General features: G+C 62.9%; 36 protein-coding genes. 19 read left to right on the forward strand and 17 right to left on the reverse strand.

Going from position 1 to position 41,611, the window contains the following annotated elements; genetic code table 11:
- On the reverse strand, window positions 1–1,169 hold a 1,169-nt coding region (locus tag JOZ06_RS12775; RefSeq protein ID WP_293232995.1), incomplete at its 3' end, for an MFS transporter.
- Between the two features lie 85 nt (window positions 1,170–1,254).
- Here JOZ06_RS12775 and JOZ06_RS12780 point away from each other — a divergent pair.
- The gene (locus tag JOZ06_RS12780; protein WP_293232996.1) at window positions 1,255–1,656 is read left to right on the forward strand and encodes an OsmC family protein; all 402 of its coding nucleotides are present in this window, start codon (window positions 1,255–1,257) and stop codon (window positions 1,654–1,656) included.
- Window positions 1,657–1,658: 2 nt separating this feature from the next.
- Window positions 1,659–2,525: a pirin family protein gene (locus JOZ06_RS12785; protein WP_293232998.1), complete on the forward strand. Its 867-nt coding sequence runs from the start codon at window positions 1,659–1,661 to the stop codon at window positions 2,523–2,525.
- Window positions 2,526–2,558: 33 nt separating this feature from the next.
- Here the strand turns inward: JOZ06_RS12785 and JOZ06_RS12790 are convergent, their stop codons facing one another.
- Window positions 2,559–3,362, reverse strand: a complete 804-nt coding sequence (locus JOZ06_RS12790) for an arylamine N-acetyltransferase (protein WP_293233000.1) — start codon at window positions 3,360–3,362, stop codon at window positions 2,559–2,561.
- A 224-nt stretch (window positions 3,363–3,586) separates the two neighbouring features.
- On the opposite strand from JOZ06_RS12790, the gene JOZ06_RS12795 reads away from it, so the two are divergent.
- Both JOZ06_RS12795 and JOZ06_RS12800 read left to right on the forward strand, forming a co-directional pair.
- The gene (locus JOZ06_RS12795; RefSeq protein ID WP_293233002.1) at window positions 3,587–4,345 is read left to right on the forward strand and encodes an SDR family oxidoreductase; all 759 of its coding nucleotides are present in this window, start codon (window positions 3,587–3,589) and stop codon (window positions 4,343–4,345) included.
- 122 nt (window positions 4,346–4,467) lie between these two features.
- Entirely contained in the window at window positions 4,468–5,763 is a 1,296-nt protein-coding gene (locus tag JOZ06_RS12800) for an HD domain-containing phosphohydrolase (RefSeq protein WP_293233004.1), read from the forward strand.
- A gap of 64 nt (window positions 5,764–5,827) precedes the next feature.
- On the opposite strand, the gene JOZ06_RS12805 is transcribed toward JOZ06_RS12800, so the two are convergent.
- Together JOZ06_RS12805 and ggt are read right to left on the reverse strand one after the other, a co-directional pair.
- Entirely contained in the window at window positions 5,828–7,717 is a 1,890-nt protein-coding gene (locus JOZ06_RS12805; RefSeq protein ID WP_293233006.1) for an SAM-dependent methyltransferase, read from the reverse strand.
- Window positions 7,718–7,793: 76 nt separating this feature from the next.
- Window positions 7,794–9,557, reverse strand: a complete 1,764-nt coding sequence (gene ggt, locus JOZ06_RS12810) for a gamma-glutamyltransferase (protein WP_293233008.1) — start codon at window positions 9,555–9,557, stop codon at window positions 7,794–7,796.
- 113 nt (window positions 9,558–9,670) lie between these two features.
- On the opposite strand from ggt, the gene folE reads away from it, so the two are divergent.
- Window positions 9,671–10,378: a GTP cyclohydrolase I gene (gene folE, locus JOZ06_RS12815; RefSeq protein WP_293233009.1), complete on the forward strand. Its 708-nt coding sequence runs from the start codon at window positions 9,671–9,673 to the stop codon at window positions 10,376–10,378.
- Between the two features lie 2 nt (window positions 10,379–10,380).
- A complete protein-coding gene (locus tag JOZ06_RS12820) occupies window positions 10,381–10,806 on the forward strand; it encodes a BLUF domain-containing protein (protein ID WP_293233011.1) in 426 nt (141 codons plus the stop codon).
- Window positions 10,807–10,918: 112 nt separating this feature from the next.
- On the opposite strand, the gene JOZ06_RS12825 is transcribed toward JOZ06_RS12820, so the two are convergent.
- Window positions 10,919–11,491, reverse strand: coding sequence for a flavodoxin family protein (locus tag JOZ06_RS12825; RefSeq protein ID WP_293233013.1), 573 nt, complete (start codon window positions 11,489–11,491; stop codon window positions 10,919–10,921).
- A gap of 121 nt (window positions 11,492–11,612) precedes the next feature.
- Between JOZ06_RS12825 and JOZ06_RS12830 the strand changes: the two genes are divergently transcribed.
- The 4 genes from JOZ06_RS12830 to JOZ06_RS12845 all read left to right on the forward strand — a co-directional run bounded on the left by JOZ06_RS12830 (window position 11,613) and on the right by JOZ06_RS12845 (window position 17,101).
- Window positions 11,613–12,068 carry a MaoC family dehydratase gene (locus tag JOZ06_RS12830; RefSeq protein WP_293233015.1) on the forward strand — a complete coding sequence of 152 codons (456 nt, stop codon included), beginning with the start codon at window positions 11,613–11,615 and terminating at the stop codon, window positions 12,066–12,068.
- Between the two features lie 331 nt (window positions 12,069–12,399).
- Window positions 12,400–13,683, forward strand: coding sequence for a dicarboxylate/amino acid:cation symporter (locus JOZ06_RS12835; RefSeq protein WP_293233017.1), 1,284 nt, complete (start codon window positions 12,400–12,402; stop codon window positions 13,681–13,683).
- 237 nt (window positions 13,684–13,920) lie between these two features.
- A complete protein-coding gene (locus JOZ06_RS12840; protein WP_293233019.1) occupies window positions 13,921–15,789 on the forward strand; it encodes an ATP-binding protein in 1,869 nt (622 codons plus the stop codon).
- Window positions 15,782–17,101: a sigma-54 dependent transcriptional regulator gene (locus JOZ06_RS12845; RefSeq protein WP_293233021.1), complete on the forward strand. Its 1,320-nt coding sequence runs from the start codon at window positions 15,782–15,784 to the stop codon at window positions 17,099–17,101. The genes JOZ06_RS12840 and JOZ06_RS12845 overlap by 8 nt, the downstream gene beginning before the upstream one ends.
- Here the strand turns inward: JOZ06_RS12845 and JOZ06_RS12850 are convergent, their stop codons facing one another.
- Together JOZ06_RS12850 and JOZ06_RS12855 are read right to left on the reverse strand one after the other, a co-directional pair.
- Window positions 17,102–17,473, reverse strand: coding sequence for a hypothetical protein (locus JOZ06_RS12850; protein ID WP_293233023.1), 372 nt, complete (start codon window positions 17,471–17,473; stop codon window positions 17,102–17,104).
- Between the two features lie 161 nt (window positions 17,474–17,634).
- Window positions 17,635–18,282, reverse strand: a complete 648-nt coding sequence (locus JOZ06_RS12855) for a TetR family transcriptional regulator (RefSeq protein WP_293233025.1) — start codon at window positions 18,280–18,282, stop codon at window positions 17,635–17,637.
- Window positions 18,283–18,425: 143 nt separating this feature from the next.
- On the opposite strand from JOZ06_RS12855, the gene JOZ06_RS12860 reads away from it, so the two are divergent.
- A complete protein-coding gene (locus tag JOZ06_RS12860; RefSeq protein WP_293233026.1) occupies window positions 18,426–19,553 on the forward strand; it encodes a succinylglutamate desuccinylase/aspartoacylase family protein in 1,128 nt (375 codons plus the stop codon).
- Between the two features lie 37 nt (window positions 19,554–19,590).
- Here the strand turns inward: JOZ06_RS12860 and JOZ06_RS12865 are convergent, their stop codons facing one another.
- From JOZ06_RS12865 to JOZ06_RS12885, 5 genes are all read right to left on the reverse strand, one after another.
- Window positions 19,591–20,358, reverse strand: a complete 768-nt coding sequence (locus JOZ06_RS12865) for an ATP-binding cassette domain-containing protein (protein ID WP_293233028.1) — start codon at window positions 20,356–20,358, stop codon at window positions 19,591–19,593.
- 12 nt (window positions 20,359–20,370) lie between these two features.
- Entirely contained in the window at window positions 20,371–21,087 is a 717-nt protein-coding gene (locus JOZ06_RS12870; protein WP_293233030.1) for an ABC transporter permease, read from the reverse strand.
- Entirely contained in the window at window positions 21,084–21,773 is a 690-nt protein-coding gene (hisQ, locus tag JOZ06_RS12875) for an ABC transporter permease (protein ID WP_293233032.1), read from the reverse strand. Before hisQ ends, JOZ06_RS12870 begins: the two co-directional genes overlap by 4 nt.
- A gap of 136 nt (window positions 21,774–21,909) precedes the next feature.
- On the reverse strand, window positions 21,910–22,692 hold the full coding sequence (locus tag JOZ06_RS12880; protein WP_293233034.1) for an ABC transporter substrate-binding protein: 783 nt from the start codon (window positions 22,690–22,692) through the stop codon (window positions 21,910–21,912).
- Between the two features lie 458 nt (window positions 22,693–23,150).
- Window positions 23,151–23,936, reverse strand: a complete 786-nt coding sequence (locus JOZ06_RS12885) for an ABC transporter substrate-binding protein (RefSeq protein ID WP_293233036.1) — start codon at window positions 23,934–23,936, stop codon at window positions 23,151–23,153.
- A 194-nt stretch (window positions 23,937–24,130) separates the two neighbouring features.
- On the opposite strand from JOZ06_RS12885, the gene JOZ06_RS12890 reads away from it, so the two are divergent.
- Genes JOZ06_RS12890 through JOZ06_RS12900 form a run of 3 tightly spaced genes read left to right on the forward strand, consistent with a single transcriptional unit; the run spans window position 24,131 to window position 25,627 of the window.
- Window positions 24,131–24,487, forward strand: coding sequence for a copper resistance protein CopC (locus JOZ06_RS12890; RefSeq protein WP_293233038.1), 357 nt, complete (start codon window positions 24,131–24,133; stop codon window positions 24,485–24,487).
- Entirely contained in the window at window positions 24,484–25,293 is an 810-nt protein-coding gene (locus JOZ06_RS12895; RefSeq protein ID WP_293233040.1) for a CopD family protein, read from the forward strand. Before JOZ06_RS12890 ends, JOZ06_RS12895 begins: the two co-directional genes overlap by 4 nt.
- Before the next feature lies 1 nt (window position 25,294).
- Complete coding sequence (locus tag JOZ06_RS12900) at window positions 25,295–25,627, forward strand: MGMT family protein (RefSeq protein WP_293233042.1); 333 nt, start codon at window positions 25,295–25,297, stop codon at window positions 25,625–25,627.
- A gap of 16 nt (window positions 25,628–25,643) precedes the next feature.
- On the opposite strand, the gene JOZ06_RS12905 is transcribed toward JOZ06_RS12900, so the two are convergent.
- Window positions 25,644–26,000, reverse strand: coding sequence for a translation initiation factor Sui1 (locus JOZ06_RS12905; RefSeq protein ID WP_293233044.1), 357 nt, complete (start codon window positions 25,998–26,000; stop codon window positions 25,644–25,646).
- A 205-nt stretch (window positions 26,001–26,205) separates the two neighbouring features.
- Here JOZ06_RS12905 and JOZ06_RS12910 point away from each other — a divergent pair, with 205 nt between their 5' ends.
- Both JOZ06_RS12910 and JOZ06_RS12915 read left to right on the forward strand, forming a co-directional pair.
- Entirely contained in the window at window positions 26,206–27,831 is a 1,626-nt protein-coding gene (locus tag JOZ06_RS12910) for a methyl-accepting chemotaxis protein (protein WP_293233046.1), read from the forward strand.
- Between the two features lie 399 nt (window positions 27,832–28,230).
- Window positions 28,231–29,835 carry a GNAT family N-acetyltransferase gene (locus JOZ06_RS12915; RefSeq protein WP_293233048.1) on the forward strand — a complete coding sequence of 535 codons (1,605 nt, stop codon included), beginning with the start codon at window positions 28,231–28,233 and terminating at the stop codon, window positions 29,833–29,835.
- A 587-nt stretch (window positions 29,836–30,422) separates the two neighbouring features.
- On the opposite strand, the gene potE is transcribed toward JOZ06_RS12915, so the two are convergent.
- The 4 genes from potE to JOZ06_RS12935 form a co-directional block, all read right to left on the reverse strand.
- On the reverse strand, window positions 30,423–31,772 hold the full coding sequence (gene potE, locus JOZ06_RS12920; RefSeq protein ID WP_293233050.1) for a putrescine-ornithine antiporter: 1,350 nt from the start codon (window positions 31,770–31,772) through the stop codon (window positions 30,423–30,425).
- A 1,186-nt stretch (window positions 31,773–32,958) separates the two neighbouring features.
- A complete protein-coding gene (locus JOZ06_RS12925; protein ID WP_293233052.1) occupies window positions 32,959–34,800 on the reverse strand; it encodes an ATP phosphoribosyltransferase regulatory subunit in 1,842 nt (613 codons plus the stop codon).
- Between the two features lie 2 nt (window positions 34,801–34,802).
- Complete coding sequence (locus JOZ06_RS12930; protein WP_293233054.1) at window positions 34,803–35,846, reverse strand: ATP phosphoribosyltransferase regulatory subunit; 1,044 nt, start codon at window positions 35,844–35,846, stop codon at window positions 34,803–34,805.
- 94 nt (window positions 35,847–35,940) lie between these two features.
- Window positions 35,941–37,077, reverse strand: a complete 1,137-nt coding sequence (locus JOZ06_RS12935) for a histidine decarboxylase (RefSeq protein ID WP_293233055.1) — start codon at window positions 37,075–37,077, stop codon at window positions 35,941–35,943.
- Window positions 37,078–37,473: 396 nt separating this feature from the next.
- Between JOZ06_RS12935 and JOZ06_RS12940 the strand changes: the two genes are divergently transcribed.
- The 3 genes from JOZ06_RS12940 to JOZ06_RS12950 all read left to right on the forward strand — a co-directional run bounded on the left by JOZ06_RS12940 (window position 37,474) and on the right by JOZ06_RS12950 (window position 41,578).
- The gene (locus tag JOZ06_RS12940; protein WP_293233057.1) at window positions 37,474–39,156 is read left to right on the forward strand and encodes an ATP-binding protein; all 1,683 of its coding nucleotides are present in this window, start codon (window positions 37,474–37,476) and stop codon (window positions 39,154–39,156) included.
- Window positions 39,153–41,327 (forward strand): EAL domain-containing protein, encoded by a 2,175-nt coding sequence (locus JOZ06_RS12945; RefSeq protein ID WP_293233059.1) that lies wholly within the window; start codon window positions 39,153–39,155, stop codon window positions 41,325–41,327. Before JOZ06_RS12940 ends, JOZ06_RS12945 begins: the two co-directional genes overlap by 4 nt.
- An 80-nt stretch (window positions 41,328–41,407) precedes the next feature.
- The gene (locus JOZ06_RS12950; RefSeq protein WP_293233061.1) at window positions 41,408–41,578 is read left to right on the forward strand and encodes a hypothetical protein; all 171 of its coding nucleotides are present in this window, start codon (window positions 41,408–41,410) and stop codon (window positions 41,576–41,578) included.
- Window positions 41,579–41,611 lie beyond the last annotated feature (33 nt).

A 41,611-nucleotide genomic window follows, 5' to 3' on the forward strand; every position in this document is an offset into this window, starting at 1 on the left:
CGCGCCGCCGCCAGCATGGCGCCGGACAGCATCGCCGCGCTGACGAAATAGCCGGCGGGACCGAGCCAGCCCATGATCAACGAGCACAACACCGGCCCGAGCGTCCCGCCCAGCGCGTACATCATCAGCAGCGTGGCGTTGGCCTCGACCCGGCGCCGCGGCGGCATGGCGTCGTTGACGATGCCGCTCAGCGTGCCGTAGAAGGTAAAAGCGATGCAGACGAACAGCATGGTCAGCGGCAGCAACAGCCAAGTCGCCAGCACCTGGCTCAGAATCAGCGCCAACACCAGCACCGCCAGCGCCGAGCGCGACAGCAGCTCGGCCCGGTTGCCGCGGTCGGCCCACTTGCCCATCGGCCATTGCAGCACCGGCGCGGCCAGCAGGGTCAGCCCCATGAAGTCGCCGACGTGGGTATTGCTGTAGTGCAGTTGGCTTAGCACCACCGGCATCATCGCGTAAAACGCGCTGTTGAAACTGCCGGCCACCAGGGCGCCGGCCCAGCCCAACGGCGCGCGCCGGTGAAGCTGCAACAGTGTGCGCAGCGCCTGGCGCCAGAGGTTGCCCGGCGCCGACTCCGTCACCGGCAACGGCTGTTGCCGCGTCAGCGTCACCGGGATGATGGCCAAGGTGAACAGCATGGCCACGACGATGAACGGCCAGCCCGGCTGGTCGAACGGCAGGCGCAGCAACCATTGCCCGGCGCTGGCGCCAAGGTAGCTGATGATCATGTAGAGCGAAAACAGCTGGCCGCGCTGCGCATTGCTGACGCAGGCGTTGAGCCAGCTCTCCACCACCATGAACACGCCGCAAATCGCCAGGCCGTTGGCGAAGCGGCTGACGAGCCACAGCAGCGCGCCATGCAGCAGCGACTGCGCCAACGCCACCAGACACACGGTCGCCGCCAACACGGCGAAGGCGCGATGGTGGCCATAGTCGCGCACGATGCCGCTGCAGGCGAAACCGCCGAGAAAGAAGCCGCCGTAATAGGCCGACTGGATGACGCCGGCCATGGCCACCGGCACGCCATCGGCCAATAGGCTGAGCGACGTCTGCGTGCTGGCCAGCGCGTTGCCGACCATCAACAGCGCATAGGCCAGCAGCAGGCTCGCCACCACCTGCAGCAGGTTGAACCAAGGTCGTGCCGGCGCTTGTTCCACGGCGTCTGTCATCGCTGCGTCTCCCTGTACGTCCCTTTCACTATGGGCGACTTTTGCATTAATGTTGTTGTACTGAATAAAACAAACGGAGAACGTGATGACAATCGTCATTGAGCGCGACCTATCGGCGCCGATGCGCCATACGGTGCAGATCGGCCAGCACCGGCTGGTGGTGGACATGGGCGAAGCGGAAGGCGGCAGCGGCAGCGGCCCCAATCCGCATGATTTGTACGACGCCGCGCTCGGCGCCTGCAAAGCGCTGACCATGCTGTGGTACGCGCAACGCAAGAACATCGATGTGGGCGACATCCGCGTGACCGTGGCGCGCGACGACAGCCAGGAAAGCCAAGGCACCTACCGGTTGCAGGCGCGCATCGCGCTCGACCCCTCGCTCGACGATGCCACCCGGCAAAAGCTCATGGCGATTGCCGACCGCTGCCCGGTGCACAAATTGATGACGCAAGTCACGACCGTCATCGACACCGTGGCCGAGGTCTGACGATGAGCAGCCTGATATTGTTGCCGTCGCCGGAGAAGGATCTGGGCGGGGGGTTCGTCGTGCGGCGCAGCCTACCGGCGGCGGCCTGCCGCGCGGTGGGGCCGTTCGTGTTTTTCGATCACATGGGACCGGTGCGCGAAACCCCGGGCCACGCGCATGACGTGCGGCCGCATCCGCACATTGGGCTCGCCACCGTCACCTACCTGTTCGCCGGCGCGATGATGCACCGCGATAGCCTAGGCTCGGTGCAGCGCATCGAGCCCGGCGCGATCAACTGGATGACCGCCGGCCGCGGCATCGTGCATTCGGAGCGCAAACCGGAAGACCTGCTGGACCAAACCTTCGACCTGCACGGGCTGCAGTTATGGTGCGCGCTGCCGCGCGAGGCCGAGGAGTGCGAGCCGGCCTTCGCGCACACGCCGGCCGCCGCCTTGCCGCAAATCGAGGTCGACGGCGCAACCGTGCGCGTGCTGATCGGCGAGGCGTTCGGCGCGCGCTCGCCGGTGGCCACCTTCAGCGAAACCGTGTATCTGGATCTGCAATTGACGCCTGAGAGCGATCTGGCGCTGCCGGATCACGTCGCCGAGCGCGCGGTCTACGCCGTCGACGGCGAAATCGAACTCAACGGCGAGCGGGTGCCGCCGCGCACGATGGCGGTCTTGGCGCCGGATTGCGCCTGGCGGCTGACCGCGCCCGCCGACGCGCGCGCGGTGCTGATCGGCGGCGCGCCGCTGGACGGACCGCGGGCGATGTGGTGGAACTTCGTCTCCAGCCGGCGCGAGCGCATCGAGGAAGCGAAAGCGGATTGGCAGGCACAGCGCATGGGCGCCATCCCGGGCGAAACGGAGTGGATCCCGCTGCCGGGGTAGGGCCTGTGGCGCACTGCCTTCGGCGAGTGCGCCCTACGCGAGTGCGCGGCCGGCCGCGAATAGCCGTTCCGCCTGCGCCACGTCCACGTCGATGCCAAAGTGTTTGCCGAGGCTGCGGCGCAAGGTGGCGCTGTCGCCGATCGGCTGTTCCAGCCGGTCGGCGCCGAGCGTGAGGATCAAGCGCGTTCCGGCCAGACTGATGCGGCCGTCCGGGCGCGCCAGCGAACACAGCGGCTTTTGGGTGAAATGCGACTCGGGCGAATGCTGATGATAGGCGCAGCGCTGGGCAAAGGCCTCGATGGCATGCGCCGCCAGCGTGAAGCGGTACTGCGGCCGCCAGTGACCCGCTTGCTTGCAACGCTCGAGCACCAGTTGACCATGCATTTCCACGAGGCGGTAACTGGCGTCCGGCTGGTGGCTGATGGAACCGGCCAGCGGCAGCGGCAGTAAAAAGGAATCGCCGAAGCCGACGTCGGCCAGGTAGTCGCCTTCGTCGAAACGCACCCGCAACAGCAAGTGATCGAACGCGGGTCCGAATGCCTCGCCATCGAATACCTCCGCCGAGAGCAAGCTGACATCGAAACCCAAGGCATCCAGCAGGCGGGCAAACGCCTCATTGACTTCGTAACAGAAACCGCCGCGCCGGCGCGTGACCAATTTGGCCAGCAGCCCCGCCTCATCCAAACGCACCGGCTCGTCGAGGAACAAGCTCAGATTCTCGAACGGCACCGTGCGCAAATGCTGCAAGTGGAGCTGCGCCAGTCCTTCGGGCGACCGCTCCACGTCATCGCGAATGCCGATACGCGCCAAGTACGCCTGTCTCGCCAGCTCATCCATCCTCTGTCCCCCTGCCCGTTCCCGGTCACCGTAGCCCGCATGGCAACCATCCTACCTGACCATAGCCGAGAATGCGTCCGTCTGGACAGGATGACGGCCAAACCGGCCGGATTGTTCGTTTATTTTGGAAAGTTCATCCAGATTGTCGATATTTATCTAACAGTTTCAGGCACCTACACTGCAGACCAGAGCCGGACAAGACCGTCCGTTAAGGAGAGCATCGCATGAACAGCAAGATCGCATTGATCACCGGCGGCAGCCGCGGTTTGGGCAAGAGCATGGCGCTCCACCTGGCCTCCCACGGCGTCGACGTCATTCTGACTTACCGCAGCCAAGACGCCGAGGCCCTGGCGGTGGTGCGCGAAATCACGGCGCAGGGCCGGCTCGCCGTGGCGTTGCCGCTGGACGTGGGCACGAGCGCCGGGTTTCCGGCGTTTGCCCAGGCGGTGCGGGCCGCATTGCAGACGCACTGGCAGCGCGACTCGCTGGACTTCCTGGTCAACAACGCCGGCATCGGCATCCACGCCGCCTTCGCCGACACCAGCGAGGTGCAATTCGACCAACTGATGAACATCCACCTCAAAGGCACGTTCTTCTTGACGCAAACGCTGCTGCCCTTGATCGCCGACGGCGGCCGCATCGTCAATCTGTCGTCGGGGCTGGCGCGCTTCGCCCTGCCGGGCTATGCCGCCTACGCGGCGATGAAGGGCGCGATCGAGGTGCTGACGCGCTATATGGCCAAGGAACTCGGCCCGCGCGGCATCGCGGTGAACGTGGTGGCGCCGGGGGCGATCGAGACCGATTTCGGCGGCGGCGCCGTGCGCGACAACGCGCAAGTGAATGCCTTCATCGCCGGCCAGACGGCGCTCGGCCGCGCCGGCCTGCCGGACGACATCGGCGGCGTAGTGGCGGCGCTGTTGACCGAGGACTGCCGCTGGATCAACGGCCAGCGCATCGAGGTATCGGGCGGGATGATGCTGTAGCACCCAACCCGGGCGGCTGGCGCAGCAGCGTCGGACGCCCGGCCGATCGGACGGCAAAGCACCATTCCCCTATCTACAATAGGGTCATCGTCACTCAAAATGCATACGCTGAAGAGAATACGATGGCCGTCATCAATACCGAAGCTCACTCCCATGCCGTGCTCAACGTACGTCTGTTCGACATGATCGCGGCCTTGTCCACCACGCTGGACCTGCTCGATCCGCAACTGGGCTCGCACCAGAAGCGCACCTGTCTGATCGCCGCCCAAATCGGCATGACCATGTCGTTGCCGCTGGCCGACTATCAGAGCCTGTTCATCGCCGCGATCTTCCACGACATCGGCGCGCTGGCCCTGCACGACCGCTTGCGGCTATTGGCCTTCGAGGACACCGAGCCGCATCAGCACGCCCAGATGGGCGCGCAATTACTGGCGCGCTTCGACACCTTCCAGCCCTATGCGCCGCTGCTCGCGTTTCATCACGTGCCCTGGGCGCACGGCGAGGGGCAAACCTTCGAAGGTCAGCCGGTGCCGATGCTGAGCCATCTGATTCATCTTGCCGACCGCATCGAGGTGTTGGCGCAAGGGCACGCCAACATCCTGGCGGAGGTCGGCGACATCCGTCTGCGCGTGCAGGAAAACAGCGGCGCCATGTTCTGCCCCGAGCAGGTCAACGCTTTCATGCAGGTATCGCAGATCGAGCGCTTCTGGCTCGATCTGTTTTCCGTCAATCTCGATCAGATCCTGCGCGCGCTGGCGCCGTTCAACGACATCGAGCTCGATTTGCAGCAACTGATGCGGTTCGCGCAGTTTTTCGCCTTGATCATCGACTCGCGCAGCCACTTCACCACCACCCACTCGGCCGGCGTGGCCATCTGTGCCGAAACGCTGGCCAAATACATGGGCATGAGCGAGGTCGAGGCCGCCAAGATGCGCATTGCCGGTTATCTGCACGATACCGGCAAGCTGGCCGTGCCGTGCGAGTACATCAACCGCGGCGGTCCGCTGACCTGGGAGGAGACGGCGCGGGTGCGCGCGCATAGCTACATCACCCATGACATTCTCAGCCGGATCAACGGCCTGGGCGATATCGCCGAATGGGCGTCCCATCACCACGAACGCCTGGACGGCAGCGGCTACCCGTTTCACAAGAGCGCCGACCGGCTGAGCCTGGGTTCGCGCATCATGGCGGTGGCCGATGTCTACACCGCGCTGAGCGAAGACCGCCCCTATCGCGCCGGTCTGCCGGCGCCCGAGGTCTTCGCCCATCTGGAGGATCTGGTGGCGGCGCGCCAATTGGAGGCGACGGTGGTCGCGGTGCTCAAGCACCATCACGACCGCATCGGCGCGCTCTGCCACGAGGTGCAGCAGCGCGAGGGCGAGGCCCTGAACGCGTTTTGGCGGCTGGCAGGCAACTAGGGACGTGCATTGCCTGCGGAGAATGTACGACGATGGCGGGTGCTCGCCTCGCCCCACACATCGCTCACACCTCGGCATGCATGATGTGCGAGATGCCGGCAAAGTGCAGCCCGTCCTCGCGCGCATCCAGATAGCGCCGGTTGAGCGCCATGGCGGTATGGTCCTCGACCCGGGCAAAGCCCAAGGCGTGAAGCCGATCGGCGAGTTCGGCCGGGTCGAAGCGGCACTTCACCGGCTCGCCCCTCTGCGCGAGCCGCGTCATCATGCCGGCCTGGATGCTCTGTTCCAGCGGTCCCATCGCCGCCGGCGCGAGCGAATAGTCGAACACCACGCCGCTGCCCGCGGCGCACGCGGCGACGAACGCCAGCGTGCGCATCGCCGCCTCCGGCGCCAAATACATGACCACGCCCAGCCAAGAGAAGAAAGCCGGTTCGTCGTGGCGGAAGCCGGCGGCGTCAAGCCCATGCGCCAGGGTCTCCTCCTCGAAGCTGACCGGCACGTAGCGCACCGCGGCCGGCTCGGCGATGCCGCATTCGGCCAGGTGCGCCCGCTTCCATTGCTGCGTGACCGGCAAGTCCACCTCGAACACCACCGTATCCGGCGCCGCCGCGCCTCGATAGCCGAACGTGTCGAGCCCGGCGCCGAGCACCACGTACTGGCGCACGCCGCGCCGCGCGGCCTCGGTCCACAAGTCTTCCGTCAAACGGCTGCGCACCGCCAACGCGCTGCGCAACCCCATGGCGAACGGGTTGGCGAAGCGCTCGGGTTCGGCGCGCATGGCCTCGGCCTCTTCGCGGCCGATCATGGCCATCGCCATCGGGTCGTCGAACACCCGCGGCACATCGAAACATTGGTGCGCCGCGCGGTGCACGGCGACCATGAAGGCGCTGGGCTTGGGCGCGCCGGGATCGCTGCGGGTTTGATAGGGCGCGTAGACATGCTCCATCGCCTGATGCACCCAGTCGATCAGCGGATTGTCGACGCCGATGTGCTGCATCAGGCGCGGCTCTTGCAGGAAGGCGCGGCGGATTTTGGCCTCCAACGCCTTGTCGTCGCCGAAATACGAGTCGGCGAACAGCGCCATCCAGCGGCGCGCCAACGATTGGGCGCGCTCGTCCGAAGCGGGCACCCCTTGCTGTCTCGCCTGGCGCGCCTCGGCGATCAATACCGCCCAGGCGGGGCCGTGCTGCCGCTGGCGCGCCAGCACGGCGCGTTGCTCCGCCTCGCTCAAGTACGGCGCCAACAGCGCGCAATGCGCATGGGCGAAGCCATCGGCAAGCCAGGTCATCATCGCCGGCGTCAGACCGCGGATCTGTTGCGCGCGCGGCTCGGCGGCGAACAAATCGCGCAATTTCATCGCCAGCGCCACGTCGTTGCCGGTGATGTCGCGCAACAACAAGCCCCAGCGCCAGCCGAGCTCGCGGCCGGCCGGGCCGTCCGCCGTCTCGCCGCGCGCCATGGCCTCGCGCGCCTCGGCGGTCAGCGCCGCCCAGGTCGCGGTCAAGGCATCGCCGTCGCGCGCTTCCTGCTCATGCAAGGTCTGTAGCTCTTCGGGCGATAAGTGTTTTTCCATCATTGCCATCATCTCCAAAATCGACAGCCAATCGCCGATGTCCGCGCCGCGCGGCTCGGCCATGCGCGTGCGCAGGCGCTCCAGGCGGTTTTTCAGCATCTGGGTCTGTCTGAGTTGCCGGTCAAGGAAGGCAATGTGTTGGTCGAGCAGGCTCGGATCGGGCGTGGCGGCCGCCAGCAGCCGGCGCATGTCCGCCAGCGGGTAGCCCAATTGCCGCAGCACCAGGATGCGGTGCAGCCGTTCGACGTCGTCCTGGCTGTAGAGCCGGAAACCGCCGTCGCTGCGCCCGGATGGCGACAACAGCCCGACGTGGTCGTAATGATGCAAGGTGCGCACCGTCAGTCCGGTGCGACGGGCGAGTTCGCCGATTTTCAGCCACATGACCTTCCTCCTGGCGGCAATCTAAACTATGACGTTACGTCAGGATCAAGCGGTTGGCCAGCATGAGCAAAATCGGTCAGTTTCCCATCGCCACGCCCTCGCGGCGCGGATCGGCGCCGCCGATCCAGCCGCCGGGCGCGCGCACGATGGCCGCCAGGCCGCTGGTCATATCGGTCAGCACCACCTGATGGCCGCGCGCTGCGAGCTCAGGCGCCAGCGCGTCGAGCCCGCGGCTCGCCTCCAGCTCGGTCGGCCCGTTGCGGCTGCCGTAATGCGGCAAGGACACCGCCTGCTGCGGGTCGAGACGCCAATCGAGCAAGCCGATCAACGTCTGCGCCACATAGTTGATGATCACGCTGCCGCCCGGCGACCCGGTGACGGCGTACAGCTTGCCTTTGCCGTCGAACACCAGCATCGGCGCCATGCTGCTGCGCGGCCGTTTGCCGCCTTCGACGCGGTTGGCCACCGGCCGCCCTTGCTCGACCGGGTTAAAGGAAAAATCGGTCAATTGGTTGTTCAGCAGAAAACCGCGGCCGGGCACCATGACGCGGCTGCCGAACTGGTCCTCGATGGAGGTGGTCATGCTCAGCGCCCGGCCGAAGCGGTCGACGATCACGATCTGGCTGGTACAGGGCAGCTCGAGCGCGTTGTCCCGGCCCCATGCCTGCGGCGCGCCGGGCAAGCTCCCCGGCAAGGCCTTGCCCAGCGATTTTTGCGGGTCGATCAGCCGGCTGCGCGCGGCCAGATAAGCCGGATCGAGCAATTGCCGCACCGGCACCGGCGCGAAACCGGGATCGGCCAGATATTGGCCGCGGTCGGCAAACGCCAAGCGGCCGGCCTCGCTGAACAGGTGCACGGTATCGACCGACTGCGGCGGCAGGGTGGACAAGGGGAAACGCTGCAGCATGCCCAGCATTTGCAGCACGGCCACGCCGCCGGAGCTCGGCGGCCCCATGCCGCACAGCCGGTAGTCGCGATAGTCGCCGCAGACCGGCGCGCGCTCGCGCGCCCGGTAACGACGCAAATCGGCCAGCGTCATGTCGCCGGGATTGCCCGGCGCCCGCGCGACGGCGTCGACGATGTCGCGCGCGAGCGCGCCCTGATAGAAGGCACTGGGGCCATGGCGGGCGATCAGGCGCAGCGTGGCGGCGTAATCGGGGTTCTTCAGCAGGGTGCCGATCGGCTTGGGCCGGCCGTCGGGGTTGTAAAAGTAGCGGCGCGCCGTCGCGTCTTGCGCCAGAAAACGTTCGCCGGCAAGCAGGCCATAGAGCCGGGGAGATAGCGGAAAGCCTTGTTCGGCCTGGCGGATCGCCGGCTGAAACAGCGTCGCCCATGGCAACCGGCCATAACGCCGATGCGCCATGGCCAACATGGCCAGCACGCCAGGCACGCCCACCGAGCGGCCGCCGACCACGGCGCGATAGAAATCCATCGTCTGGCCGTCGGCGCGCAGGAAGCGATCCGGCGTGGCCGCCGCCGGCGCGGTTTCGCGGCCGTCGAACGTCGTCACGCGCCGGCCATCGAAAAACACCAGGAAGGCGCCGCCGCCGATGCCGGAGGACTGCGGTTCGGTCAAGCCGAGCATGGCCTGGGCGGCAATGGCGGCATCGACCGCGCTGCCGCCCTGCGCAAGCATGCTCAGGCCCGCCTGCGTCGAGAGCGGCGTCGCCGTCACGATCATCGCATGGGGCCGCTCGGCCGCCGCCTTGGCGTTGAACCCCGTGGCCGCCTCGGGCGCCGACGGGCCGGCAAGCGCCGGCAGCGCGCATAACGCGGCGAATACCCCTAAGCAATGTAAGTATTTGAATTGGCGGCAGATGGCCAAATATTCTCGTTTCATGCGTATACTTGTCCTTTGTGGTTTATGCAATACGCAACGTACACTCTTAAAGTATTAGTACCATCGGGCGGCAGTCCGGCGCCCACTGTCCCTCCAGAACAGGTCTTTACCTCATGAGCACTTCTGAACAAGAAAAAGGCCAAAGCGCCACGCCGGCATCGCAGCGCATCCGCGCGCGGCTGCAAGCCGCCGGCAAGCGCTTTCACGCCAACGACAATATCGCCGATTTCATCGAGGCAGGCGAACTCGACCAACTGCAGGCCGAAGTACAGCAAAGCATGCAACAGGTGCTGCAAAGCCTGGTGATCGACACGGAAAACGACCACAACACGCAGGAGACCGCCAAGCGGGTGGCCAAGATGTTCGTGCGCGAGGTCTTCAAGGGCCGCTATGCGCCGATGCCGGCGTCGACCGAGTTCCCCAATGTCGAGCAGCTGAACGAACTGATGATTGTCGGCCCGATCACCGTGCGCAGCGCCTGCTCGCACCATCTGTGCCCGATCATGGGCCGGGTGTGGGTCGGCGTCATGCCCAACGAGCACTCCAATTTGATCGGACTGTCGAAGTACGCGCGCTTGATCGATTGGGTCATGACGCGGCCGCAGATCCAGGAGGAAGCAGTGTCGCACATGGCCGACCTCTTGATGAAGAAGCTGCAGCCGGACGGACTCGCCATCGTCATGGAAGCCGATCATTTCTGCATGCACTGGCGCGGCGTCAAGGACAACCAGTCTAAAATGACCAATAGCGTGATGCGCGGTTCATTCCTGCGCGACGCCAATCTGCGCCGCGAGTTTCTGTCTCTGATCCACAGGGGGTAATCATGTTGGTCCGCCTGATTTATGCCAGCCATACGCAGGACGCCATCTCGGGCAAACTGATCGATGACATCCTGGCGCAATCGCAGACGCGCAATCCCGCCAACGGCATCACCGGGCTGTTGTGCTACAGCCAGAATACGTTCGTGCAAGTCCTGGAAGGCGGCCGCGCCGAGGTCAACAAACTGTTCCAACTGCTGGCGCAGGACAAGCGCCATCAAGACGTCACCCTGTTGAAGTACGAGGAAATCACCGAACGCCGCTACGCCAACTGGGCGATGGCGCGCGTGGCGCTCGACAAGCTCAACATGTCGCTACTGTTGCGCTATTCGGATCAAGCACGGCTCGACCCTTTCTCGGTCAGCGGCGAGAGCACCGCGCGCCTGCTGGAGGCGCTGGCCGAGGCCGGCGCGCTGTGCTCGCGGGACTAGGACGTGTCGTCATCAGCGGTGCACTGCCTGCGGCGAGTGCACCCTACGCAAAGGGGTGTCCGGTTGCGTAGGGCGTAATCGCCGCGCAACGCGCGGCATTGCGCCGAACACCTTAACCGAACTTGGCCGCGAGTTCCGCCACGCGCCGGCCCAGCTGACGCGCGGTTTCCAGGTCGCCCGAACGCGGCGCCTCATCCGGAGAAGCGTCCGACGGCGCAATGGCCAAGGCGCCGCCGAAACCCGCGGTCCAGTTGACGTCCGCCGGGCCGTGCGCCTTGGTGTTGGCGGGCATCAGCCCGGTGCCGACCCAGATCTGGCCATGCTGCTGCGACAGGGTGAACAGGTAATTGATGGTCGAGCCTTTGTCGCCGTTGACCGAGGCCGACGTGGTGAATCCGGCGGCCAACTTGTTTTTCCACGCCTGCACGAACCAGGGTTTCGACGACGCGTCGGCGAATTTCTTGAATTGCCACGCCGGGCCGCCCATATAGGTCGGGCTGCCGTAAATGATGGCATCGGCTTGGCCGAGCGCATCGAACGCGCCGTCGGGCAGATTGCCCTCGGCATCGATGCGGTAGATCTCGACCTTGGCGCCCGCCACGCCGGCTGCGCCTTCGCGCACGGCCTCGGCTTGCTTGGCGGTATGTCCGTATCCACTGAAGTACACGATGGCAATGCTGGCCATGTTTTACGCTCCTTGTCGTCGACAAAAAAACAATACGCCCAGGAAAGGCGCCGATAGTCTTTTATAGACCATCCGCATGCAGCCTTTTCTCATTTCATTCATTTTGCAGAGGAGAAGACCCATGACGACCGCCGCGCCGCGCTACTTGCAGGATTTCGCCTTAGGCCAAACCTTTGCCAGCGCGCAGTACGAAATGACCATCGAGGCGATCAAGGCCTTCGCCGCCCAGTTCGACCCGCAGCCGTTCCATCTGGACGAGGCCGCGGCGCGCGACACGCTGTTCGCCGGTCTCGCGGCCAGCGGCTGGCATACCGCCTCGGTCACCATGCGGCTGTTGGTCGGCAGCGGCCTGGCGGTGGCGGGCGGGCTCGTCGGCGCCGGCGCCGAACTGCGCTGGCCTCGCCCAACGCGGCCCGGAGACGTGCTGCAGGTCTTCAGCGAAGTGCTTGAGATCAAGGTCTCGCCGCACCGTCCGGAGCGCGGCCTGGTCGCGCTCAAGAGCGAAACACGCAACCAACATGGCGATGTGGTGCAGGTGATGACCTCGCGCCTGTCGGTGCCCGCGCGCGGTCACTGACCGCCTGGCGTTCGGTTTTTCGAACGCATCCACCCCCCGTCCATCCGGAAAACCAAACGCGCCGCAAAGCACATTTGGTTTTTTCTTTTTGTATCAATACGTTACAAAAACACGCCACCGGCCTATAGCTGGCACGCCGCATGCTAAATAAGCGGCATCGATGACAATAAGACGGCCATGAGCCGTCCGCGGTAGCGGGACAGCCGCAGCATCGTGCGCACACACACAACCCAAGGCGTCCCACGGGAGGCTGGACGGACAGGGCAACGCAACGACGGTTCAGGCTTCGACACCGTTAACGCGTGCCGGCGTTTTAGAACCGGAGACTGTAATGAAATCGAACAAAATCACCATGTGGGTCGGCATTGCGCTGATCCTCGGTATCGTAGTCGGCTTCTTGTGTCACAACTCGCTCGACGCGGCGTCGGCCAAGAACGTCGCCGGCAATCTTTCCATCCTCACCGACGTCTTCCTGCGCATGATCAAAATGATCATCGGTCCGTTGGTGTTCTCCACTCTGGTCGTGGGCATCGCCAATTCGGACACCAAGTCGGTGGGCCGCATCGGCACCAAGGCGATGGCCTGGTTCATCGGCGCCTCGCTGGTGTCGCTGCTGATCGGCATGTTCTACGCCAACGTGCTGCAACCGGGCGTCGGCTACAACCTGCCGATGCCGACCGGCAGCAGCGGCCTGAAGACCAGCGCCATCAACCTGCATGACTTCATTTCGCACATGTTCCCGAAGAGCTTCTTCGAGGCCATGACCAATAATGAAATGCTGCAGATCGTGGTGTTCTCGCTGTTCTTCGGCATCTCGATGGCGCAGCTCAAGAACCGCTTCCCGACCACCCTGGTGAAGATGCTGGACGACGTGGCCCACACCATGCTCAAGCTGACCGGCATCGTCATGGCCTTCGCGCCGCTGGGCGTGTTCGGCGCCGTGGCTTCCACCATCTCCACCCAAGGTCTGGGCGTGCTGGTCATCTACGCCCGCTTCCTCGGCGCCTTCATCGTCGCCATCGCCACGCTGTGGGTCTTCCTGCTCGGCATCGGCTACCTCTATCTGGGCCGCCGCATCTTCGCGCTGATGAAGAAGATCCGCGCCCCGATGATGCTGGGTTTCGCCACCGCGAGCTCGGAAGCCGCCTTCCCGAAAGTACTGGAACAGCTGGACGCCTTCGGCGTGGACAGCAAGATCTCCGGCTTCGTGCTGCCGCTGGGCTACTCGTTCAACCTGGCCGCCTCGGTGATGTACGCGTCGTTCGCCGCGCTGTTCATCGCGCAGGTCTATAACATTCCGATGTCGCTCGGCAGCCAGCTGACCATGCTGTTGGTGCTGATGGTGACGAGCAAGGGGATCGCCGGCGTGCCGCGCGCCTCGCTGGTGGTGGTGGCCGCCGTGCTACCGATGTTCCACCTGCCGGAAACCGGCATCATGCTGATCCTGGGCATCGACCAATTCCTGGACATGATCCGCACGACCACCAACGTGATGGCCAACTCGATCGCCACCACCACCGTGGCCAAGATGGAAAATATGCTGGGCGAGGAACAACCCGACGTCGTGGGTGTCGCCGCCGAACCGGTTACGCAGCTGGCCAATCAAGAGATTTGAGCGACTGAGAGGCCTTTGTTTGGCGCGGCGGGGGATTCCCTGCCGCGCTTTTTTACATGCCGATCTTCAATTCCCTCGAATTCGGGGGAATAGGGATGACCCGTGCGTTGCCTGCGGCGAACACACGCTACGATTGATGGCGGCGCCGATAAAACAAAGCTTGATCGGATGGTTTGCCATACCCAATCAATCTAACTATGCTCGCCGAGATAGTAACTTTTCTTGCTTAGTCACTTTATGTCGAAGCGCCGCTCCCTGTCCGGCTCCGCGCTGTATCTGGCGCTCATCGCCCTGATCGTCGCCGGCTTCGCCTTCTGGGCGTTCAATGTCAGCCTGTCGTCGTCGCTGGCCGACCTGGAAAACGGCGCCAACCAGCGGCTGGATCTGTACACCGCGACGCTGGATAGCGAGGTGGAGCGGTTCGCGCGGCTGCCGGGCGTGCTCGGCCTGTCGCCGGCCGTCAACAGCCTCTTGGACGCCCCGCGCGATCTCGCGCTGCAAAATCAGGTCAACCGCTATCTGGAGCATCTGACCGAGCGCACCGGCGCAACCGCGATCTACATCATGGACCGCCATGGCCGCGTCATTGCCGCCAGCAACTGGCAACAGCCGGACAGCTTCCTGGGCGAGAACGACGCCTTCCGCCCTTATTTCAAGGAGGCGATCATCGGCCAGAGCAGCCGCTTCTTCGGCATCGGCACCACGCGCAGCGAGCCGGGCTACTACCTGTCGCAGGCGCTGGACGACAATGGCGGCGGCAAGGTCATCGGCGTGGCGGTGGTCAAGATCAGCCTTGCGCGGCTGGAGCACACCTGGAGCCAGAACAAGGCGCTGGTCTGGGTGGCCGACGCCAACCGCGTCATCATTCTAGCGTCTCGGCCGGAGTGGAAGTTCGCCACGCTTGGCCTGCTGCCGGCCAACGAACTCAACCAGTTCGATCAAACGCGCCAATACAACCGTCTCCGGCTCAAGCCGCTGAAAATCGATTTTCTGCGCCAACAGTCCAGCGATGCCCGCGTGGTGCGCTGGCAGGCGCCGCCCGGCGTGGCCGAATCGACATGGCACCGTTATCTGGAACAGACGCGTCCGCTATCCGGCAGCAACTGGCAGCTGTCGGTGCTGGTCAGTCTGGCGCCGGCCTACAGCCTGGCTTACAGCCGCGCCGGCCTCGCGGCGGTGCTGGCCATCCTGATTCTGACCGGGCTCGTGCTGCTCAACGAGCGCCGCCGCCGGCTTCGCGACAAGCTGGCGGCGCGCGAGGCGCTGCAGCGCGCCTACCGGCAATTGGAGCAAAAGGTCGAGGAGCGCACGGCCGATCTATTGGCCGCCAATCAGCAGCTGAAGGAGGAAGTGATCGAGCGCACCCGCGCCGAAACCCACTTGCGTCAAACCCAGGCGGAGCTGGTCCAGGCCGGCAAGATGGCGGTGATCGGCCAATTGTCGGCGCAGATCGCGCATGAGCTGAACCAGCCGCTGGCGGCGCTCTCCACGCTGTCGGCCAATACGGTCAAATACCTGGCGCGCGGCAACCTGGACACCGCCAGCGGCAATTTGGAAACCATCGGCCAACTGGTCGAGCGCATGGGCCGCATCACCGGCGCGCTGCGTTCGTTCGCGCACAAATCGCAGGCCAGCAGCGGCCAGGCGGAGCTCACGCGCACGCTCGACAACGCGCTCTTTCTGGTCGATCAGCGGCTGCGCCATGGCGCCATCGAAGTGCGGCGCGAAGAAGCGCCGGGCCTGGTGGCCGATTGCGACCCCAACCGCCTGGAGCAAGTGCTGGTCAATCTGCTGACCAATGCGCTCGATGCCCTGCAGGATCAAGCCGGCGCGCTGATCGTCATCCGCGGCCGCCAGGACGGCGACCGCATCGAGCTGACGCTGCACGACAACGGCCACGGCTTCTCCGCCAAAAGCCTGCAGCATCTGTTCGAGCCGTTTTACACCACCAAACCGCCCGGGGTTGGCTTGGGCCTGGGGCTGACCTTGTCGGCCAGCATCGTCAGCGACGCCGGCGGCACGCTGACGGCGGCCAACCATCCGCAAGGCGGGGCGATCTTCACCCTGACCCTGCCCGCGCACTCCGGAGAGCACAACCATGTTTGAAGGCCTGTCCGTTCTTATCGTCGAAGACGATCCTAGCGTATTGCTCGGCTGCATGCAGGCCTTCGAGCTCGAAGGCATCGCCGTGGCCGGCGTCGGCAGCGCCGAGGAGGCGCTGCAGCAGATTGCGCACGGCTTTGCCGGCATCGTGGTCAGCGACATCCGCCTGCCCGGCACCGACGGCATGGCGCTGTTGAAGAAGCTGCGCGAATGCGACAACGCGCTGCCGGTGATCCTGATCACCGGTCACGGCGACATCCGCTTGGCGGTGCAGGCGATGAAGGATGGCGCCTACGATTTTCTGGAGAAGCCGTTCTCGCCGGAACGGCTGGTGGATGTGGCGTGCCGGGCGCTGGAACAGCGCCGGCTCGGTTTGGCGGTACGCAACCTGGAACAACAGCTGCAAAGCAAATTCACGCTGGAAACGCAGCTGATCGGCCACTCGCCGGCCATGGCGCGCATCCGCGCGATGATTGCCGACCTGGCCGACACCGCCGCCAACGTGTTGATCCACGGTGAAACCGGCTCCGGCAAGGAGCTGGTCGCGCGCTGCCTGCACATGGCGAGCAAGCGCAGCGAACGGCCGTTCGTGGCGCTCAACTGCGGCGGGCTCAGCGACACGCTGTTCGAAAGCGAGCTCTTTGGCCATGAGGCGCATGCCTTCACCGATGCCAAGAAAAAACGCATCGGCAAGTTCGAGTACGCCAACGGCGGCACCCTGCTGTTCGACGAAATCGAGAGCATGCCGATCGCGCAGCAAATCAAGCTGTTACGCGTGCTGCAGGAGCGCAGTTTCGAGCGGTTGGGCTCGAACACGCCGGTGCAGCTCGATTGCCGCATCGTGGCGGCCACCAAGTTCGACCTCAAGGCGATGAGCGACGCCGGCCAATTCCGCTCCGACCTCTATTACCGGCTCAACGTGGTGTCGCTGGAGCTGCCGCCGCTACGCGAGCGGCGCGAGGACATCCCGCTCTTGTTCGAGCATTTTCTGCTGCAGGCCTGCGCCCGTTTCGACCGCGCCACGCCGACGCTGGAACCGGACGAACAAGCGCTGCTGTTGGGCCACGATTGGCCTGGCAACGTGCGCGAGCTGCGCAACGTGGCCGAGCGTTTCGCGCTTGGCATCCGCACGCCGCTGCTGCCCGAGGCGCGCGGCGGCGACACGCCGTCGCTGGCGCAAAGCGTCGAGGATTTCGAGCGCGTGCTGATCGCCGAAGCGTTGCGGCGTCACGACGGCAACCTGAGCCGGGCCAGCGAATCGCTGAAGATCCCCAAGACCACGCTGTTCGACAAGGTCAGAAAGTACGGGCTGTAGTTATTCGCAGCGGAAGCGCACCGCAACCTTGTGGTCTTCGTCGCTTTGGCCGAAGTTGCTCGACACGATGCCAAAAGTCATGATCTTGACCGCGGCGGAGGCCACGGTATTGGTCACCTTGACGGCATCGCCCTGCTCATCCTGCTTGGATACTTCGGCGCGTTCGAGGAACACCGCCTTGCGGCGCGTCGAGTCGCAATGGTCGTTGGCCTTGCCAACCGCATCGTTCAACGCATCGCGGTAATTGGAAGACGTGGAAATAGCCGTATAGGTATCGTTCTCTTGCGGAAGAAGCGTTGCCTTGTAAGAAGCGCAAGCCGATAGCATGCTGGCGAGCAGCAACATGCCGACGCGCGTGGGAAGAGCCTTCATCAATGTTCTCTCTTTTTTCTAAATAAAAGACGCTTGGTTCGCGTTCTTACTCAGAAATTCCCACAGCAACCGTCTTTTAAGACATGTCCTAGGACTGGGGTCAGGTGTTCGGCGCAATGTCGCGCGTTGCGCGCCGATTGCGCCCTACGCGGCGGAGCGTCCTAGCGAGGGGCCAGCGCGCCGAACCACATCGCGTCGAGCGCATGACAGAGCTCGGCGCGAAAATCGAGCCGCAAGATGGCCAGATCGGGCTCGTCGCGCAAGGCGACGAGTCCGGGATGCGCGTCCAGCGCTTGCCACAACCCGATGCACAGCCCCCAGGTTTGCAATAGAAAGGCCGCGCCGCGCCCAGCCAACCGGGGGGTGCGCATCTCCAGCACCGCTCCCGCCTGTGCCAAGCCCAGCGCCAAGCGGCGCTTGAACGCCAGCATTTCGGCCAGGGGAAGGTTCTGCTCCAGCACCGCGTTGGCCATGCCGGCCAGCGACAACAGTTCGCGCTGTTCGGCCAGATAGGCCGACAGGGCCGGGGCAATATGCGAAGCGGCGGCTTCCGCCTCGGCGGGCATGGCGCGCAACAGCGGCAGCAGTCCTGCCAACAGGCGATCGAAACTGTCTTCCAGCAGGGCGATGAAAATCGCCTCCTTGGTGCGGAAAGACAGATAGACGCTGCCTTTGGCCACGCCGGCCGCCTCGGCGATCTGCGCCACGGTCGGCAGTTGGCCGGAATGGCGGTAAAGCGTTTGCGCGGCGGCAAGCAGCGTGGCGCGGCGCGCATGGCGCTGATCGTCGGTCAGGGCTTTTCGTGGCATGAGAGGCGGTCAAGAAAGAAAGGACGACAGTCGAGTTTATCATCCCTGGCCGCGCCGTAGCCCCCTCCGCCGCTCCCACAACGTCGCCCAGATGGCATACCATGAATAGATAACCAAAAAATCGAACTCCTAGAGGAGAGTGCATGCATATCCATCATCATCCGTTGCGATCCCCCAGCCTAGGCAGCCAGCGCACGGTCACCAGTTTCCACTTCGGCCCGGCCGGCCAAGGCGAGAAAGTCTATATCCAAGCCAGCCTTCATGCCGACGAGCTGCCCGGCATGCTGGTCGCCTGGCATCTGAAGCAACAGCTGTCCTCATTGGAAGACGCGGGCAGGCTGTTGGGCGAGATCGTGCTGGTGCCGGCGGCGAACCCGATCGGCCTCAATCAGAACCAGAGCCAGAATCTGCTCGGCCGCTTCGAGCTGCAAAGCGGCCAGAACTTCAATCGCCACTACCCGCAACTCGCCCAAGGCATCTATCCGGACATCCGCGCGGCGCTCGGCCAGGACGCGACCGCCAATACCGCCTTGATCCGCCGGCATATGCAGCAATACCTGAACCGGCTGCAGCCGGAAACCGAACTGCAATCGCTGCGGCTCACCTTGCATAAACTCGCGGTGGATGCCGACGTGGTGCTGGATTTGCACTGCGACTTCCGCGCCGCGCTGCACGTCTATACCGGCACGCCGCTGTGGCCGCAATGCGAGCCCTTGGCGCGCTATCTGGGCGCCAGCGCCTCGCTGCTCGCCACCGAGTCGGGCGACCAGCCGTTCGACGAGGCCTGCAGCCAGCCATGGTGGCAGCTGCGCGAACTGTTGGCGGCCGATGGCCTGTCGGCCAACATCGCATTGAGCTGTCTGGCGGTCACCGTGGAGCTGCGCGGCCAGCACGAGGTCAACCATGCGTTGGCGCGGCAAGACGCGGAGGGAATATTGAACTTCTTGCGGTTGCGCGGCGTGGTCGACGAACCGGTGCCGCCGCTGCCTGAACTGCCTTACCCCGCCACGCCGCTGGCGGGCTCGGAGGACTTGTTCGCGCCGCAGGCCGGCGTGGTCGTCTACCATGCCGAGCCGGGCCACGCGGTGAAACGCGGCGATTTGATCGCCGAAATCATCGATCCGATCAGCGACCAAACCAGCGAAGTCCGCGCCAACCGGGGCGGCATGCTGTACGCCACCAGCCACCGCACCTATGCCACGGCGGGCATGGGCATCGCCAAGGTGGCGAGCGCCGACACGTTTAAAACCGGGAAACTCTTGACGGCATGACGACAGCGTCCGGCGGGCGCCGGACGCTGAGCGACGGTTACTTGAGACTACCGGACAGGAAGGCCTTCAGACGCTCGCTCTTGGTATTGCCGAACACCTCTTCCGGCGAGCCCTCTTCCTCGACGTGCCCCTGATGCAGGAACATCACGTGGCTCGACACGTTGCGGGCAAAGCCCATTTCGTGCGTCACCACAATCATGGTGCGGCCTTCCTCGGCCAGCGCCTGCATCACCTTCAACACTTCGCCCACCAGCTCCGGGTCAAGCGCGGAGGTCGGTTCGTCGAACAGCATGACTTCCGGCTCCATCGCCAGCGCGCGGGCGATCGCCACGCGCTGCTGCTGGCCGCCGGACAGGTGCGCCGGATATTTTTCCTGCGCGCGCTCGTCCAGACCCACCTTGCGCAGGTATTTGATCGCCCGTTCGGTGGCTTCCGCCTTGCTCATGCCGAGCACATGGACCGGCGCCTCGATGACGTTCTCCAGCACGGTCATGTGCCCCCACAGATTGAAGTGCTGGAACACCATGGCGAGCTTGGTGCGCATCTTCTGCAGCTGATCGTGGTTGGCCGGGATCAGTTCGCCGCTCTTGACGCGCTGCATGCGCAGCTCTTCACCGTTGACGACGATGCTGCCCTCATGCGGCTTTTCCAGGCAGTTGATGCAGCGCAGGAAGGTACTCTTGCCCGAACCGGAGGAGCCGATGATGCTGATCACGTCGCCCGCCTTGGCGGTCAGGGAAATGCCCTTGAGCACTTCCAGATCTCCGAAGCGCTTGTGAATGTTCTTGATAATCAACTTGTCCATCATGCGATCCAATCAGTGTGCGCTGGCCGGCCGCAGATGCGCCAGCCACTTCTTTTCGGCCTTGCGGAACAGGCCGACCAGGATGAAGGTAATGCAAAGGTAGAGCAGCGCCGCCAAGCCGAAGGCATTGAACGAATCGTAGGTGGCGGAGTTGGCGTCGCGGGCTACCTTGAGAATGTCCGGCACGGTGGCGGTAAAGGCCACGGTGGTCGAGTGCAGCATCAGAATCACCTCGTTGCTGTACGCCGGCAACGCGCGCCGCAGCGCCGAGGGGATGATCACCCGCCGATAGAGGGTGAACTTGTTCATGCCGTAGGCGCGGCCCGCCTCGATCTCGCCATAGGGCGTCGCCTTGATGGCGCCGGCGAAGATCTCGGTGGTATAGGCGCAGGTATTGAGCGCGAACGCCAAGATCGTGCAGTTGTAGCCGTCGCGGAAAAACGCGTTCAACAAATCGACGTGATGCACCGCGTCCAGGCTATAGACGCCGGTGTAGAAAAACAGCAGCTGCACATACAGCGGCGTGCCGCGGAACACGTAGGTGAAGAGCCACACCGCGCCGGCCGCCCAGCGCGTCTTCGACACGCGGACCACCGCCAGCGGAATCGAGGTGACGAAACCCATCGCGATCGACAACGACAAGAGCCACATGGTGACGGCCAAGCCGGACAGATGATAGCCGTCGGTCCACAGAAACTGCTGCCAGAACTGTTGGATGATATCGATCATAGCTCGGCCTCCCGCACGCCGGTCGAATAGCGGCGTTCGAGCCACATCAGCACAAAATTGGACACCGTCGTCAGCATCAGGTAGACCGCGCCGGCGACCGTGGTGAAGAAAAAGACCTTATAGGTGCTCTTGCCGGCATCGATCGACAGCTTGACCACGTCGGCCAGGCCGATGATGGACACGAGCGCGGTGGCCTTGAGCATCACCTGCCAGTTGTTGGAGATGCCGGGCAGGGCGAAGCGCATCATCTGCGGAAACTGGATGCGATGGAACACCTGCCAATGGCTCATGCCATAAGCGCGGCCGGCTTCGATCTGGCCGCCGGGCACCGCCATGAAGGCGCCGCGCAACGTCTCGGTGAAATAGGCGCCGTAAATGAATCCGAGCGTGATGATGCCGGACACGAAGGGATCGAGATCGATCTGCGCCATGTGCTGCCAGTCGGTCAGCTTGTTCAGGCCGATTTGCAGGCTATAGAAAATCAACAACATCAATACCAGGTCCGGCACACCGCGGATAAGCGTGGTATAGACGGTGGACACAAGGCGCAAGAGCGGGTTGCCGGAGAGCTTGGCCGCCGCGCCGATCAGGCCGATGACGAATGCCAGGAACAGCGACAGGATCGCCAATTCCAATGTCACCACGGTCCCACCCCAAATGATGGAACCGAATCCATACAAAAACATGTTATTCCCCCCTCAGGGTGCCGCGCCGCATCCTGATGCCTTGCCAAAAGACAAGCCACCAACGCGACCGGCCGGCAAGCCGGTCACGTCGGCGGCTATTCGCCGCCTCCCGTCAGGGAGCGGCAGCCACGGCTAATTACTTGCCGTATACGTCAAAGGTGAAGTACTTCTTCTCGATTTTCTTGTAGGTGCCATCCTTGAGCATGCCGGCGATGGCCTTGTCGATGGCGGCCTTCAATGCGGTGTCTTCCTTACGCAGGCCGACACCGGCACCGGTACCCAGCGTCTTCGCGTCAACCAGGTCCTTGCCCGCAAAGCTGTAGCCCTTGCCTTCCGGCTTTTGCAGGAAACCTTGGTCCGCTTCGACGGCATCTTGCAGCGAGGCGTCCAGACGGCCGGCTTGCAGGTCGGCCAGCACCGCGTTCTGATCCTTGTACGGAACGACTTCTACACCGGCCGGCGCCCAGTGGACCTTGGCGTAGGTTTCCTGGATGGTGCCTTGCTCAACGCCGACACGCTTGCCCTTGAGCGAAGCGGCCGTCGGCATCAGGCCGGAGCCGTCCTTGGCGATCATGCGGGTCGGGGTGTTGAACAGCTTGTTGGAGAAGTTGATTTCCTTCAAGCGCGCCTCGGTCACCGACATCGACGACAGGATGCCGTCGAATTTCTTGGCCTTCAGTGCCGGAATCATGCCGTCGAAGTCGTTTTCCACCCAAACACACTTGGCTTGCAGACGACGGCAGATCTCATTGCCGAGGTCGATATCGAAGCCGACCAACTTGCCATCGGGTGCCTTGGACTCGAACGGCGCATAGCTTGCATCCACGCCGAAACGGACTTCTTGCCATTGGCCTGCCCATGCGCCGAAAGAGGCGGCCATCAGGCCCAGGGCGGCAACTGCTGCAAACGTCTTCTTCACTTGTTTCTCCTCAGAGACAAGATGCACTGCAACGATGAAAAAACCCGAACCATCATTTGGCCGGGTGTCGGGATAACTTTCACTCGTTCTCCGGGGTTATTGACCCTCTTTGACGGAGCAGGCTCCCTGTGTGCGGAAGCTTACGGACCCGAATGTTATATAAATGTGACGCTATGTCTATAGAATTTATTTTTACAATGTTGTAGGTGGATGTTGCGGCCTCCAGCCATTTTGGCCGTGACATCGCCTACTCAAACCATGACGCCCAGATAGCAACCCGTCCGATCGGACGGTATACCGGGAATATCAGTCATCACTCATGCACATGAGGGACGGATAGGAACAGATATTTCACAAAGAATCTCAATGACTTTGTAATATATTTTTTTATGCACACTGTTGCAGATTTGCAATGAAAAAGCCGCCGGGCCTAGCCGCGGCGGCTTCGTCCGGCCGGCTTACTGGCCGTAGACGTCGAAGCGGAAATAGCGCGCTTCGATCTTCTTGAAGGTGCCATCCTTCAACATGCCGGCGATGGCTTGGTCGATCGCCGCCTTCAACGCGGTATCCTCTTTGCGCAGACCCACCGCGGAACCGACGCCCAAGGTCTTGGGATCGTTCAGATCGTTGCCGGCAAAAGCGAAGCCCTTACCGTCCGGCTTTTGCAGGAACCCTTGGTCCGCCTCGATCGCATCTTGCAGCGTCGCGTCCAGACGGCCGCTCTTCAGGTCGGCCAGCACTTGGTTCTGACTTTGATAAGGAACGACTTCCACCCCGGCGGCGGCCCAGTGCAGCTTGGCGTAAGCTTCCTGAATCGTGCCCTGCTGCACGCCGACGCGTTTGCCCTTGAGCGAAGCGGCGGTCGGCATCAGCCCGGAGCCGGCCTTGGCGAGCATGCGCGTCGGGGTATTGAACAGCTTGCTGGAGAAGCCGATCTGCTTCTGGCGCGGCTCGGTCACCGACATCGACGACAGGATGCCATCGAACTTGCGCGCCTTGAGCGCCGGAATCAGGCCATCGAAATCATTTTCGACCCACACGCATTTCGCTTGCAGGCGCTTGCAGATCTCGTTGCCCAGATCGATGTCGAAACCGACCAGCTTACCGTCGGCGGCCTTCGACTCAAACGGCGGGTAGCTGGCTTCCACGCCAAAACGGATTTCTTTCCATTGGCTGGCGGATGCGCCCGCCGACACGGCCAGTAGCCCCACGGCGGCCAACGCCATCAACATGCTTTTTTTCATTATTTCTGCTTCCTCTAAATCAACGATGCCGGCCTAAGGACCCTAAGCCAGCGCCCAAAATGTCATGCCTGCGACATATCGCCACAGGGGCGCCACTATACACCCTATGTAGATAACAATGATTCCCGCCCTGTATCATGGCGACCTGCGCCTGATGATCTTGATCAAATAATCTGCTTTTTGTGGAGAATCGCATGCCTCGTTCCTTACTATGCCGGCTCGGTGCCGCCGCCTTGCTGCTCGTCGCTTATCAGACCGCGTGGGCGCACGCGCATCCCGCCGCCATGACCCCGGCGGCCAACAGCACGGTTGCCGCGCCCAAAGAGGTGCGCATGCGCTTTACCGAACCGCTGGAACCGGCGCTCAGCGCGCTGGAACTCGATGACGCGCAAGGGAAAAAGATCGGCAACGCCCCGTCCGCCGTCGATACGCCGGACTCGATGCGACTGCCGCTGCCGCCGCTCGCCGCCGGCGGCTATATGGTGAAATGGGTGGCGGTTGCCAAGGATGGCCACCGCACGCACGGCAGCTATATCTTCCACGTGCAATGACGGCATTTTGGTCCGACTGGAGCGTGCCGTTGTGCGCGGCGTGGCTTGACGCCGGCATTGCCCTTTATGTCGCCGGCTTGCTCTTCGGCACATCGGCAGCGCGGCGCGCCGGGATCGCAGGGCTGATCGGCGCGGCGCTTGCCGGCTATATAGCGGTTTCGACGACGGTCATGACCGACGCCACGCCCGCCGACTTTCCCAACGCGCTTAGCCTGGTGTTGAGACAAACACATTTCGGCGCCATGCAGCTTGTCGCGCTGACGGCCTGGATTTGCCTGTTGCTCGGCGGCCGGCAACGCATGCTCGCTTGGCTCGCGGCACTGACACTCGTTGCGGCGCGTGCCGCGACCGGCCATGCGGCCGACGCCGGCGTTCTGACGCCGGCGCTCATCGCGCACGTTCTGCATCTGAGCGGCATGGCCATCTGGGCGGGAACGGTCTGGCTGGCGGGGCTTGCCAATGCGGAAGATCCGGGGACCGAGATGCTGGCGCAGCAAGTGTCGACACTCGCCACCTGGGCGCTGGGGCTGATCGTGCTCACCGGATTATGGAACCTGGAGCGGGTCACGCACGGCGCACCGACGCGCGCCAGCCCCGACTACCTGCGCTGGCTGTGGGCCAAAGGCGCGCTGATCGCCGGCGCGGTCGGCCTGGGCGCGCTCAACCGCTGGCGCTATTTGCCCGGCGTCATGCGCCGGGACCCGCAGGCCAAACGCTATTTTTGGCGCATTTTGCGCGTGGAGGGCCTGTTGCTTGCGGCGGTCGTGATCGTCGCGGCGCGGCTGGCCGTCACCATGGCGGACTGAGATGAAAAAACCGTCGACCCCTCGCATGCTGGCCGCCATGCAACGCGTCGTCGCCGCCATTCCACCGGGCCGCGTCATGAGCTACGGCGCGGTGGCCCGCGCGGCGGGCTATCCGCGCCACGTGCGTATGGTGGCGCGGGCCTTGTCCTTGGCGCCGCAACCGATTCCATGGTTTCGCGTGCTCAACGCCCAAGGATACGTTCCCGTGCGCGGACTGACCGGCGAGGATGAATTGCAGCGGCTGCTGCTGGAGAACGAGGGCGTGACGTTCGACGCGCGCGGCCGCGTCGACATGCGCGCCCTCGCATGGTTTCCCGGCGGAAACGACGATTAGGGTCTGTCTGCCAACCCTAGCCGCCGTTCTGTTTAACCGCCCAGCCTTGCTGCGTCAGCAACGGGATCAGCGCCTCGACATGATCCCCCTGGATTTCGATCACACCGTCCTTGACCGTGCCACCGCTGCCGCAACGTTGCCGCAGGCCCTTGGCAAAGGCGGTCAGCGCCGCTTCGGCGAGCGGCACGCCGCGAATCACCGTCACGCCCTTGCCCTGCCGTCCCTTGGTTTCGCGGCGGATGCGCACGACCCCGTCCGTGGGCAACGCGGGCCGCGCCGCGGCGCACACGCAAGCCGCGATCGGCTGCCGGCATTGCGGACACATGCGGCCGTGTTCCGTCGAATACACCAGACCGCCCTTATCGGATTTCATCGGCCTCTCCTCCTCATGGGTTGGGCTCGCAGCATAGAGGATTTATCTGCATTTAGGCGCTGTCTGCAAGCCTTTTGATCCTGATTAAAAATTCGAGCATCTCCTCTAGGCTATGCTGGTCCCTGATCATGATATTGTCATCGCATAGCGAATGGCATCACAAACAACAAGGGGAGCGGGCACCACTGGTGTACCGGATGCATGTATGCGCAAATTTTCCAATTGGCCGATCTGGCTGAGACTGACGGGGGCTATCTGGCTGTGTCTGGTGATCGCCTGGGGGGCGATGATTGCTTGGGAAACACAGGTCACCAAGGATATCGCCATCGACCAAGCCACCGACATGGCGCACTCGATCAACGAAATGACTCTGGCCGGGTTGACCGGGATGATGATCACCGGCACCGTCAACCAGCGCAACGTGTTTCTGGATCAGATCAAGGAGCTGTCGGCGGTGCGCGACTTGCGGGTCGTGCGCGGCCCGGCGGTGGTCAAGCAATTCGGTCCCGGCGCCGGCAGCGAAGCACAGCCGCAAGACGAGGCGGAACGGCAGGCGCTCGCCGACGGCAAACCGATCATCCGCATCGAGTCCTCACCGCAAATCGGCGAGCATCTGCGCGTCATCTACCCGGCGCTTGCGTCAAAGCAATACTTGGGCAAGAACTGCATGAGTTGCCATATGGTGGCGGAAAGGACGCCGCTGGGTCTGGTCAGCATGCGCATCTCGCTGCAGAAAACCTACGATTCGGTGGCGAGCTTCCGCAATCAATGTTTCGCCTTCGCCGTCGTGCTATCGCTGCCTTTGATCCTGGTGGTGTTCCTCTTCGTCCGCCGCTTCGTCACGCGGCCGCTGATGTCGATGGAGCATCGCCTCGGCATGATCGCCAAGGGCGAGGGCGACCTGACGCAACGGCTCACCGACCGGCACGACGATGAAATCGGGCGAACCGCCAAGCGATTCAATCAGATGCTGGAGACCATCGCCGATTTGGTGCGCCAAGTCGGCGCCTCCGCCACGGCAGTCAACGGCGCCGCCCACACGCTTTCCGCCCAGGCATCCAGCCTGAGCGAGAGCTCGGAACAACAAACCAGCCAATCGCACGTCGCCGCCAGTTCGGTGATCGAATTGGCCGGCCACATCAGCGAAATCGCCGACAGCGCCACCCAGGTCAACCACCGCGCCAAAGACAGCCTGGCACGGGCGGAGGAGGGCGTCACGAGCCTGGCCGCGCTGCAACAGGATCTCAGCCAAGTCGAGCAAGCCGTGCGCGTGATGGCCGACGCGGAAAGCGAGTTGGTCGCCTCGACCACGGCGATCACCAGCATGACCCAGCAAGTGCGCGAGATCGCAGATCAAACCAACCTGCTGGCGCTCAACGCAGCCATCGAAGCGGCGCGTGCCGGCGAAGCGGGGCGCGGCTTTGCCGTGGTGGCGGACGAAGTGCGCAAGCTGGCGGAAAAATCGGCCGTTTCAGCGCGCGAAATCGACGATGTCACTCAAGCGCTCGGCCAGCGGACCGAGATGGTTCGCCAGACCGTTGTGACCAGCCTGGAACTGCTTTCTTCAAGCCACCAATCCGCCGACCGTGTCGCCGAAGTATTAACCGGCGCCAACGCCAGCGCAGCCGAGGTCTGCGACGGCCTGCAACAGATCGTCTCAGTCACCGAACAGCAACAACAGGTCAGCAATACGGTTGCCAATAATATCGATGCCATCGCCGAGCATGCGCGCGAGAACGATGCGTCGATTCAACAAGCGGTTGCTTCGGCGGCGGCACTGGAAGAACTGGCCGACCGGCTGCATGCCTTGGTTTCCCGCTTCCATACCTGACCGTTGTGATGGCGTACGAAAACCGGCGCACTGCGCCGGTTTTTTTCGGCCTGCCGGCGCGCAAGAAAAAACCATGGCGGCACAACCCTCTCCCGCCATTAAATTGCCTTAAACAACCTTTTCGTTGACAAGAAATAGCGCCATTCCCGCACAAAATTGGGAGGAATTAGCGACACTTTCGTCTGCCCACCGTCAAAATTTTTTCGAGTTTTCTTTCACTCTTCGACGCCATGAAATATAGTTGATATATAACAATCATCAGAAATGGCTGATTGCAAATGACAAGCTGCTCGTCTACTAATTCTGGCAAGCTGTTTGACATTTTTACGTTGTCTTAAGCAACTTTAATCTTAAAAAAACTTGCTTTCTGGAGCAGCAAACCATCTTCAGGAACCCGCAATGCAGCCCTCTATTGGAAACTTGCTTCGCGAACTGACCCGCTTGTATACCCAGGCACAACGCGAGCATGTCACGAGCGGCCACGACACGTCTTCGACACAGAGCCACGTCTTGATGGAGCTGGGGCGAGCCGGCCTGCTTACGCAGCAGGAACTAGGCCGTCGCCTCAGCCTCGACAAAGGCTGGGTCAGTCGTGCCGTCGAAAGCCTGGTACAAGCCGGCCTGGTCGCCAAATCCCGCCATGACAACGATCGCCGCAGCCGCTGGCTGGAGCTGACCGCCAAGGGTCATAAACGCTATCTGGCGCTGAGCGAGTCGCTTGACGCGCATGCCGAGCAATTCATGCTGCGGCTCAGTGCCGAGCAACGCCTACAGATTCACCAAGCGCTGGTGCTTCTGATCGGCGGCATGCAGGGAGAGATGCCCGAAGCCGCCGCCGAGCCGCCGGACACCGCCATAGCCGCCCTCGCCGAGGTCGAGGAGGCGCCGCCACAGCCGGATAGCGCGCTCAGTGACGAAGCGATCGAAGACGCGGCGCCCGCCACGGCGCCGGAAGCCGAACTCGTCACCGCCGAAGCGGACATGTCGGAGGCGGAACATCATGCCGCCGAGGCGCAAGCCGCCGCGCATCCGGATCTGGACGCCCCGCCGCGGCCGGTGTCTCCGCTGGCCGACAAGGTGCGCCCGCCAATGCCGGTAGCCCACACGCGGATCGTCGGCTCCAAAACCCTGCCAACCCGCCCGCTGCTGTCCCGCACCACGCCGCGCACGCCCTTGTCGCGCGCCGCTCAGCAGTTGGAGGAACGGCAAGCGGAGCCGATGGACAAGCCACGCCTGGCGCAGCATGGCGTGCCGCAAGAGCCCGCACAGCGCGGCGCGATTCCGCGCCCCGCCGTCGAGCCCGCCGTAACGCGCGCCATTCCGGTCGCGCGCCCGGCCCCCACGCCCGCACCGACAAGCCCCTCCGTTGCGCCGCCGATCACCCCGCGCGCGGCGCCCACCCCCGCGGCGGTCCCGCATGCCGCCGCACAGGCGGACGCGCCACGCTCCGGCTCGTTGTTTCAAAAGCTGTTGTCGCAGGGATCGTTGTTCAACAAATTGTTGCAACGCGAGCAGCAGCCGGAACAGGAATGGATTGAAGAACCGCCGCCGGTCGAAGCGCTGCCGGACGACGGCATTCAGTTTCAACCCGCGTCCCCGACCGACTGGAACGAGATCCGTAATCTGCTGACCGCCAACCGCCTACCGGTGCAAGGCGCGCTCAACCATCTGATGCACTTCGTCGTGGCCACCGAAAACGGCCGTGTCGTCGGCACCATCGGCATGGAGGTTTACGGCGATATCGGCCTTATCCGCTCGCTGGTCGTGGCCTCCAACATGCGCGGCAAATCCGTGGCCAAGCGCTTGCTGCTCTCCTTGATCGAGCGCGCGCGCGCCAAGCAGATCGGCGCCCTCTATCTGCTGTCCGGACCGATCGACGGACTGTTCTTCGACAACGGCTTCGAGAAGATGGCCCGCGCGGATATGCCGACCAAACTCTACGTTTCGTCGGAACTGCAAGGCGCCGGCTCCTCCTCGACCATTGCGCTGCGATTGATCCTCTAACGTTTGCAACGGCAATAAACCTAGCCCCTGGCGTTGATCGCCAGGGGCTTTTTTTGCGCCAGGGGTTTGGCGCAAGGGCACACATTCGCGTAGGGCGCACTCGCCGAAGGCAGTGCGCCTCCGAGGTTTGGCGCAATGCCGCGCGTTGCGCGTCGATTAGCGCCCTACACAACAGCAGTGCGCCTCCGAGGTTTGGCGCAATGCCGCGCGTTGCGCGTCGATTAGCGCCCTACACAACAGCAGTGCGCCTCCGAGGTTCGGCGCAATGCCGCGAGTTGCGCGTCGATTGGCGCCCTACACAACAGCAGTGCGCCTCCGAGGTTCGGCGCAATGCCGCGCGTTGCGCGTCGATTGGCGCCCTACACAACAGCAGTGCGCCTCCGAGGTTTGGCGCAATGTCGCGCGTTGCGCGTCGATTGGCGCCCTACAAATGGCAAGGCCTCAATGCAAACCGCCCGGCGGCAATTGCCGTCGGGCGGTTGGGGTACTTCATCAAGCCGGAGGGATGAAGGGCTTTCCCCCTGAAAAAATGGCCGGTCTTGCGACCGGCCAAAGTCAGCTTGATTAGAAGCTGAGGTACTTGATCGTTAGGCGTTTTCGCTCGTCACGGTGGTAGCCGCAGCGGTTTCGCGCTTTTGCTTAACCGAATGCGAGATCCAGCCGTACATCGGGATGGACAGCATCATGGTCAGCGAGCCCCAGAACACGGTGTCCTTGCCGGAGCCGGCCAGCGCATAGAAGCTGTAGACCAGGGCGAGCAGGGCGATCAGGCCGTAGCGGGTGTATTCGCCGGAGGCGATGTTGTTGTCCTTCATGATCTTGTAGATACCGGCGGTAGCCAGGATGTACGGAACCACGTTGGTGAACACGCACAACAGCGTAATGATCTGGAACTGCGAAGCCAGGTCGGGCGATACGGTCATGTAGCCCATCAGCGTCATCAGCACGCCGGTGATGATCATGCCCTTGAACGGGGTGCCGTACTTGTTGGTATCGGCGAAGATCTTCGGGAACATGCCGTCGTCGGCAGCGGCCTTCGACACTTGACCAGTGGTCAATACCCAGCCGTTGAGCGAGCCCAGGCAGGCAACGACCGCGCAGAAGCTGACGAACGAACCAGCCCAGTTACCGAACATATATTGTGCGGCGGTACTGAACGGAGCGCTCGAGGCAGCCAGTTCCTTGGCCGGAACCACGCCCATGATGGCGAAGGTCGACAGAATATAGATGACAGCGGCGAACAGCGTGCCGAGCATGGTGGCGATCGGCACGTTCTTCTTCGGGTTTTCAACCACACCGGTCACGATGCAAGCCGATTCCAGACCCAGGAATGCCCACAGGGTCAGCGAAGAAGCGGCCATCACGGCATCCCAGCTGCTTTGCTTCTTGTCAACGATCCAGCTGGCGGTGATGTAGTCCGGGTGGAAGAAGAACCAGCCCAACACGGCCATGCCCACCACCGGGATCAACATGCCCAGCGAGGTGAACTTCTGGATGCGGCCAATGAAGCCGGCGCCCGGGTAGTTCAGGAAGGTGAAGAACCAGATGGAGATGATGGCGGCGATGGCGCCCGGCATCGGCTTACTCAGCTCCGGAACGAAGTATGCCAGGTAGCCGATACCGGCTACGGCGATGGCCACGTTACCGACCCACAGCGACAGCCAGTAGCACCAGGTTTCAGTAAAGGCGGCATATTCGCCGATACCGTCGCGGGTGTAAGCGTACAGACCACCCTCTTTCGGGCAGAGGAAGCTCAGCTTGGAGAAGGACACCGCCAAAGCGATGGAACCAACGGTAGAGATGATCCAACCAAAAATACTGATCGAACCGACCTTAGCCAAACTCGAGGGCAACAGGAAAATCCCGGACCCCATCATGTTCAGCGCTACGAAGACCGTCAACGCGGACAGCCCCATCTTGTGTGACTTAGAAGACATATTATTGCTCCCAATTACTGCATCGAACATTCAATCAGTCCGGCACCCGCGCATTCACCCGGGATCCCAGCCAATTGGCTTTCGCGTCCCTGGCAGTAGCGAATTACAGGGGCCACCGCCTTGTTCCGGAACACGCCCGAGCCCTCATTACGAATGGCCGGGTATTCAGTACTGCTCCCGTTGACTACCGGGTCCACACCGTTGGCAGCGCAGCGACTTCCTGATGTGCGCTGCCAGAACCTCTGGATGCCGGGGTACGTTGCCCTTCACACCCTATAAATATGAGAAATTGGTAATATTCAGAATTGTATATAATGTGCTTGCTCTGACAACTGCACTACTTGATACACATCAACATCTAATTCAATTCCAAATTTTGCAGCGCAACATGCAAACAATGCCGAAAGCATATTTACATCATTCCAAAAGCATGATTCTTTGTCATTTTCCGCTCAATTGATTTTTCCCTTCCTTTCCGAAAAATATTCGATGAGGAAACGATAAGAATCAATAACGGCGGCGCTTTCAGGCCGGTGCCAATCAACGGGGGGAAAGATTGAAAGAGAGATACCGGGAAGCCAAAACCCCGTCCAATCCCAATAAAATCGGCCTTGGCCTGACAAAACGCATTTTGGCGCCAATGTATTTCAGCATATCAATGTATAAACATTAGCTGCTATGGATTATTTTCTGCTTTATAGCATAGGAATGGGATAACACCAGGGCAATATCGCAATTGGTTGATATAGTGCAGAGCCGCACTACAAGGGGGGCGTCAATATCAATATATTGATTTATAAAAGGTTTTGCGCCACCAACCCCAACTCGCATTCCACCTGACGCATCATCACATCTCAAAAGACGCGCAAATATTGTCGATTCGCGCAAGATGGCGAAAAAGGGCCTTTTTGCGCCCCCGCCCCACCATCAGACAGTCAAAAAAGCGCCGCTTTCCAGCAAGTTTGCGTAATCGCCCGCAAAGCAAAAAACCATCAAATCGTTTATTTTCAATGGCTTGACAAAATCATAGCCATACAGCGGCTTTGCCTGAAAAAGTTCGACAAAACATGCATGGCACAACTATTGCTTAATAGTCGACGGACTACATGCGCTTTTTGTCGGCCTGGATGGCGGCAAGCCGGAATAGTCATGAATGCTGCATTGCGAGATGCACATGGGGCTGTCTTCAGGAGAGCATCAGCCTGATCGCGCTAACCAGTCCCTCGCGGGTGCACGTTTGCCGGTGCGCGGCGGCAACGTCCCACAATTCAATGCGCCGGCCTTGGTCGGCCACCGTCAGCACAATGCGCGCGCCGCCCTTGAGCGCATGGCGCAGCCGCCAAGCGCGCTGCCCCACGCCGAAGTCGCAGACCACGGCCAACAGGGGAAACGCATCCCTCAGCCCGCTCGCCACCAGCAGGCCCGCCGCGGCATCTCCCTCGCTCTCCTGCAGGATGGCGATATCCTGGCGGGCGCTGGATACCACCGGCTGGCTACGCGCCTTTTCCGCCAACTGCAGCAGCGGCTCCACCATGAAGGCGAAACCGCAGGCGGGCGTGGCCTTGCCGATGACGCGCGTGGCGACCTCGTCATAGCGCCCGCCTCGGCACAACACCGGGTGATCCTCCAAGCCGGGCGCAGACCATTCGTGAAAGCTGTGCTGATAGTAGGGCCGGTGCGGAAACAGGTCGGGACGCACCGTGTGCGGCAGCCCCGCGCGCGCCAATGCCGCCGTCAAACGTTCAAAGCGCGCCAGGCTCGCGTCGGACAGGCTGTGCAGCATGTCCGGCGCGCTATCGATCAGCGCGCGCGGCACCCCGGGCAAACGGTCGCCGAGCAGCACTTCCGGCGCGGACGCGAGACTCGCCCGCGCCACCGGGTCGAGCGGCGCCAACACCGTCTCGAAGTGCTGACACAATCGTTGCCGATAACGGGCAAGCTCCGCCGGCGTGCCCAGGGTATTGATTTCCAGCTCAACTTGGGGAAGCAGTTTCAAGCGCTGCAATAGCGCGTACTCAAGCAGCAGCTGTTCCAGTTCGATGTCGACGTCGTCAAAGCCCAGCGCCTCGGCGCCGATTTGATGCCATTGTTCAAGCTGCCCGCCGTCGAGGTGGTGGTTACGGAAAACCGGCCCTTGATACCACAGCCGGGCCGGCATTTCCGTCAAATGCTGCGCGGCGATGGCACGCAAGCAGCCCATGGTGCCATCGCTGAGCAAACGGGCGGCCCAATCGTCGGCCTCGTCGTCGCCATCCAGCAACGGCAGCCGGATCTCGCGATAACCTTCCGACAGCAAGACCTGACGCGCTTCGGCATCGAGCCGGTTCCAATAATCGAGCCGGTCGGGATAATGCTTGCGCGGCCGGCCGCTCGGACGGGGGCGTACCGGCACCCGCAGCCGCTGTTCCAGCTCCAAACAATAATTCAGATTGCCCAGCACGACGTTTTGGCGCAAACAGCTTTCCACCCGATGGACCAGCGTGGCGCCCAGCGCGGCGGACAGGAATTGCCGGTAGCGTTGCTGACGTCCGGCATCCTCCGCCGCCAAGTTTTGATAGGTCGCGTGCGGCGTCAGAAAATCTTGGCGACACTGCCCCAAGTGCGCCGGGCCGCTGCTCAGCAACGAGGGATCGACGTCGTCCCCCGCCTCCAGCGCGCGTAATTCGATGTACTTCTGGCACAACAGGAAATAGCTGGCCGGCTCGACGCCGGCATTGCGGTAGCGCCCCTCCCACAGCACGCCGCTGCGCCCGTGGCGGCGGTTGAAGTACGCCACATATTGCCGTCCGAGGTATTGGATGAATCGCGCCAGCACGGTTTTGTCCGTGACCGTCAACAGCAGATAAATCTGACTCGGCAACAAGGAAAAAGCGTGCAGACGCAGCGGCATGTCGATGGCCGCCTGCCGCAGCAAGCCGACGAAGGTGCGATAATCGTCCTCGTCGCGGAAGAGCAATTCGCCGTTGTTGCCGCGCAGGGCCAGCAACTGCGGCAATTCGGTCACCAGGAGCCGTTCTTTTCTCGGCATCGTCAGCGCTCCCGGCCGGCGGCTTGCGCGCCGCTCAACCAGTCGATCAAGGCATCGGTCGACTGCTCGCCGACGGCGCCCTCGGCGCGCGACCACACCGTCCAGCGCCCATCGCGGCGGAGCACCAGCCGCCAGTCGGCGTCCTCGGCGGCAGTCTCCGGCGCCGCACTGGACAGCTGCGTGCGAATCCGCCATCCCTGCAAGCGGGCCCGCAACGTATGGCCGAACAACACCAAGTCGGTGGCTTGTTCCCGGCTCTCGGCGCGCAGCACCACGCACGGCGGCGACTGCGTCGCGGGTGGCTGGTAGCGGCACAACAGGTCGGTCAACCGTTCAACGTCGATGGCGAGCCCGGCCGCATGCAGCGGCCGCCCCAGCAAACGCGAGGCCAGTTCGTCGCAACGCCCGCCGTTACACACCCCCGTCGCGTCGGATGCCAGGCGCCAGTCGAACACGGTATGGTTGAAATAGCCGCGTCCGGCCACATCGTCGGCATCGAGCAGCCAGCACTGGCCCAAAGCGTCGAGCATGCGCGTGAACTCGGCAAAATGGCGCCGGCTATGCAATCCGAGGCGACCGGCGGCATCCTGGGCCTGCTCGCGCCAGCTTCCCAGATTGTTGACGGTCAGCTCGGCCTTTTGCGCGAGCCCCAAGGCCCGCCACAGTTCGCGAATCAACAACACCAGCTCCGCCTCGATGGCGGGGTCCGGCGCATTGAAGACCACCACGCCAAACTCCACCGTCTGGCGCGGGCCTTGAGGACCGTGCCATAGCACCGGGCGGAGAAACCAAATGCGCTCGATGCCGCGCCGCGCCGGCGTGTGCGCGGCCAGCACGGCGCGCACGCCGGAAGGCAGTCCGTCGGGGCGCAAGCGGTCCCACGCCGTCCCTGCCGACTCGTGGGCAGGGGTGCTGGCCTCCAGCGCCGGCAACCGGATTTCTTGATAGCCATAACGGTGCATGACGCCGCGAAGCCGCGCTTCCACCCAATGCTTCAGATTGTCCGTCTCGACGACGATATCCTGCGGCATACCGCCCAGCGTCATGGTCCGCTCCATTCTCCCAAACGAAAGCCCGGGGATCGCCCCGGGCTTATTGTGTCAGAAAACCGGACGAGGGGTCCGCCCCGTCGCCACGCAGTTAGGCGGCGGCTTCCGCCAGATCGGCGACCACGTCGTCGATCAAGGCATCGATGCGGCTGCTGTCCAGATGATGCGCCGTCGTGATCAGATGGGCATAGGCTCCCGACGTGGCCAGACAATGCTTTTTCCACACGTCTTCGGACGGACAGGGGAAGACGACCGTAATCGAGTTCCTGTTGCGCCAAGCCTTGATGCCGCAAGCCTGGAAACGGTCGACGGCGTATTGGGCCATTCTCAGGCAATGGGCGATCCGCCGTTGCTGCTCCTCGAACGAGACGGCGTGGATGGCGTACCACAGCAAAAGCGGCGTATGGCCGTTGCGCGACCCGGTGATGGTTTTATCGTGGGCGGCAATATAGTCGATTTCGACCGAAATCTGATCGACGTTCTTTTTCCGTGCCAGCACCACGCCGCACGGGATCGGCGTGCCGATCATCTTGTGGCCGGACACGCTGATCGAATCGATGCCGTCGGCAAAATTATGCGGTTGCGGATCGTCGACGAAGGGCAGGATCATGCCGCTCAAGGCGGCGTCGCCGTGAATGTAGTAATCCTCGCGCGCGAAACCGGCTTGGCTCATCAAGCGCTGCAAACGGCCGATATCGTCGACGGCGCCTTTGACCGTCGTACCCAGGTTGGCAAACAGGATGGGATGACGTTCGCCGCTCGCGGCGATTTTACGCATCAGGTCCTGGTAATCGATCTCGCCATTGGGCAGCGAATCCACCACTTGGGATTTGATGCGCAGCAGCTTGACGATTTTGGCGACCGAATAGTGCGTGTCGCGCGAATAGAACAGCGTGCCATCGGGAAACAACTCGCGCGCCAGGTAGCAACCGAACATATTGCCTTCGGTGCCGCCGTTGGTGACATAGCCCCAGCTTTGGTCGAAGCCGATGCGATAGAGCTTGGCAAAATGCTTGATCACCTCTTCCTCGAACGCGAAGGTGTTGAGCAGGTAATTGCAGTACTCCGCCCAATCGCCGCAATTGTTCAGAGAAAAGCGCATGAAGCGCTCAAGACCACCGTAATCGAAATCCGCCGATTCGGGATAACCAATATTGAAGTATTGGTTTTTAACGCAATGGGCCCAGAATGCATCGAGCTTGTTCTGGTTTTCGATGGACAGAGGCATGTTGTTCTTCCTTCAAGGCCAGCCGTCCCTGAATACCTCCAGGTGGTCCTGACGTGCGTTTTTAAGAAGGTGCTAATGTATCCCTCTCGGCGCGAAGGGAAAGCCAAACATGCCAAATTCAGCTTGATTTTGCAGGCGATTAACCATCACGGCGGCCACTTTATCGGCAAAGGCCAATTATTTGACCCCGTCCCCTTTTTTTAAAATATTGCTCATGGGGCGGTGCCGCGACCTTGGGCGGATCGGGACAAAAAACGTCTTGCATTCGCCTTAACCATTGTTAATATTTTCTCATGTGATTTATCCATTTTAAGTACGCACTTCATCCTGAAGCGCCGCATCCAAACCCGACGCTTCCGCCGTCCCGCGCCGAGTGCCTGACGGAAGGAATTCCCCATGACCCAGTCCTCGATCCCGCCCCCCCGCTCCCAGCGCATGGCCAGACTCAGGGCCGTTCTGGACGCGCTGGTCATGCCGGAGTCGGCACTGCGGCGGCAAGCCCGTGCTTGGCTGACGTCCTGGCCGCGTTTTCGCAAACGGCTCGCGCCCTTCCTCGAGGCCATCCCCAACGCCGTGGTGGTGGTGGATCGCGAAGGCCGCATCGCGGCGCTCAACGCCCGAACGGAAAGCTGGTTCGGTTATGCGCACGACGAGCTGATCGGCAAGCCGGTCGAAGTGCTGCTCCCCGCCGATTTGCGCGTCAATCACGTGTTCCTGCGGCAGAGTTTCATGCAGGCGCTGGCCGCGCGACCGATGGGACAGGGGCGCGAGTTGTTCGCTTGCCGCAAGGACGGCAGCGAATTCCCGGTCGAAATCGGTCTCAACCCGCTAGAGACCCGCAAAGGGACCATGGTGCTCAGTTCAATCATCGACATCAGCGAACGCAAGGCCAGCGAGGCGCGCTTTCATGCGCAAGCCGCGCAGGTGGCGCAAGCGAGCAGCTACAAATCGGCGTTTCTGGCCAATATGTCGCATGAGCTGCGCACGCCGCTCAACAGCATCTTGCTGTTGAGCGAACATCTGTGCGCCGCGCCCCAGGACAATCTGCTGCCCAAGCAGCTCAACTACGCTCAAATCATCCATCAATCCGGCCGGGATCTGCTCGCGCTGATCGAGGATATTCTCGATCTGTCCCGCATCGAGGCCGGCAAGCTGGACATCCACGCGGAACCGCTGTCTCCACGCGAGCTCTGCCACTATTTGCGCCGCACGTTCACGCCGCTTGCCGAGTCGCACCAGCTATCGTTGACCTGCGAGGTCGCCACGGCGGTGCCGGACACCATCGTGGTGGATTTCAAGCGGCTCTATCAGATCGTCAAGAACCTGTTCTCCAACGCCTGCAAATTCACGCCGGCCAACGGGCAAGTCGCCGTGCGCATCGATGCCGATCCAGCCACGCTCTCCATCGCGGTCAGCGATACCGGCAGCGGCATACCCGCCGATAAGCAAGCCGAGATTTTCGATGCCTTTGTCCAACTGGACGGCACCTCCAGCCGCCGCGTCAGCGGCTGCGGCTTGGGGCTGGCCATCGCCCGCCAGCTGGCGGCCTTGCTGGGCGGCAACTTGACAGTGGACAGCACCGTGGGCCAAGGCAGCACCTTTACCCTCCACTTGCCGCTACTCACCGAGAGCGCGCCGCGCGCCGCGCCGCATCCGCTGAGCGACCCGCTCCCCCCGCCGCCACTGGCCGACCCGTCGCTATTGCAGACACTGGCTGGGCGCAAGGTGCTGCTGGTGGACGACGAGATACGCAATATCTTTGCCATGACCAGCCTGTTGGAGGATGCCGGTCTGGACGTGCGCGTGGCGCGCAATGGCCAGGAGGCCCTGGATGCGGTGCGCCGCCAGCCGGAAATCGAATTGATTCTGATGGACATGATGTTGCCGCTTTTGGATGGCTACCAGGCAACGGCCATCTTGCGCAGCGAACTGCATTTCTCCAAACCGATCCTGGCGCTGACCGCGCTGGCGATGAAAGGCGACCGCGAAAAATGCCTGGCGGCCGGGGCAGACGCGTACTTGGCCAAGCCCGTCGAGCGCCAGGCGCTTTTGACCCTGATAGGAAAGATGCTGAGATGAATGGGCACGGCACATATTCCGGAGTAAACGCCGCCAACGCGGTGCAATGCACGCAGGATCGCCTGCAACGCGTTTTGCTGGTCGACGATCACGGCGAGAACCTGGCGGTACTCGACGCCATTTTGAGCGATTGCGGCGCCCACTTGCTGCAAGCGCGCTCCGGTAACGAAGCGTTGGAGACGCTGTATCGCGAGGAGATCGCGCTGGTGCTGCTCGACGTCAACATGCCGGACATGGACGGCTTCGAAGTATTGCGCGCCATGCGCGCCAACCGCCGTACCCGCGATATTCCCACGCTCTTTCTCACCGCCTATGCCCGGGACGAGCAAGAGATCGTCGATGGCTATCGCCATGGCGCGGTCGACTTCATCCTCAAGCCGATCAGCTCGGCCGTGCTGCGCGGCAAGGTGCAGCAGTTCCTCGAGCTCGCGCGTTACAAGCGGGAGAGAGAGCGGGTCAACGATCTGCTGGCGGCGCAGAAAAGGTACTACGAATCGATGCTCAACGCGGCGGACGAGGGCGTGCTGGGATTGTCGCCCGACGGCCGGGTCCACTTCGCCAACCCGACCGCGCTGCGCTTGCTGGCCGCCGCGCCGGACCAGCTGTTAGGCGCCAACTTCCTCGAAATCGGCCAGCCGCCCAGCGCGAATGGGGCCGATTGGCAAAACACCGTGTTCTACCGCTATTGGAAGTCGCGCCGGGCATTGCGGCTGACGGATACGCTGCTGCGGCGCATGGACGGCGAGACGCTGCCGGTGGCCTTGAGCTGCGCGCCGTTGCCCGGCGCGGAAAGCGGTTCGGTCATCGTCTTCCAGGACATCAGCCAGCAAAAAAAGATGGAAGAACAGTTGCGGCAGCAAGCGGTGACCGATTCGCTCACCGGCCTATTGAACCGCCACGGCCTCAAGCAGGCGCTGGCCGGCTGCGTGCAGCGCAGCGCCCGTTCCGGACGGCATCTGGCGCTGTTTTTCATCGACCTGGACCATTTCAAGGACATCAACGACACACAGGGCCACGATGTCGGCGATTTGGTGCTCAAATCGGTTGCCGGCCGCCTGAAGGCGGCGTTGCGCGCCAAGGATGTGATCGCGCGCCTGGGCGGCGATGAATTCACGGTGATCATCGATGATCTGGAGGACGTCGAGCACGCCGCCTTGGTGGCGCGCAAACTGCTGAACACGCTGTCCGCGCCGTTCGAGATGCGCAACCACTCGTTATCGACCGGCGCCTGCATCGGCATCGCGCTGTTTCCGGATAATTGCAACGATACCGACAGCTTGATGCTGGCCGCCGACCTGGCCATGTACCGCGCCAAGAGCCTGGGGCGCAACACCTTCGAATTCTTCACGCCGGAACTCAACGCGCGCGCGCAAGCCAGCATGCTGCTCGAACAAGGCATCCGCCAAGGCTTCGACAACCACGAGTTCTCTCTCGATTACCAACCGCAGTTCGATACCGCGGGCCAGCACATCGTCGGCATCGAGGCTTTGCTTCGTTGGCGGCGTCACAACGGGCAAGTCCGGCCGGACGTCTTCATCCCGTTGATGGAGCAGACCGGTCTGATCAATCAGGTGGGAGAATGGGTGTTGGAGGCCGCGGTCAAACAGCGCCGCGCCTGGCAGTTGTCCGGTCAGCTGCCGGATCATTGCCCGGTGGCGGTGAATTTATCGCCGCGCCAATTCAACAATCCGCAACTGGCGCCGACGGTGGCGCGGATTCTGGAACGGCATGCGCTGCCGCCCGCCTTGCTGGAGCTGGAGGTCACCGAAGGCGTTCTCATGGTGAACACGCACGATCAGCGCCCGATGCTGGCGCAGTTGCGCGCGTTGGGCGTGCGCCTGTCGATCGACGACTTCGGCACCGGCTATTCCTCGTTGGCGTATCTGATGGGATCGGATATCGATGCGCTCAAGATCGACCAATCGTTCATCGCCCAGATCGTCGCGAATCCGAAGGACCAGGCGATTACCGCGTCCATCATCCAACTTGCCCACAACCTGCGGCTGAAAGTCGTGGCGGAAGGGGTGGAAAACCAAGCCCAGCTCGACATTCTGCGCCAGCTGGGCTGCGACTACGTGCAGGGTTACCTCTTCAGCCAACCGCTGCCGCCGGACGACATCGCCTTGGGGGCGGCCGTGAAGAGGGAGTCGGGAGTGGGCAGTGGAGAGTAGGGCGCACTCGCCGAAGGCAGTGCGCCACCGGAGTTCGGCGCAATGCCGCGCGTTGCGCGTCGATTGCGCCCTACACAACCTTGTGCGAACCGCGGCAAGCCCACCCCAACCCCGACGTGCGCCGGCTGATTTTCGATAGCCGGCTGAGTTGGGCGTCGATGCCGGTCGATGCCCAGTCGTCGTGGTTATACCTGAAAAACGCCGCGCGCCTGCGCGAGGTGGCGGGATGCTTGGTGTTGACCGCCGATTAACACCCTAACCTGGAGGCGGGGAGCGAACGCTCC

Origin of the sequence: Paludibacterium sp. (genome assembly GCF_019232825.1) — a bacterium.
Classification (GTDB): Bacteria; Pseudomonadota; Gammaproteobacteria; order Burkholderiales; family Chromobacteriaceae; genus Paludibacterium.

Coding starts and splice junctions, on each gene's coding strand:
- JOZ06_RS12780 (WP_293232996.1), top strand. CDS start 1,255: ATGACAATCGTCATTGAGCGCGACCTATCGGCGCCGATGCGCCATACG.
- JOZ06_RS12785 (WP_293232998.1), top strand. CDS start 1,659: ATGAGCAGCCTGATATTGTTGCCGTCGCCGGAGAAGGATCTGGGCGGG.
- JOZ06_RS12790 (WP_293233000.1), bottom strand. CDS start 3,362: ATGGATGAGCTGGCGAGACAGGCGTACTTGGCGCGTATCGGCATTCGC.
- JOZ06_RS12795 (WP_293233002.1), top strand. CDS start 3,587: ATGAACAGCAAGATCGCATTGATCACCGGCGGCAGCCGCGGTTTGGGC.
- JOZ06_RS12800 (WP_293233004.1), top strand. CDS start 4,468: ATGGCCGTCATCAATACCGAAGCTCACTCCCATGCCGTGCTCAACGTA.
- JOZ06_RS12805 (WP_293233006.1), bottom strand. CDS start 7,717: ATGTGGCTGAAAATCGGCGAACTCGCCCGTCGCACCGGACTGACGGTG.
- ggt (WP_293233008.1), bottom strand. CDS start 9,557: ATGAAACGAGAATATTTGGCCATCTGCCGCCAATTCAAATACTTACAT.
- folE (WP_293233009.1), top strand. CDS start 9,671: ATGAGCACTTCTGAACAAGAAAAAGGCCAAAGCGCCACGCCGGCATCG.
- JOZ06_RS12820 (WP_293233011.1), top strand. CDS start 10,381: ATGTTGGTCCGCCTGATTTATGCCAGCCATACGCAGGACGCCATCTCG.
- JOZ06_RS12825 (WP_293233013.1), bottom strand. CDS start 11,491: ATGGCCAGCATTGCCATCGTGTACTTCAGTGGATACGGACATACCGCC.
- JOZ06_RS12830 (WP_293233015.1), top strand. CDS start 11,613: ATGACGACCGCCGCGCCGCGCTACTTGCAGGATTTCGCCTTAGGCCAA.
- JOZ06_RS12835 (WP_293233017.1), top strand. CDS start 12,400: ATGAAATCGAACAAAATCACCATGTGGGTCGGCATTGCGCTGATCCTC.
- JOZ06_RS12840 (WP_293233019.1), top strand. CDS start 13,921: ATGTCGAAGCGCCGCTCCCTGTCCGGCTCCGCGCTGTATCTGGCGCTC.
- JOZ06_RS12845 (WP_293233021.1), top strand. CDS start 15,782: ATGTTTGAAGGCCTGTCCGTTCTTATCGTCGAAGACGATCCTAGCGTA.
- JOZ06_RS12850 (WP_293233023.1), bottom strand. CDS start 17,473: ATGAAGGCTCTTCCCACGCGCGTCGGCATGTTGCTGCTCGCCAGCATG.
- JOZ06_RS12855 (WP_293233025.1), bottom strand. CDS start 18,282: ATGCCACGAAAAGCCCTGACCGACGATCAGCGCCATGCGCGCCGCGCC.
- JOZ06_RS12860 (WP_293233026.1), top strand. CDS start 18,426: ATGCATATCCATCATCATCCGTTGCGATCCCCCAGCCTAGGCAGCCAG.
- JOZ06_RS12865 (WP_293233028.1), bottom strand. CDS start 20,358: ATGGACAAGTTGATTATCAAGAACATTCACAAGCGCTTCGGAGATCTG.
- JOZ06_RS12870 (WP_293233030.1), bottom strand. CDS start 21,087: ATGATCGATATCATCCAACAGTTCTGGCAGCAGTTTCTGTGGACCGAC.
- hisQ (WP_293233032.1), bottom strand. CDS start 21,773: ATGTTTTTGTATGGATTCGGTTCCATCATTTGGGGTGGGACCGTGGTG.
- JOZ06_RS12885 (WP_293233036.1), bottom strand. CDS start 23,936: ATGAAAAAAAGCATGTTGATGGCGTTGGCCGCCGTGGGGCTACTGGCC.
- JOZ06_RS12890 (WP_293233038.1), top strand. CDS start 24,131: ATGCCTCGTTCCTTACTATGCCGGCTCGGTGCCGCCGCCTTGCTGCTC.
- JOZ06_RS12895 (WP_293233040.1), top strand. CDS start 24,484: ATGACGGCATTTTGGTCCGACTGGAGCGTGCCGTTGTGCGCGGCGTGG.
- JOZ06_RS12900 (WP_293233042.1), top strand. CDS start 25,295: ATGAAAAAACCGTCGACCCCTCGCATGCTGGCCGCCATGCAACGCGTC.
- JOZ06_RS12905 (WP_293233044.1), bottom strand. CDS start 26,000: ATGAAATCCGATAAGGGCGGTCTGGTGTATTCGACGGAACACGGCCGC.
- JOZ06_RS12910 (WP_293233046.1), top strand. CDS start 26,206: ATGCGCAAATTTTCCAATTGGCCGATCTGGCTGAGACTGACGGGGGCT.
- JOZ06_RS12915 (WP_293233048.1), top strand. CDS start 28,231: ATGCAGCCCTCTATTGGAAACTTGCTTCGCGAACTGACCCGCTTGTAT.
- potE (WP_293233050.1), bottom strand. CDS start 31,772: ATGTCTTCTAAGTCACACAAGATGGGGCTGTCCGCGTTGACGGTCTTC.
- JOZ06_RS12925 (WP_293233052.1), bottom strand. CDS start 34,800: ATGCCGAGAAAAGAACGGCTCCTGGTGACCGAATTGCCGCAGTTGCTG.
- JOZ06_RS12930 (WP_293233054.1), bottom strand. CDS start 35,846: ATGACGCTGGGCGGTATGCCGCAGGATATCGTCGTCGAGACGGACAAT.
- JOZ06_RS12935 (WP_293233055.1), bottom strand. CDS start 37,077: ATGCCTCTGTCCATCGAAAACCAGAACAAGCTCGATGCATTCTGGGCC.
- JOZ06_RS12940 (WP_293233057.1), top strand. CDS start 37,474: ATGACCCAGTCCTCGATCCCGCCCCCCCGCTCCCAGCGCATGGCCAGA.
- JOZ06_RS12945 (WP_293233059.1), top strand. CDS start 39,153: ATGAATGGGCACGGCACATATTCCGGAGTAAACGCCGCCAACGCGGTG.